The organism is Gilliamella sp. X-46 (assembly GCF_057063525.1).
Genome location: NZ_JBXSQH010000014.1, coordinates 1 through 55,732, shown reverse-complemented (window position 1 = coordinate 55,732; position 55,732 = coordinate 1). Strand labels below are relative to the sequence as shown.

The window sequence follows — 55,732 nt, the reverse complement described above, 5'->3', positions numbered from 1 at the left end:
TTAACCAAACATTTTACCGCTTTAGTTTGCTGTCTCAAGGGCTGCGTATACTACGCTACACTTTTTTATTCGTCAAGATCTTTTTTCAATTTTTCGATCTTATTTTTAACTCACTCACCGTCTGCTTTTCGCTGACTGCGTGTCAGTGGATGCGCATTATAGGGACTTAAAAAATTCGCGCAAGTATTAATTTTAATTTTTTTTCCGTTTGTTCTTTATTTGCTCAAATTGTTTTACTTAATACATTTGATACAAACAAAATAAATTTCATTAGCTATATAAAAGACAATCTAGTTTTTTAATAAAAAATAATAAATTAAAATATGAATAGCATTACTTAACGCATACCACCAATAAGATATTGCGCTTTATTTTTGAAAATCAATTTTATAATGTTAGCAATGATAACACTTAAAACTAAACTGAGTACTAAAAAAATTATAGCGCCCAATGATGCTAGCCAGCCATTATTTGTTTTAATTATGCTTTTGAGTGGAGACTGATACAATATTTGTTCAAGTTCTAACACAATAATTTCATGAATAAAATAGATTGGAAAGCTGATATTTGCCATATAAGAAAAGAATTTATAACATTTTCCTTCATTGCTTTTGTGATTTAATTTATCTAAAAAATAAAGCGCTAATATAAACAGAATAATTTTTTGTAATGTATCATAATAAAGCTTTTCAACACTTAAATGGCTTGTATAGCGATAAGCGAAAGGAACACAAAAGCATAAACCAAAAAAGAATATGACTAAAAATAAATTACTTTTTACTAATTTCATAATGGTTTGATAATTTTGTTTTATCATCATACCAGTTAAATAAACTGGACCATAATGTAATAAATTTAAAAAAGGTTGAGTAAAATCAGGTTTAGTAAACATCACAACCCAAAACATAGAAATCAAACCAGCCACAATTAAACTCTTCTTCGACCAAAAGTATAATAAAGGGGCCATTAAATAAATGATAATAATCATAGGCATAAACCATAATGGCAACAACTGTGTTCCAGTTAACATCATTTTTGTTATTGTACTAATTATGCTAGATTCGGTCGAGGAATACCAAGGTAAATCTGATAAATATTGATAATGAAAAAATATAAAGCAGAAAATAGATACCGAAATGTAAGGACATACCACAGTCTTAAACTTTGATAAGTAATATGTTCTAGTGTCAAATTTGTATGTTAGATGTTGAAATAAAAAACCTGCAATTAATACAAAAAATGTTGTGAAATTAAATGCAAATAAATTCAAAAAAGAAAATAGATAACTATCAGCAATTAAGTGAGTGTTTTTAAACACACCTAAACAGTGACTAAAAACAATCATAATAATTGCAACACCACGTAATACATGTATTGAATGAATTTTTTGCGGTTTTTCTGTTACCATTTTGGGTATTGTAAGTTAATGAAAACACATTAGCATACATTATCGCATATTCGCATAATTAGAACTACTATTTATGAAAATAAAATTTGGACAAATAATTATAATTATATATATAAAAATCAGTTAATTAAAAGAATAGTTATATTGATAACTTTTTAACAGCAAATGAACAAATAGGAATAATTTCACGCTTTTCTTGCTGTAATCGTTCAACCACAAGATCTAATAAATGATTAGCAATACCTTGGCCTCGATATGCTGGATCAATGTAAGTATGATCAATGGTAGCTTTATCATTTCCAACTCTTGTAAAAGTCATTTCAGCTATTTTTCTATTATTGACATCACAGACGTAAAAACAATCATCATCTTCTAAAAAATGTAATGACATAAAATTACCTATATACAATTGTAATTAAATTATTGTGAAACACATTTATACTTCATTAATGCCAAAAACTTTTATAGTAAGTTGAATCCAATATAAACTAATTTTAGGAAGGTTTACAAATAAACAAACTAGGTGACTATTGTAAGATTCTATGTTCAATAGTTCACCTATAATAAAAAGTTAGATCTTTATCAATACAGATTATGTTTTACCAAACAATTAACTTTTAGAATAATCGCTTAGCGGTATTGTATAGATCCATATCAAATGGGCGCTTCATATTATTAATAGCTTCAATAATATTATGATGTACTAATTTACCATTTTGTACACCAACGCTTCTACCAGCATGACCTTGTAGCAGCAATTCAACAGCATAAGCGCCCATACGAGAACCTAAAATACGATCATAAGGAACAGGAGAGCCGCCACGTTGAACATGACCTAATACCGTTGCACGAGTTTCGTGATGAACCGCCGCTTCAATATCTGCTGCAAGTTGGTTTACATCACACATATGCTCTGTAACAGTTACAATTGCATGTTTTTTACCTTTTGCAAAGCCCAGTTTAATTTCTTCGATTAGATCTTCTTTAGTATAAGAAACCTCAGGAATAATCATAAACTCACAGCCACCAGCAACAGAAGCATTTAAAGTTAAATCACCACAGTCCCGCCCCATAATTTCAATAACTGAAATTCGGTTATGCGAAGAACAAGTATCACGTAATCTATCAATGGCTTCAACTGCAGTACTAAGGGCAGTAAAATAGCCAATAGTATAATCAGTTCCACGAATATCATTATCGATAGTACCTGGTAAGCCGATACATGGAAAACCTTCTTCAGTTAATCGCATTGCCCCCATATATGAACCATCACCACCAATAACCACTAAAGCATCAATTTGATGTTTTTTTAAATTAGCAATGGCTTTTTGTCTTACGTTTTTATCTTTAAACTCTGGGAATCTAGCCGAACCAAGAAATGTACCACCACGAGTAATAATATCTGATACACTTGAACGCTCTAATTGAACAATACGATCTTCACAAAGCCCCATATAACCATCATAAATACCAAAGACATCCAATCCTTCTGCTAATGCAGTTCTTACAACACCACGAATAGCAGCATTCATTCCCGGAGCATCGCCACCACTGGTTAAAATACCTATTTTTTTTATCATATGAAACAACTCCAAATTATTAACTTTTCGTTATTATAGAGTCTTAACTGATATCTAACAATAGACAATAAAAGCTATTTTTGATTAATTTTTCTACTTCTTTATTTCGGTTGGCACAACGGAAATTGGATCTTGGTGAATAATCACTGTTGCTGGAGAGAACTCTTTAGAAATATGTTCTTCAATAGCATCGGCAATAGCATGTGCTCTAATTAAAGGCATATCATCATCTAGCTCAAGGTGCAATTGAATAAATTTCAAAGGACCTGCTTGCCGTGTTTTTAGCTCATGAAAACCTTGTACCTCAGGATATGAAGTAACAATTTCAGCAATTCTTACCTTGTCGCTATCAGGCAAAGCACGATCAAGTAGATCTTGAATAGCACGATAAGCAATATGATAAGCGTTATAACAAATGTATAAAGCAATAAACGATGCAAAGGCAGCATCAGCATAAGTAATGCCGTACCAACTTAAACAAAGTGCAATAATAACAGCAATATTCATCAGCATGTCGGAAGAATAATGTAGCATATCAGCCTGAATAGCATTACTGCTGGTCATTTTTACAACGTGTCTTTGGTATAAGACAAGAACAGCTGTAATTACAGCAGAAACTATCGAAACAGCAATTCCTAATAAAGGAAGCTGCAACTCGCTTGGGTGAATAAAAGAGCGAATACTAGAAAGTAATAAAATTATCGCAGAACCAATAATAAATGCGCTCTGCGATAATGCAGCCAACGATTCTGCCTTACCATGACCAAAAGTATGTTCATCATCTGCAGGTTTTAGCGCATAACGGACTAAAAAGAAATTGAATCCAGAAGCAAGTAAATCGATACTTGAATCCAATAATGACGCAAATAAGCTTATTGATCCCGTTAACCAGCAAGTAATCAATTTAATTAAAATTAGAAAAATAGAGATTAGAACAGCGCTCAATGTCGCTCTTTTAACTAATCTTTCATACAAATGTGAATTTGACATTTGATACCTATTTATTGATAGGATTCAATCCCTGATGGAAGAACTAACTGTTGAGCAACCTCGGCAGCTTTTGTTTGTCCTAACAATACCTCGATAATTTTTAAGGCAAAATCAATGGATGTCGCAGGACCTTGGCTGGTAATGACTTTATTTTGCTCATCATAATAAACTCTATCAGCTTTCCAGTTTTTGAATGCCTCTTTAGTGGTTGGATAACCGGTCATATCAGCATGTGGGAATAAATTATGATGCAGCAAAACCATGGCTGGCGAAGCACAGATTGCAGCAACAATACCACCACTCTGGTGTGTTTGTTTTAATTTCTCGATCAATAATGGACAGTCTCGAAAATTTTCTGCACCTTTTACACCACCGGGTAAAATAACAACGTCAAAATCAATGTATTGAATATCTAAAATCGTTTTTTTAGCTAAAATTGTTACTCCTCGGGAACATTCAATTTCACGAATATTCGAGATGCTCGCGGTAGTCACTTTAATATCGGCTCTGGTTAATAAATCAATTGTCGTGACTGCTTCTGTTTCTTCACAACCATTTGATAAAAATACCAACGCTTGTTTTGTCATTGTTGCCCCTCTTTTGAATAAGTAACTGACTCATCATATTTAATAAAATGAGATTTATTTTACCCTTTCAATATTCGCACCTAATTTTCTTAGTTTTTCTTCAATATTATCATAACCACGATCAATATGATAAATTCGATCAACCGTCGTTAAACCTTCTGCTATGCAACCAGCTAAAACTAAACTTGCAGATGCTCGTAAATCCGTTGCCATAACTTGTGTTCCACTTAATTTTTCAACGCCATGCGTAATTAATGTATTGCCTTCAATTTCAGCTCTAGCACCCATACGAATTAACTCAGGCACATGCATAAATCGATTTTCAAAAATCGTTTCTTTAATGATTCCTGTACCCTCAGCAACCATATTCAATAATGAAAATTGTGCCTGCATATCAGTAGGAAACCCTGGATGCGGAGCGGTGTGAATATTGACCGCTTTCGCTCTTTTTCCCTGCATATCTAAACAAATCCAATCTTCACCAATTTCAATTTTAGCACCAGCCTCCTTCAATTTAGAAAGCACGGAATCAAGTAAGGTAGGATCAGTTTTACGACACGTAATTTTACCTTGAGATATAGCAGCCGCAACTAAAAAAGTCCCGGTTTCAATGCGATCCGAAACGATCTCATGCACACCACCACCTAAACATTCGACCCCTTCAATTTCAATACGCATAGTACCAGCACCGGTAATTTTAGCGCCTAGCATATTCAGGAATTTAGCTGTATCAACAATTTCAGGTTCACAAGCTGCATTTTCGATTACAGTTTTACCTTCAGCTAAAGTAGCAGATGACATAATAGTCACAGTCGCGCCAACACTGACTTTATCCATAACAATATGAGCACCTTTCAGCCGTCCATTTACCGATGCTTTAACATAACCTTCATCAAGTGTAATTGTCGCCCCTAATTGTTCAAGACCCGTAATATGAAGATCAACAGGTCTTGCGCCGATAGCACAGCCACCAGGTAATGAAACTTGTCCTTGTCCAAAACGAGCAACCAATGGACCTAAAGCCCAAATTGAGGCACGCATAGTTTTAACTAAATCATAAGGCGCACAATAGTTATTAAGATGACTTGCATCAAGATGAATAAAATCATTTCGTTCACATTTTACACCTAGCTGGCTTAACAATTCCAACGTTGTGTCAATATCCTTCAGTTTGGGAACATTGCGAAGTTCTACTGGTTTTTCTGCCAAAATCGCAGCAAATAAAATGGGTAGTGCAGCATTTTTTGCCCCAGAAATAACCACTTCACCATTTAACATGGTTGGGCCTGTTACGTGAAATTTTTCCATTATTAACTCTTATGCTTGATAAATTAGCAAATATTATAGAATTTATTTACTGATAGATAAATGAATTTCATGAAAAATTTAAAATACGGCCTTCTTCTAAATCAACGAAAAATAAATAAAATCAATAGCTATCGAAATTTCATCATATTTCTTACTTTAATAACAATTACGATTAATCAATGATTGACTCAGGCTAATTAGCATCTTATATTGGAATATATTAATTTTTAAATGTAATTTAAGTTATGAGATATGATTGACAAGGATTTAATATCTCAGTATAAGACAATAATGTTCAATTAAGAGAAAAGGTATGTTTGATTCACTCGCTAAAGCAGGAAAATATCTGGGCCAAGCTGCTAAATTAATGATTGGCATTCCTGATTATGATAATTATGTTCAGCACATGAAGCTCACTCATCCAGAACAAACACCCATGACTTATGAAGAGTTTTTCAAAGAGCGTCAAGATGCAAAATATAGTGGCAAAGGTGGATTTAAATGTTGCTAACGGTTAAGGGACAATAAATGACAGACCCTATTTCATCTTCATTATTACCTGTTACCTTATTAACTGGTTTTTTGGGCTCCGGTAAAACAACACTTATTAATTATCTGTTAAAGCATAACCATGATGAGAAAGTGATTATTATCGAAAATGAATTTGGTCCAGTAAACATCGATAGTAATTTATTAAATGTTAGTGCCGAAATTCAACTTGTTGAAATGACTAATGGCTGTATTTGTTGTACAGTGCAAGGTGAACTCACTGAAGCATTACATAAATTACACGCAAAACGTTCAGTTGGTGAATTACAATTTGAGCGATTGATTATCGAAACAACTGGGCTTGCTGATCCGGCACCGATTATTCAAACCTTTTTTATTGATGATTTAATTCGTGAAACAATTCAACTTGATGCTGTTATTACTCTTGTTGACGCTCAACATATTTTAAAACACCTTAATGAACATCGTGTAGCCTTTTCACAAATTGGTTTTGCTGATCGAATTATTTTAACCAAAACTGATTGTATTAATGATGAACAAAAGGCAGAAGTCATTAACCGAATTCATAAAATCAACCATAAAGCGGCTATCTTTGAAACAGAAAAAGGTCAAATACCAAAATCGCAATGGCTTGATATACATGCCTTTGAATTAAGTGATGAGCTAACAATAAATAAAGGTTTTTTTGTTATTAATCCAACGCAAATTTTCGAAGCTGGATTTAAACCACTACCACGACAAAAACAAAACACATCGTGGGATGATAATATTTGTTCTTATCTCTTTGAAGCTGGCGAACTCGATCTAAAAAAAATTGGATCTTTTATGGAACGCTTAGTCGAACAATATGGCAACGATATGTTGCGCTACAAAGGTGTTTTAGCAATAAAAGGGAACGATCAACGATTAATTGTTCAAGGTGTGCATAAGGTCGTAGGATTTGACTATGGTTCTCCCTGGCAAAATTTATCAGAAAGAATATCACGATTAGTAATAATCAGTCGTAAACTACCATTTAATGAATTAAATCAAGCATTTTTAAAAACAATATCAGACCAATAACAAAAGTAAGCAGATCGAGATAGTGAGTCCAAATCCTGTTTTTATCCTAAAACATATAATTTATTGATTTTTTTTAAAAGTTAACTGGTATAGATAAACTTACATATCTAATAGCCACATTTAATATAATTTGCTAACATAAACACCTTTTAAAAGTGATAAAGCAAACAACAAAATTAACATGGATTACGATATCGCAATCATAGGTCTTGGACCTGCTGGCAGTACGCTAGCTCGCTTACTCAGCCCTTCTTTTAAAGTCATTGCATTAGATACAAAACATCAAGCCGGAAATGAAGGTTTCCATAAACCTTGTGGAGGATTATTAGCCAATGATGCACAAAAAGCTTTTATTAGACAAAAGTTAAATTTACCCAAAGATATCTTAACTGATCCGCAAATTTTTAGTGTCAAAACTATAGACTTACAAACCAAACTTATTCGTAATTACCAACGAAGTTACGTAAGCTTTGATCGACACAAATTTGATCTATGGCTAAAATCACTGATACCATCAAAAGTTACAGTACTCCATAATACACTTTGTAAAGAAGTTAGACGTATCATTGATGGTTATCAAATCACTTATATTGCTCAAGATAAAACAGAACACAATGTCACAGCACAATATGTAGTCGGCGCTGACGGTGCAAACTCCCTTGTTAGGCGGATGCGATATCCTCAACATACAATAAGACAGTATGTAGCGATACAGCAATGGTTTCCAGAAATGCACCCAAATCCTTTTAATTCGTGCGTCTTTGATAATGAATCGACAAATTGCTACGCTTGGAGCATTTCGAAAGATGGTTATTTTATCTTTGGTGGTGCTTTCCCCAAAAAAGTAGCAAATCAACATTTTGAAAAATTAAAAGAAAAACTATCAAAGCAAGGATTTATTTTTGGAGAACCCCTAAAAACAGAAAAATGCTTAGTGGTTTATCCAAATCGATTACGTGATTTTTACACCGGTAATGAAAATATATTTTTGATAGGGGAAGCAGCAGGTTTTATTAGTGCAAGTTCTTTGGAAGGTATTAGCTATGCTTTGGATAGTGCTGAAATTTTAAGTAAAATTTTAAACAGTGGCCATCCAAAGCCCAATAAATGCTATTACCAACGAACAATTCCACTACGCTTCAAACTTTATGGCAAAATTGTTAAGGCTAAATTATTAACAACCCCTATATGGCGTAAATTAATAATGAAAAGCAAGATTCAGCATACTGAACAATATTGATCAACATAAAATAAAAAATAGTAAAAATAATAATGAAATATATAGGAAAATATTAATTATGTTTGATGTCAAGGATTTAATTCGTTTCAACCATGAATGGTCAGAAAAAATAGAGCAAGAAGATCCAGATTTTTTTAAACAACTTGCCATTGAACAAAACCCTAAATTTTTGTGGATCGGCTGCTCGGATAGTCGTGTTTCAGCAGAAAAACTCATTAAGTTAAAACCCGGCGAATTATTTGTACATCGAAATGTCGGTAATCTTGTAATCCATACAGATTTAAACTGTTTATCTGTCGTTCAATATGCTGTAGATGTACTCAAAATTGAAGACATCATTGTTTGTGGTCATTTAGGTTGTGGTGGAATTCGTGATGCGGTTGAAAATCCTGATTTAGGGTTAATTAATAACTGGCTACTGCATATTCGTGATCTGTGGTTTCGAAACAGTTCACTACTGGGCCAATTTCCACCCGATATCCGCTTAGATGTGTTATGTGAACTCAATGTAATTGAACAAGTTTACAATCTTGGTCACTCCACAATAATCCAATCAGCATGGCAACGAGGTCAAAAAGTGAATTTACATGGTTGGGTTTACGGTATTGATAACGGTAAAATAACCGATTTACATATCACATCATCCAGCAGTGAAAATCTTGAAATTAATTATCGTGAGGCAATTTCTTATCTTTTAAATTTACATAAATCACAAAAATAACCCAATTTTTTATTTAAAACGATAAATAACTTGATTGCTACTTCCTCGCCACAATAAGCGAGGATCAGCAAGTTCTTGTACAAATTTTCCATCAATTAACACATCAATATAAGGAATAACGGCTTGTTGTTCAGCAGTTAACTCATCAAATTTATACCCTGTCCAAAGCCAGATATCTTTGTTATCGCACTCAGATTTAACGCGTTGAACCAATTTTAATATAGCTTGAATATTTTGAGGATGCAAAGGATCACCACCAGAAAGAGATAATCCTTGACGTTTTATTTCTGTATCTTGCAAATCTTTAATGATTTGATCTTCAAGTGAATGTGTAAATGGCGAACCTGAATTTACTCCCCATGTACTTTTGTTATAACAACCTGGACATTGGTGTTCGCAGCCTGCAACAAAAAGTACACAACGAGTACCCTCGCCATTCACAACATCTACGGGATAATAGCGATGATAATTCATAAGTATTACATTTATTATTAACCAATTTGACCATTATTCAAATGTTTGACTCGGCGTTTTACTTCTTCTTGTTTACCGGCATTGAATGGGCGAGCATCAGGGCTACCCAGATATCCACAAACACGGCGAGTAACAGAAACTTTTGAAGAATCATGATTACCACAACTTGGGCAAACAAAGCCTTTACTCGTACAAGAAAATTCACCAGTATAACCACACTCATAACACTCATCAATTGGCGTATTAGTTCCATAATAAGGCACTCGAGTATAACTGTAATCCCAAACATCCTCTAATGCTTTGATGTTGTTAATCATATTAGGGTATTCACCATAGCAGATGAATCCACCATTTGCGATAGAAGGATAAGCTTTTTCAAATTCAATTTTTTCATATGGGTTAACCTTTTTCTCAACATCAAGATGAAAACTGTTCGTATAATAGCCTTTATCTGTGACACCAGAAATCACACCAAATTCAGCTGTATCAAGTCGGCAGAATCGATCACATAAGTTCTCACTTGGCGTACTATATAAACTAAAACCATAACCAGTTTCATCCTTCCATTGATCTACCGCTTTACGTAAACGCTCAACAATTTCTACCCCTTTTTCACGTAATTTATCGCTGTCAAATGGATGTGTTTGATTTCCGTAAAGTGCATTTAATGTTTCATGAAGACCAATATAACCTAAAGAGATCGAAGCCCGACCATTTTTAAAAATTTCAGAAACACTATCATCTTCATTAAGTCTAACACCACAAGCACCTTCCATATATAAAATAGGTGCAACACGCGCTTTTACACCATCCAGTCGAGCAATACGTGTCATTAAAGCCTTTTTACATAGCGCTAAACGTTTATCTAAAATATCCCAAAAACGAGCTTCATCGCCTTTAGCCTCAATACCGATACGAGGCAAGTTTAAACTAATAACTCCTAAATTATTACGCCCATCATGAATTAATTGACCATCTTCTTCATAAACACCTAAAAAGCTTCTACAGCCCATTGGCGTTTTAAATGATCCAGTAACTTCGACAACTTTATCGTAGTTTAGAATATCTGGATACATACGCTTACTTGCGCATTCCAACGCAAGTTGTTTAATATCATAATTTGCATCGCCTTGCTTATAATTAATCCCATCTTTAATTGCAAAAACCAATTTCGGGAAAACAGCTGTTTTATGATTTTTACCAAGTCCTTTGATACGAACGTTTAAAATAGATTCTTGAATTAGGCGTGATTCCCAACTTGTTCCTAAACCAAAACCAAAAGTAACAAACGGCGTTTGACCATTAGCAGTATGCAAAGTGTTCACTTCATATTCAAGAGATTGAAACGCATCATAACACTCTTTTTGAGTTCGGCTTTTTGCATAATCCTCTGGGTTTGGGATATTCCACTCTTCTGCCACTTGTTTGTGTTTGTTATAACTGATGGTAACAAATTTCGCTAAAACTTCATCGATCCGATTAATAGTCGTCCCACCATAAATATGGCTAGCGACTTGTGCAATAATTTGCGCAGTTACTGCTGTCGCTGTCGCAATTGATTTTGGTGGTTCAATTTCAGCATTACCCATTTTAAATCCGTTAGTTAGCATGCCATCTAAATCAATTAACATACAGTTAAACATCGGAAAAAATGGTGCATAATCTAAATCATGATAATGAATTTCACCGCAATCATGAGCACGTGAAATATCTTTTGGTAACAAATATTGTTTAGCATAATGCCTTGCCACAATACCTGCGAGCAAATCACGTTGAGTTGGGATCACCTTGCTATCTTTGTTAGCATTTTCATTTAAAATAGCAACATTACTTTGCTCAATTAGCCCGCGAATATCTTGATTTAGCCGACTACGTTCTTCACGAGCGCGATCACGGTCATGGCGATACTCAATATAAGTTCTTGCCAATTTTTTATAAGGACCTGACATCAACTGATTTTCAACAGCATTTTGAATTTCATTGATATCAACACTTTCACGTTCGCTCATTTGATTAGTAACAACACGAGCAACAGCTACGCAATAATCTGGATCATGTACATTGGCCGCAACTGCAGCTTTGATGATGGCATCTTTGATTCGAGTTTCATTAAATGCAGTTTGACAACCATCTCGTTTAATTACTACAGGCATATATACTCCTCAATATTCATTAACACTTAGCGCTTATCGTAGGTTTTATATCAACATCAATATTCGTTGTAATTATTCATTTCTTATTAAATCATTAGTTTTTATGATATAAACCCAACCCCCACATCGCCAAACACTATATATAGTAAATAATAAATAATTATACACCATATATAGTGTTTTTCTAGATTTTTTAATAAACAAAATTACTTGACAAGTTTCAAGCCAATAATGACAAGGGTTTTAATAATGAAGAGAGAGAAGAAAAATAAACTCACTAACAAAAAATAACAAAAGTGCAAACTTACTTGCACTTTTGTTTACCAAAATAAGGTTATTAACTGAAAATACTATGATTCAATATTTAGCCAATTTGTATGAAAAATCCCTTCTTTATCAATACGTTGATAAGTATGAGCACCAAAATAATCTCGTTGTGCTTGAATCAAGTTAGCGGGTAATACCGCCGAACGATAGCTATCATAATAAGCAATAGCAGCCGAAAGTGTAGGAACTGCAATACCTTGCTGTACAGCTAGAGATACCACATCACGTAATGACTGTTGATAAGCTTCTGCCGTTTTATTGAAATAAGGGGCTAGCAACAAATTATCAATCTCGTTATTTTCAGCATAAGCATCCGTAATTTTTTGTAAAAATTGCGCACGAATAATACAACCTGCTCTAAAAATTTTAGCTATTTCACCATAATTCAAATTCCATTGATATTTATGGGATGCGGCTTTCAACTGAGCAAAACCTTGTGCATAAGAAATAATTTTCCCCATATATAGCGCTTTACGAACTTTCTCTATCAGTTCTTTCTTATCGCCACTATAAGACTGTTTTTCAGGACCTTTTAATACTTTTGATGCCGCAACTCGCTGATCTTTAATTGCAGATAGATAACGAGCAAATACAGACTCAGTGATTAATGATAAAGGCTCACCCAAATCTAAAGCGCTCTGGCTAGTCCATTTACCTGTCCCTTTATTGCCTGCAGCATCTAAAATCACATCAACTAAATAATTACCTTCTTCGTCTTTATGTTTGAAGATATCGGCTGTGATTTCGATCAAATAACTATCTAATTCACCTTTATTCCAATCAGTAAAAACATCAGCAAGTTCGTCGTTAGTTAAACCAACGGCATGTTTTAACACAGAATAGCTTTCCGCTATCAGTTGCATATCGCCATACTCAATACCATTATGAGCCATTTTCACATAATGGCCAGCACCATTTGGACCGATATAAGTCACACAAGGTTCGTTATTAGCCTTAGCTGCTATTTTCTCTAATATAGGTGCAACTAACTCATAAGCTTCTTTTTGACCACCTGGCATAATTGAAGGACCTTTAAGCGCCCCTTCTTCACCACCAGAAACACCTGTACCAATAAAATTAAAGCCTTCATCTGAAAGCATTTTATTGCGGCGAATGGTATCTTCAAAATAAGCATTACCACCATCAATAATAATATCGCCTTTATCTAAAAGTGGGCGTAATTCATCTATTACAGCATCAGTGCCTTTACCTGCTTGAACCATGATTAGGATGCGACGTGGCTTTTCTAAAGAATTGACGAAATCTTCAATGGTAAAATAAGGAACCAATTGCTTATCAGAATGCTCAGCCATGACTTGCTCTGTTTTATCTTTAGAACGATTATAAATAGCAACAGAAAATCCACGACTTTCAATATTGAGCGCAAGATTTCGCCCCATAACTGCCATTCCAATAACACCGATTTGTTGCTTTGACATGAGTTGGCTCCTTTATTAAACCTTTATAACCTTAACCATAAGGCTTTTTAACAACAACTAAAACTTAATTAAGTTTTATAAATTACGCTATATTTTGCCATAAAAAAAGCCGTATCAGAATATAATACAGCTCTTTTTCATTACTTTAATGATATTTACTATTAACTGCGCAAATCACGACCGCTTCATCATTTCAAAAAACTCATCATTGGTTTTAGTCATGGACAGTTTATCAATCAAGAATTCCATCGCATCAGTCTCCCCCATTGGGTTAAGAATTTTGCGTAAAATCCACATTTTTTGCAGTTCATCTGGCGAAGTCATTAAATCTTCTTTACGTGTACCAGAACGATTAAAATCAATGGCAGGGAACACTCGACGTTCAGCAATTTTACGTGATAAATGGACTTCCATATTACCCGTACCTTTGAACTCTTCGTAGATAACTTCATCCATTTTAGAACCAGTATCAATCAATGCGGTTGCAATAATGGTTAAGCTCCCACCATCTTCTACATTACGGGCTGCACCAAAAAAGCGTTTTGGACGATGCAATGCATTCGCATCCACACCACCAGTTAAAACTTTACCTGATGAAGGAACAACCGTATTATAAGCTCGCGCCAAACGAGTGATTGAGTCTAACAAAATAATCACATCTTTTTTATGTTCCACTAAACGTTTTGCTCGTTCAATAACCATTTCAGCAACTTGAACATGCCTTGCTGCTGGTTCATCAAATGTCGACGCAACAACTTCGCCTTTAACCAGACGTTGCATTTCAGTCACTTCTTCTGGACGCTCATCAATCATCAATACAACTAACTCACATTCAGGATGATTAACGGCTAGGCTTTGAGCAATATTTTGCAGAAGCATTGTTTTACCCGCTTTAGGTGGTGCAACAATCAAACCGCGTTGACCTTTACCAATTGGCGAAGCCAAATCAAGCACTCTTGCTGTGATATCTTCGGTTGAACCATTGCCTCGTTCCATACGTAATCGAGAGTTAGGGTGAAGGGGAGTTAAGTTTTCAAAAAGAATCTTGTTGCGAGCATCTTCTGGCTTATCGTGATTGACTTCGTTTACTTTTAGTAAAGCAAAATAACGCTCACCCTCTTTAGGAGGACGGATTTTACCGGCAATGGTATCACCCGTTCTTAAATTAAATCGTCGAATTTGACTTGGTGATACATAAATATCATCAGGCCCAGCTAAATAAGAGCTATCGGCTGAACGTAAAAAGCCAAATCCATCTTGCAAAATTTCTAGTACACCATCACCAAAAATATCTTCACCACTTTTGGCATGCTGCTTTAAGATTGCAAAAATAATGTCTTGTTTTCTAAGGCGGGCAAGATTTTCAAGCCCCATTTTTTTTTCACCAAGCGCGACAAGCTCAGAGACAGAAGTGTTTTTTAATTCAGTTAAATTCATAATTTTAAAAATTCTTGAGGATAAAATTGATATGTTTGCAATTAATATTATTTTTGTATATTAGTTTCATTTACTTATAAAAAATTTCTTTCCCTTACAACACATAAATTCAATCGATTACTAAGCTTTTGATGATAATTGAAGATCTGAATATAGAATTTCACCACTTTACCAATAAAAACAATGAATTTTAGAAAGGAATATTTGTAAGAGGCTAGCAATTTACACTAAAAATACTAATATGTCTATATTTAATTGAATTAGTTATTCTAAGTTACTAAACATAGTAAAAAGATAGGATCCAAAAGAGTAATATATAAAATTACTCTTTTAACAACTCATATCCAAACATAGGATATCTATTATAATTGCGGATCGATAAAATCTTTAAGCTGAGCTTTAGATAAAGCCCCTACTTGAGTGGCAGCCACTTGTCCATTTTTAAAAATCAACAAAGTAGGAATGCCTCGAATACCAAATTTAGGTGCCACATTAGGGTTTTCTTCAACATTCAATTTAGCAACAACAATTTTATCACCATATTCTTGCACTATTTCTTCCAAGATCGGAGCAATCATTTTACAAGGTCCACACCATGGAGCCCAAAAATCAACAAGTACGGGCTTTGTTGATTCATTAATTGTTTTATCAAATGTAGCTTCCGATAACAGAACGATATTATTACTCATTTTTATCTCCAACATACTTTAACTGGTATGCAATAATAGATTACTTTGTATTTCCCTACTAGTAATTAGTATAATAGGATATAATTATTAGTGATGCCAGCGTATTGAATATGTTATAATACTAAAATTCTGTAATTATATTCACAATCACAATGATTCAAGCATATCTTACCAAAACAACTTTTAGCCAATTCCCTCTTCATCCTTTAGTGTTAAAAGCACTTGAGAAAAAAGAGTTTATTTATTGCACTCCTATTCAAGAAAAAACATTGCCATTAACCACCAAAAGAATTGATATCGCCGGACAAGGGCAAACAGGAACAGGCAAAACCATGGCGTTTTTGGCATCAACATTTAATCACTTGTTGAATCATGAACCTTTACCCGATCACAAAATCAATCAACCAAGAGCTATCATTATTGCACCAACACGCGAATTAGTTGTGCAAATATACCATGACGCAGAACGCTTATCGGAAGAAACAGGGCTTAAATTAGGGCTTGCTTTTGGTGGTGATGGCTATGATAAACAATTAAAAATGCTCTCGACTGGCATTGATATTTTAATTGCAACAACAGGGCGATTAATTGACTATGCGAAACAAAATTACATTAATTTAGAAGCTATTCAAGTTGTCGTGTTAGACGAAGCCGATCGCATGTTTGATTTAGGATTTATTCGCGATATACGTTGGATCTTCAAGCATATGACTCCACCAAACAAAAGGTTAACTATGCTGTTTTCTGCAACATTAACACACAATGTGCGCGAATTAGCTTTTGAGCATATGAACAATCCACAATATGTCGAAGTTGAGCCAGAACAAAAAATTGGTCATCGAATCAAAGAAGAGCTATTTTTCCCATCAAATGAAGATAAATTGGCACTATTGCAAACACTTATCGAAGAAGAATGGCCAGATCGCTGCATTGTATTTGCTAACACCAAAGTAGCTTGTGAAAAAATTTGGCGACACCTTATTGCTGATGGCCATCGAGTTGGACTATTAACAGGCGATATCGCTCAGAAAAAGCGTTTATCAATTTTAGAGCAATTCACACAAGGACAACTTGATATTTTAGTTGCCACTGATGTCGCGGCTCGAGGATTACATATCCCAAATGTTACTCACGTTTTCAATTATGATCTACCCGATGATTGCGATGATTATCGACATCGAATCGGACGAACAGGACGTGCTGGCGCTGAAGGTTACTCGATTTCACTAGCTTGTGAACGTTATTCACAAAACTTACCTGCTATTGAAAAAGCAATTGCTCATGCTATTCCCGTTAGCCAGTATGATCCTTCTGCATTATTGGTCGATTTACCAACTCCAAAACCTTTTAGGCGTCCACCAAGAAGAAAACCTACAAACTAACTAAAACAGCTGGTAGTAAAAAAACGAAATAATATAAACTATAAAAAGCTATCTAAAAATACGATAATACTTTAACTACATCATTTTTAAATAGCTTTATTTTAGGATAACTTTTGATGATGATATTATTCGCACTAATTAATACCAGCCACCAAAATCATTTTTCATTCAAATTGCCATCTATCTGATTTAAAAAACATTGATATTCAAGCTCAATTGCTTTTTTAGTTTCCTTAGATAAGGTAGCAACATGAAACCGATGCAATGAACTATATAAAACAAACAGAATATTAATTGAAATTGCCGATTTCTTTTGTTTTATTTTATAATATGCACTTAAATATCCCTCTTCTTGAAGAGCTTCAACATCTTTGATTCCGACACTGCATAACAATCTTTCTAATGACAAAGTCATATTTGGCATCTCTTTTATCCGTTTTTCTTTGAGTTTACCTTTTTCATATTGTTCTTTTTTAGTATATTCAATCACCATTGTTACCATAGCAAGTAACTTTTCATGATCTTTAAAAAGTACATCACCAACTTTATAATAATCAAGTAATTTAGTTGACATACCCATTGTTATGCTTAATGGCTGCATGCCTAAATCAATAAAAATTGATCGATAATCAGGATGTCCTCTTAAATAAAAGTCTTTTTGAGTAATCCAGCCAAACATGGTATCTTCACTATTAACGCTAAATCCGCCAAAAAATGTTTTAATTGAAATATCTTTAACATCAGAAAGCTCTGTTAAAATTCGATTTGCAAATGTTGAACACATAATCAATTTCCATTTAAACTTTATTAAGCAACTAAAATAACTTATCAATTAATCTAAATTATAGTTATTCCATATTCAAACAATTTCTAAATAAATTCATAATTATGCGATCTGTCTTCCATATATAAACATTAAATACATTATTACTTGATAAATTATCTTCTTGTGACATAAAATCAATTTTTGTAAAAAAACATCATTAAAAAACAAACAAATCTTAACAATTCTTAAAAAGAAAAGCTGCTTTAACATTGTTATTCTGTCATAATAATTATACAATCAAAACCAATTAACTAACTTAATGGTAACTAATTTTTGTCAATCCAAATCAATATGATAAAAAAAATTATTGCTCTATTTTTTATGTTTTACTCTTTTATCGCATCCGCCGATAAATTACCATTAATTGAATCATTAACATTGTGCACTCCATCTTTTTTTAAAGATGTTTATGCCAATAAAGAAGAATTAGAAAAATATACTAACATCAAGGTTTTCAATCAAAATCAAGCTTATATCTCTGTAGAAAATCGTACTAATTTAGACAAAAACTATGTTTATTTCAAAACACCAATGGCTTATAAAAACCTAACAATCACAGGCTATTATGACAGTGCTATGGATCTTGGAAAAATAGGGAAATATTATTTCTGGGGGTTCATCATAGACAATGATATTAATCAAATAAAAGAGACACTAAAAGAAATAAATTGGAAAAATATGGAAGAAAACCTTCTTTATATCGGAAATCCAATGATTCGAAGTATTAATGATGACATCCAAGTCTGGCATAAAAATACCGGCACTGTTGTTGGTGTCAAAACGATTCCAGCACCGGATACTACCGAAAAGCTATTATTACTTGAAAAAGGTCCAAATATGACCCTTCTTATTTGCTCTATTCAAGGTGTTGTAACACCTCAATTACTAAAACAAGAGCGGCCAGACATTCAATAATTTAAACTAAATCGCTGATTCATCCATTTCACCAGTTCGAATCCGAATTACTTGTTCAACATTATAAACAAAAATTTTTCCATCACCAATTTTGCCAGTTTGCGCTGTTTTCATAATCGTCTCTATACACATTTCTAAAATATCGTCAGGGACAATAAGCTCAATTTTTACTTTCGGCAAAAAATCAACCATATATTCCGCACCACGGTAAAGTTCGGTATGCCCCTTTTGGCGCCCAAAACCTTTAACCTCAGTCACTGTCATACCGGTAATACCTTGATCAGCTAGCGCCTCTCGAATATCATCTAATTTAAATGGTTTAATAATAGCTTCAATTTTTTTCATATCTATTTTCCCTTAATCCGAGATTACCAATTTTTAAACCCAAAGGCAGAAGTGATGGGATAACGTCGACCTTTACCAAAATTACGAGCAGTGATTTTAGGACCAACTGCTGATTGGCGGCGTTTATACTCATTGATATCAACCAATTTAATAACTCGCCTTATTGTCGCTTCATCATAGCCTTGCGCAATAAGTTGTTCAATGGAAAGATCAAGTTGAACATAACCTTTTAATATACCATCTAAAATATCATAAGGAGGCAAACTATCTTCATCTTTTTGATCTGGAGCAAGCTCTGCTGAAGGGGGACGAGTTATCACTCGCTCAGGAATTACATAAGAACGAGTATTTCGATATTTAGACAATGCAAAAACCATTGTTTTAGGAACATCTTTAAGCACATCAAACCCACCGGCCATATCGCCATAAAGCGTTGCATAACCAACCGACATTTCGCTTTTATTACCCGTTGTCAGCACCAATCTGCGCCGTTTATTTGACAGAGCCATTAAAATAACACCACGACAGCGCGCTTGCAGATTTTCCTCTGTGGTATCTTTTGCTGTGCCTAAAAACAGTGGGGTTAACGATGACATAAATGCATCAAACATCGGTTCAATGGAAACAATATCAAATTCGACCCCTAATATTTCAGCTTCTTCCTTAGCATCAGCAATACTGATATCGGCTGTATAACGAAATGGCATCATCACTGCTTGTACTTTATCTTTACCTAATGCATCAACAGCAATTGCCAACGTGAGCGCAGAATCAATCCCACCAGAAAGCCCTAAAACAGCACCTTCAAAACCATTTTTAGTAATATAGTCTCTTGTTGCTAACACTAAAGCATCATAAACAGAAGCTAAAACAGCCACTTCTGATTGTGGCTGTGAACACTCAACACTAAAAGGATTGTTCAAATCCAAAACGGCCATATCTTCTTTAAAAGCTTCAAGTTGGCAAACCACCTCGCCTTGTCCATTACAGGCAAAAGAACAACCATCAAAAACCAACTCATCTTGCCCCCCAATTTGGTTGACATAAACAATCGGTAAACCAATGCGTTTTGCATGCTGTTTAACTAAATCATATCGTTGTTGCTGTTTTTCATAATCATATGGTGAAGCATTAATTGCCACCACAAAATCAGCTTGAGCTTGTTTAATATTATCGATTGGCTGATTTTGCCAAAGATCTTCACAAATTAACAAACCAATCTTTTGTCCTTTAAAGTTCACAACACAAGTTTGATCGCCGGCAGTAAAGTAACGCTTCTCATCAAATACATCATAATTAGGCAGTAATTGTTTATGGTAACAAGCCAACAATTTCCCATCACAAAAAAATGAAAGGGCATTATAAATATGCTCATCTTGCCAATGTGGATGCCCAACAATAATCGCACAGTGTTTACTTGCTTGTTGAATTAAAGCAAGCGCCCTTTGACAGCGATCTTTAAAATCGGATCGATATACTAAATCCTCGGGAGGGTAACCGCATAAAGCAAGTTCAGAAAAAACAATGAGGTCATCGGACGAATGGCGACTAATTAGCTCAATAATCTGTTGAGCATTCCCTTCAATATCGCCCACACGCCAATTTTTTTGTGCTAAAACAATAGAGATAGACATATAGAATTTAACATCACAAATCAAAATTGTTGATAAGTTTAAATGATTCTAAGTTGCACTGCCACTCTTTTATCGATAACATTGCAACAATAAATCCGTTTTGACTTGTCTGGAAATTAATATGCAAAAAATGTTAAATGTGGCGTTAGCCAACCGCAGTTATCCCATCACAATTGGTGAAAATTTACTGAGCGAATTTCAACATTTTAAACTCAAGGCAGGTCAACGCGTACTGATTGCAACCAACGACACTATCGCTCCACTTTATTTACAAACACTCACTGATATGCTTGAAAAGCAGGGTATAAAAACTGACTCTATTGTTGTACCCGATGGCGAACAATACAAAACCATAGAAACATGGAACACGATCCTCACTGCCTTACTTGCCAATAACCATACACGTAGTTCAATCCTTATTGCACTTGGTGGGGGTGTCATCGGGGATGTTGCTGGATTTGCTGCATCGGCTTACCAACGTGGTATTAAATTTATTCAAGTACCAACTACACTACTTTCCCAAGTTGATTCATCGGTTGGCGGAAAAACAGCCATTAACCATCCGCTTGGCAAAAACATGATTGGTGCTTTTTACCAACCACAAGCAGTAGTTATTGATCTAAACTGCTTAAAAACCTTACCACAAAGAGAGCTGTCAGCAGGACTTGCTGAAGTCATAAAATACGGCATTATTTTAGACCCCGAATTTTTTAATTGGTTAGAACAGCATATAGAAGATTTATTAAATTTAGATGTTAACGCATTAAGTTACTGTATTTACCATTGCTGCGAACTAAAAGCAAAAGTGGTTGCCGCTGACGAAACAGAACAAGACATGCGCGCCATTTTAAATCTTGGTCATACTTATGGTCATGCTATAGAAGCAGAACTAGGCTATGGAAACTGGCTACATGGCGAAGCCGTCAGCGTGGGAATGTTAATGGCCGCACACACCGCCAAATTACTCGGACAATTAACGCAAGCAGATATTGATAGAATAAAAAACTTATTAATACGTGCTAAGCTACCGGTTAACAGACCGGCACAAATGCCGATTGAATCTTACCTTCCACACATGTTACGAGATAAAAAAGTACTATCTGGGCAGTTAAGACTTGTTGTGCCAACTAAAATTGGGCATGTTGATGTGATGGATGGTATTGATAAAAATATCGTATTAGAATCTATTGCTAACGTCTAATATTAGCCATATTTTTTGACTCTACACCAAATATCGTTAAACTACTAAAACATTTTTACAAAAATAATAAACCGCTTTAAAAATTAGGAAGGAATAAAAAAGTAAAGGATCATCTGCATGAAAAAAAGCCTCATTCAAATACTAATAATGATTTTAATATTATCAACAACAACAGGATGCTGTCTACTATTTCGCCAACCAGTACGAGAACGACCTGATGTAGAATTAAATAACAATCAGCTATGTATTAGCATCCCCAAGGGAAAATACTCCCAAAATAGGTTATTTAATATTAGGTTTATAAGTATCAGTGAGAAAATAAAAGATGGCCCTACGTATGATCGCACAAGATATTATAGTGGAATGACTGATACAGGCGTAAAAATGCAATACCAAGTTCACCCTGGTGAATGCTTAAATCTTGATTATCAATTTAAAACCGATATACGTTACTATGTATTTATTAAAGCAATGCAACAAAACAGCGAAGATTGGAATATAGTTAAAAGATTAGATAAAAGATTGATACTAAAAAAACAAAACGATGGCTCATTACAATTGTTAGAGTATTAAACAAACAACATATTAAACCAATTTAAATAACAAACATAACTTTATCACAACAATAAATAACCTTATGAAAAAGAACTTCGCAATTATATTATTAATTATTATTCCGTTAATATCACTAACAGGCTGCTACCCACACTACAAAACTGAAGTTGTTACTGTTACACCAGATATAACATTAAATAATGACAATCAACTATGTATCAGCATACCTACAAACCAAATTATGGCAAACCAATCAATTCCCATTGATACTATTTATATTACAGAAACAACTCTATCAGAAAAGGGCTTCCTAGAGGATTGGGAAAAAGATAATTGGAAAGGAGAGAACATTCGTTCTGGCGAATGCTTGAAAATTGAATACCCTTTGCAAGCAAATACAACTTATCGCATTAAGTTTACCAGTAAGTTGACTTCTGACCCAACATTCTATACATATTTTAGATGGGTAAGGAAATTCCGCCTAGAAAAACAAAATGATGGTAAATTTAGATTATTATTGGACAACAAAGCTAATAAATAATAGCACTTCAGCTCTAATTTAGCTCTATCCAAATTTAGCATTGACCTTAATTATCATTAAGCTAGGGTAACCTAGCTTAATCATTATTATCAGATCTCAGATTAAATCAACACACATAAAGCTCTACACGATTAAAATGTAAATATAAATTTACTAAAACTACACAATAAAAACAACCCTAATGAATTCTGATTAATAAGTGAAAATTTAATTTACTATTGTGTAATTTTGTGTTTACATAATAAGCGTTAATGTAATTAATATTTTACATATAAAGTATAAATGATTTTAACAAGGAAAATAAAAATGTTAAAAGATTCACTAAATAATGTCAGAATTAGGGATGAACACATGCTAGTTACCCCCATAGAGATAAAAAAACTTTATCCGCTATCTAATGATCTAGAAAAGCAAATTGCCTCATCAAGACAAACCATTGTTGATATTTTAGAACGCCGAGATCATCGATTACTTATCGTATGCGGTCCTTGCTCTATTCATGACCCCGTTGCAGCAATTGAATATGCACATAAATTAAAAAAACTATCCGACGAAGTCAACGATCACCTATTTATTGTCATGCGTGTCTATTTTGAAAAACCACGCACCACCGTAGGTTGGAAAGGAATGATTAACGACCCACATATGGACAGCTCATTTGATATTGAACATGGACTTAAAAAAGCACGCAAATTATTACTCGATATCACCAAAATTGGGTTGCCTATTGCAACCGAAGCATTAGACCCCAACACACCACAATATATTGGCGATTTAATTAGTTGGTCAGCAATCGGCGCAAGAACGACTGAATCACAAACACATAGAGAAATGGCATCAGGACTATCAATGCCAGTCGGCTTTAAAAATGGCACCGATGGCAGTTTAGATGTCGCCATTAACGCCATGAAATCGGCATCAATGGCGCACCGCTTTGTGGGGATCAATCAACAAGGGCAAGTAACCGTTTTACAAACCATGGGCAATCCACACGGTCATGTTATTTTGCGTGGTGGCAAAACGCCAAATTTTGATGCTGAAAATGTCGCATTATGTGAAACACAAATGAAAAAGGCGGGATTGTTACCTAACTTAATGATTGATTGTAGTCATGCTAATTCCAACAAAGATTATCGCAATCAACCGATTGTTGCCGACTCAATTATTGAACAAATTGAACACGGCAATAACTCAATTATTGGTGTAATGATTGAAAGCAACTTATTTGAAGGCAATCAATCGTCTGAACAACCGCCAGAAAACTTGAAATATGGCGTATCAGTCACTGATGCTTGTATTAATTGGGAAAGTACCGAACAATTATTACAAAAAATGAATAACCAATTAGCAAAACCGCTCACCCAAAGGCAGCAGCAATCAGCTAAAGCCTAAACACTAATAACAAAATCGCCGACAAAAATATCGGCGATTTTTTTATTTAACCTAATTGCTTACGCGCATTACGGAATAGGCGCATCCATGGACTATCTTCGCCCCAATTATCTGGGTGCCAAGAATTTGTTACAGTTCTAAATACACGCTCAGGATGAGGCATCATAATCGTTGCGCGACCATCTTTAGAGGTGACTGCTGTGATCCCATTTGGAGAACCATTCGGATTATTAGGATATTGCTCTGTGACTTGACCAAAATGATCAATATAACGCATAGCAACTAATCCAGAGGCTTCTAAATGCGTTAAATGCACATCATCAGCAACTTCAACCCGTCCTTCCCCATGCGAAACCGCAATTGGCATATAAGAGTCCGTCATACCGGTAAACAGCAAAGATGGGCTTGATTGAATTTTCACTAGACTAAAACGCGCTTCGAAACGTTCTGACACATTACGAACAAAGCGTGGCCACAGATCAGCCCCCGGAATCAAATCCTTCAAATTCGACATCATTTGGCAACCATTACAAACCCCTAACGATAACGTATCGCCGCGATGGAAAAACTGCTCAAACTCATATCGAACTCGCTCATTAAACAGCACCGATTTAGCCCAACCTTCGCCAGCACCCAACACATCACCATAAGAAAAGCCACCACAAGCAACCAGTGTACTAAATGGATCAAGCGTAATACGACCAGAAAGCAGATCCGTCATATGCACATCAATGGCTTCAAAACCAGCTCGATTGAATGCAGCGGCCATTTCGACATGCGAATTAACACCTTGTTCACGTAACACAGCCACTTTAGGTTTTACGCCAGTGACAATATAAGGCGCTGCAATATCTGCTTGAGGATCAAAGGTTAAGTGCACACTTAAGCCTGGATCATCTTCATTTTGTTTGGCTTGATGTTCTTGATCCGCACACTCAGGATTATCACGTAACCGCTGCATCTGCCAAGTTGTTTCGGCCCACCATGTTCTTAACGTTGAGCGCGACTCACTGTAAACCACAGCAGATTTGTTACGCACAATAAATTGTTGTCCTGCTTTAGCACGACCCAAAACATAAACCGCATGAGATAAGCCAAACTGCTTAAAGCAAGCCATCACATCGTCTAAACAACTATTGGCCACCTGAATAACAGCACCAAGCTCCTCATTAAATAGCGAAGCAATCACATCATGGCCTAATTGAGAAATATCAACATCAACACCACAATGCCCAGCAAAAGCCATCTCGGCCAATGTCACAAACAGCCCTCCATCGGAACGATCATGATAAGCAAGCAGAGCATTTTGACTGACTAAGGCTTGAATTGCTTGATAAAAAGCCGCAAGCTCCTTAACATCATGAACATCCGCTGTTTTTTGACCTAAATGACGGTACACCTGTGCCAGTGCAGTTGCGCCTAACGCTTGGTGACCTTTCGATAAATCAACCAACAATAACGTATTATCTTGATCGACACGCAATTGCGGTGTCACGGTTTTACGCACATCTTCAACGCGCGCAAATGCCGAAATCACCAACGATAATGGCGACGTCACTGTTTTTTGTTCGCCATCTTGTTGCCATGTGGTTTTCATCGACATCGAATCTTTACCAACAGGAATCGCCAGACCCAATGCAGGGCATAATTCTTCGCCAATGGCTTTAACTGCTTGATAAAGACCGGCATCTTCGCCCGGATGGCCAGCAGCGGCCATCCAGTTAGCTGAAAGCTTGATACGTTTGATATCGCCGATATTCGTTGCGGCAATATTGGTAATCGCCTCGCCAACGGCAAGCCTTGCTGAAGCGGCAAAGTTAAGCAAAGCAACGGGAGCGCGTTCACCGATTGACATAGCTTCACCATAATAGCTATCTAAGCTTGCAGTCGTAACCGCACAATCAGCAACAGGCACTTGCCATGGGCCAACCATTTGATCGCGCGATACCATTCCAGTCACAGAGCGATCGCCAATGGTGATTAAAAAGGTCTTTTCAGCAACGGTTGGCAAATGTAAAACCCGTTTAACCGCATCATATAAATTAATATCAGCAGTTGAAAAATTATCGCCATGTGCTTGATGGGTCTTAACATCTCGTTGCATTTTAGGTGTTTTACCAAGGAGCACATCCAACGGCAAATCAATTGGATTATTATTAAAATGATCATCATGCAAAGTAACAGCTTTATTGGCAGTTGCTTGACCAATCACCGCATAAGGCGCCCGCTCGCGTTGGCAAAGCTCATCAAACAGGGCCAATTTATCCGGATGGATAGCGAGCACATAACGTTCTTGCGATTCGTTACACCAAATTTCTAGCGGTGACATCCCTGGCTCATCGTTAAGTATTTTGCGTAGCTCAAATTGACCACCACAGCCACCGTCACTAACTAGCTCAGGCATCGCATTAGACAAACCGCCAGCACCCACATCATGAATAAATAAAATAGGATTATCTTCACCAAGTTGCCAACAACGATCGATAACCTCCTGACAACGGCGCTCCATTTCAGGGTTATCACGCTGAACAGAAGCAAAATCCAAATCGGCATCAGACTGGCCCGACGCCATAGACGACGCCGCCCCACCGCCTAAGCCAATATTCATCGCAGGACCACCTAACACAATCAGCTTAGAGCCAGCTGGAAACTCACCCTTTTGGATATGTTCACGACGTATATTACCCATACCGCCTGCCAACATAATCGGCTTATGGTACCCTCTAAGCTCCTCGCCATTATGGCTATTGACCTTTTCTTCATAAGTACGGAAATACCCCAATAAAGCAGGACGACCAAATTCATTATTAAACGCTGCTCCCCCTAAAGGACCCTCCATCATAATATCAAACGCACTGACAATACGATCAGGCTTACCAAAATCTTGCTCCCAAGGTTGTTCAAAATTAGGGATCCGCAAGTTAGAAACCGAAAAACCCACTAAACCAGCTTTAGGTTTAGCTCCGCGCCCTGTTGCGCCCTCATCACGAATCTCACCACCACTTCCCGTTGCTGCACCCGGCCAAGGTGATATGGCTGTTGGATGATTATGCGTTTCCACTTTCATTAAAATATCAGCATATTCTTGATGATAACCGTAGGTTTTATTCTCATTATCGGCAAAAAAGCGCCCAACTTTCGAGCCATCCATCACAGCGGCATTATCCTTATAAGCGGACGAAACATAATCAGGGGTGTGTTCAAAAGTATTTTTGATCATTTTAAACAGTGATTTAGGCTGTTTTTTACCATCAATAATCCAATCAGCGTTAAAAATCTTATGGCGACAATGCTCAGAGTTGGCTTGCGCAAACATATAAAGTTCAATATCAGTCGGATTACGATTTAATTTTTTAAAATTTTCGACTAAATAATCAATTTCATCAGGCGCTAATGCCAAACCTAATTTAAGGTTAGCGTCTTCTAAAGCCTTGCGCCCCTGACCTAATAAATCAACGGTTGTCACAGGTGTTGGTGACTTAACGTGGAATAGCTGCTCGGCTTGCTCAACACGACTAAAAACGGCTTCCATCATGCGATCGTGAATCAATGATAAAAAATCGTTTTTTTGTGAATCGGTTAATGGCGAACTCACTTGCACATAATAAGCGATTCCTCGCTCAATACGGCGAATCTGTAACAAGCCACAATTATGCGCAATGTCCGTCGCTTTTGACGACCAAGGCGAAATGGTTCCGGCTCTTGGAGTAACTAAAAAAAGTTGCTTGCTGGATATCTCTTTAACATTGATTTGTGCGGTTTTAGGACCGTATTGTAATAATTTATCTAAAGTTAGCTGTTGTTCAGCCGTTAACTCGCCAGCCAAATCAACAAAATGGAGGTATTGGGCTTCAATATTGATAACAGGGATGGATTTTTCACAACAAGTAGATAAGATTTTACTAATACGAAATGCAGATAAAGCAGAACAGCCAGCTAAAATTTTCATAAAAATTACTCTTTTTAAGCTAAAAATAGGGGGAAAATAGAATAATATTATAAAAGAAAGCGTACGATGTGGCTATATTAAATACAATTAATCGGGTGATGGTGGGGGGAGTTTGTTTTTTTGTTAAAAAACAACCAGAAAAAACTTTAATAAAATCAATACCTTTTCTGACCGATTTTTGGGCGGAAAATTAGGTCTTTTTTGTTTTGGTGAATAGGATGGATTGGGTGCGGTGGTTTCGGACGTTTTGACCTTGGGTGAATAAAATAGTTACAGTGACCACGTCCGAGCTAAGGGAATTAAAGCGAATTCCCTTAGCAATCCCGCGCTTGGCTGCAGAATGTGGCCTACGGCTGCCCTCCGCCTTCGCTCGGTCTTGACGCACCGGCTATGATTCGCTCCCGGCGAAGCATAGCCTCGCCAAACATCCCTGTTTGGCGTGCTAACCTCACTCTGTTGTCGGCACATTCTGACGCCGGAATAAAACAAACAACATAACCATCGTTTTTGGGAAGATATTGTGTTTTTATAATTATATGTTTGATTTTATTTGAATTAAACGCCTACACGGCGTTAAGGGAGGATAGACATACATGACTAAATCGGGATTTTTTCTAAACCGCCTACACGGCGTTAAGGTTATACCAGAAAATACACCGCTTGTTGCAGCTTTTCTAAACCGCCTACACGGCGTTAAGGACGCTAATGCTGCAGACTCCGGCTCGGTGGTGTTTCTAAACCGCCTACACGGCGTTAAGGTAGAACTTAAGATTTGATAAATCTTGTTATATAAAGATAAACAACAATTTCATCTTTGAAAACCCTTTTTTTGAGCTTTTTTTAATGTGTTGATTTTATTTAATTTTAAATTATCGTAAAAAAAAGGGTTTGGAGCGGTTAATTTGCTGTTATTGGGGCGCTATTCGTGGTTTTGTTGATTTGTTGTATGTCGGCGATTTGCTTAGGTTGTGTAAGTGTTTGATTTAGCTTAAAAACAGCAAAATAAAAACTTCAATAAAATCAATACCTTTTCTGACCACTTTTTGGATGTAATTTCATTGTTTTTTAACAAAAAAGCAATTCACATAAAATACCCAAGGTTATGTTGTCTGTTTTATTCCGGCGTCAGAATGTGCCGACAACAGAGTGAGGTTAGCACGCCAAACAGGGATGTTTGGCGAGGCTATTCTCCGTCAGGAACGGATAATAGCCGGTGCGTTAAGACCGAGCGACTGCGTCGGACAAATTTGTCTGGAACAAATTTGAACATCTTAGCAAAGCGAAGATGGCCTCGAAGAGGCGAGTATCAGGATGATACGAGTAGTGCCGTAGGCCACATTCTGCAGCCAAAGCGTGGGTTGTCAGGGAATTCGCTTTAATTCCCTGACTCGGACGTGGTCACGATAGCTATTTTATTCACTAAAGATCAAAACGTCCGAAACCTTGCCGTACTATAAATAGACCACAAATTTAAACCACCACAACGTAATCATTAGAATTGCCAACCACGCTTTCAGCGTCGGCGGCGGGGGCGGCGCGATTGTGGCTTCGCCGCAACAGCGCGACCCTAAGGGAAAATGCCTCAACTTGCGCGGGGGCGTTATTCTTTGTTAGATTGTCCTCTCAGGTACCATAACCGCCCCCGCGGCCCAAGGATTAAGGACTAAACGCTAAAAACTAAGGTGCGGTACAAACAGCATAGTTGCCGTCGCTAACACTGTAGCTGAAAACGTCGCCGTAGTACGTGCCGATAAGGAAGCCATTGCTACCTGCTGCGTCACTCATCCAGTAGAGGCCCTCGACGAAGTCCGCATCAGCGTAGTAGTCCACGTTGCCCCACTCCGTGAAAAATCCTGCACCTATGTGACGCATAAGACCATTATTAGATGAACTAGGTGTAGCGCCGACAGAACCTTGACACCAACGTCCTGAATTATCACCAGAACAAACCGCATTAGTTAAATCTCTTACCTGCGGCAAACGATAACCCAAACTTCTACACCAAGTGGAGTGGTTGGACTGAGTATCCTCTTTTCCACCCCGATTGACGAACCACTGCTTTAACACAAATCCATACCTCACCTCATTACCACTACCATACCTACCGACCAACTCAAATCTCTGTGGCAAAGAAGGGACGGTAAGCCTACTAGGACTACTTGAGCTTATTTGACTACTACTTGCCCTAGGACCCCTTAACGTTACCCGTGTTACATAACTAGATTTATCAGGAATCCATCTATCGGCTTGGACAGTATTTCCTCTTAGGTCTGTGAATGAACCAGAACGCGGCCTTGTCCAACTTAACTGACTTGCATCGATTCCACCTATGTCCAAATCAAAATACAATCCATCTGAACCTGTAGTTGGAAAGTTTTGGTCGTAAGATGAAGAGTCGTTTGACTGAGTTAAAAAACCCTTTGTAGGAGACCATATGTTAGCTGGGCCTGCATAACGAGGATCATCATTAGAATCGATGCCAGTTGTACCACCCAACAACAAATTCGGCCTTGCGTGACAAACAACCGGACCACCATACGGATTAATATAATAATCCACCGTAGATCCACTAAAACTAGTCCTATTAGGAACTCCGTACTGTGTCTGTAAATATCCCCCTGTACTACTTAAAGTTACCCTATAAGGAGCCTTACATATATCCAATGCACCGTTACGATTAACAGTATTGCCATCCTTATCCCTAAACGATACCGATATATTCCCCGATGCGGTAACACCATTAGCACCCTGTCCATCCCCATCATCATCACGCCAATAATTATATCGAGTGACTAAATCACTTAAATCAACTGAACTAGCCGATGACGGGACTATCATATCTATATCATCCAGAGAATTCCCTGCATAAGGCAATCTTATTGGATTTGATACACTTGATGTATTAGTAGACGGCGTGATGACTTGGCCATCCTGCAACCTTATAGACAACAAACTATCCGTTGATGTGGTCCTTGTTCGACCACCGTCGAACGTTAAATACGGCGCAGTACCTTCAATAGTTTGTGATGTATAAACCGATAACGCCTGTACACTAAACGAAGAAAGTAATAACAAAGGTGTCAACCTCAGAGAAAATACTAATAATTTCGCTAAATTCAGCGGTAAAAATAAAACTCGTGAGGAATCTTGATAACTACAACTTTGATAACCCAAAAGACACACTGAGGAATTGCAATACATACAAACCAACCTGTTAAGTGAATTTTTTTATAAGAATTTTAGAATTATTTGCTTATTCAACTGATCGGACTTTTGTCCTATAACGAAATTATATTCCGCATCATAATGGACAACTAACTTTTTTTTATTGATTTTTGTAAAGTTTTGTTAATAAAGTAATGTCTTGAAAAACGTTTTTTTTGCTGTTTTTTGAGTAAAAACAATCAAATAAAAACTTAAATAAAATCAATACCTTTCCTGACCAATTTTTGGATAGTAATGGTAGCGTTCTCGGAATTGGAAAAATTAGATTGAAATAAAGGGAATTGAAGTGGCTATTGTGGATATTTGCCGATTCAATAAGTCGGTGATAATTGAGTTAAATTATGCCTCGTTCCGGCTATCTCTTAAGTCCACAGTTCGGTTATGCACACGCTTTTCTTCTGTTGCATATGCGCAAGGTGCGTTTTCGTTCAGGTCTTCACGAATACAAAACTCAAGGGTACTCATTTCAACAATGTTTTCTTGCTTGGTCACCCCAATTCGACGGCAAAATTCACAGATCTAGGCAGGTATATAACCACGACGACGTAATCCTGATACCGTTAGCATGCGCGGATCGTCCCAACCATCGACGATTTTTTCAGCACGAGTAGATTTAATGGCGTACTCTAAATTTAATATAGGTGATGTTTTCGATCGTATCTGAAATACAATGGGTAAAATCGTACATTGGATAAATGCACCACTTGTTGCCTGTTTGGGTGATGCACAGCAAATTTAATGCGGTATAATACCAGATCTCGCATCACAATAATTAGAACAGGGCGAAAAGGAAAATAAAATGAATGAGATAAAAAATAAAACTGAGTTTAATCCACCGGTTCGGGTAGAGTTAAGTTATTTGCAACAGATTGACGGCTTGTACTTTTTAAATGATGTATTGTTTAGTGGATTGGCTTATGACCATCGGAATAACTAAACTTAATAAGTTTATTTAATAATAATCAACACAGAAGTGAATATTATCGCATTGAATTAATAACAGTAATAATGTTATCTTACTCAGTTAGTTTCAATGTATTGATTCATTGATAAATAATGTTTTAAAGAGAAGATAACTTAATATGATACTTGCAATTGATGTTTATTACATTGATAACCGCGCCAAATCGGTCGGCGTTTTATTTCATCATTGGACTGATTCAACCTCAGCAATTGAACAGGTAATCACAGATTATCAAGATAATGTTGCGCCCTATCAATCAGGTCAGTTTTATCAACGTGAATTGCCTTGCATTATGTCACTACTTGATAAAATTGATTTAAGTAAACTTACCTGCATTGTGATTGATGGTTATGTGCATTTGGATGAAGGTAAGATAGGGCTAGGTGGGCATTTGTATCATGCATTAAACAAAACCATTCCTATTATTGGTGTTGCTAAAAAGCCGTTTTCAGGCAATAGCGAGTATTTGATCGAAGTTCTTCGTGGCCAAAGCAAGCATCCGCTATATGTTACCTCGATAGGCATACCGCTAATAAATGCAGCTAATAGCGTGCAATCAATGGCTGGCAAACACCGAATGCCTGATGTGCTGAGCTATTTAGATCAACAAACAAAATTATTTAAACACGAAGAATAATTTATTGAATTAGATTCAAGTAATATAAATGAGGTGGCAACTACAATCATTCGCCGCCCCAATAAGTCGGCGAATGATTGAGTTAATTATGCTTCGTTCCAGCTATCTCTTAAACCTACGGTTCGGTTAAACACAAGCTTATCTTCGGTTGCATATTTATTATCTAAACAGAAGTAGCCTTCACGTTCAAATTGATAAGCATGCTCGGCTTTCGCATTTTGTAAACTTGGCTCAACAAAACCTTGTTTAATAATTAATGAATTAGGATTAATGGTTGATAAAAAGTCCTCGGCTGCACCTGGGGTTGGCGTATTAAATAAACGATCATACAGACGAATTTCAGCCGGTTTGGCAAACTTAGCCGAAACCCAATGAATGACGCCTTTCACTTTACGACCATCTTCCGGATTTTTGTTTAACGTGGCAGGATCGTAACTGCAATAGATTGTTTGGATGTTGCCTTCGGCATCTTTTTCAACGCGATCAGCACGAATCACATAGGCATTACGCAAACGCACTTCTTTACCAAGCACTAGGCGCTTGTAGTTTTTGTTAGCTTCTTCCCTAAAATCAGCTCGGTCGATGTAAATTTCACGCGTGAATGTCACTTCGCGAGCTCCTAATTCTGGGCGGTTTGGGTGATTTGGCATGCTAAGCACTTCGTCAATCGTGTCCGAGAAGTTCTCGATCACAACTTTAACGGGATCTAGCACTGCCATTGCGCGAGGTGCATTTTCGTTCAGATCTTCACGAATACAAAACTCAAGGGTACTCATTTCAACAGTATTTTCTTGTTTGGTCACCCCAATTCGACGGCAAAATTCACGGATTGAAGCAGGTGTATAACCACGACGACGTAAACCCGATACCGTTGGCATGCGTGGATCGTCCCAACCATCGACAATTTTTTCTGATACTAATAGATTTAACTTACGTTTAGAGGTAATGGCATACTCTAAATTTAATCTTGAAAACTCATACTGATGAGGACGCGCTTCTATCGTAATATTATCTAATACCCAATCATATAAACGACGATTGTCTTGGAATTCAAGCGTACAAAGTGAATGGGTGATGTTTTCGATCGCATCTGAAATACAATGGGTAAAATCGTACATTGGGTAAATGCACCATTTATTGCCTGTTTGGTGATGCTCGGCAAATTTAATGCGGTATAACACCGGATCGCGCATCACAATAAATGGCGATGCCATGTCAATTTTGGCTCTTAGGCAGGCTTTTCCTTCGGCGAATTTGCCTTCTTTCATTTGTGTAAAAAGAGCTAGGTTTTCTTCAACACTACGATCACGATAAGGACTATTTTTACCCGGTTGCGTTAAAGTACCACGATATTCACGAATTTCATCAGCAGACAGTTCATCTACATAAGCAAGCCCTTTATTGATGAGTTCAATTGCATAATCATATAGCCGGTCAAAATAGTCAGATGAGTAACAAATCTCACCATCCCATTCAAACCCTAACCAACGGACATCTTGTTTAATCGACTCAACATACTCTATATCTTCTTTAGCTGGATTAGTATCGTCAAAACGCAAGTTACACTTACCCTGATAGTCTTGCGCAATACCAAAATTTAAACAAATTGATTTGGCATGCCCAATATGTAAATAGCCATTTGGTTCTGGCGGAAAGCGGGTATGCGTTGTTTTATATTTGCCAGCAGCAAGATCCGCATCAATAATTTGACGGATAAAATTAGTCGGACGAGTTTCTGTCTCTGTCGGTAGTGAACCGCTCATAAAAAACCTCTGATGATATATTTATTAGTAACAAATTAAGAATATTTGCTTTGCTATTACTTCTTGTATTGGTTGATGAATATAACAAATTTTTGTTATTTCTGAAACGGAAAACAGGCTATTTGTATCGACAAAATTGGCTTTTGGTTAAACAATGCCGTTTTTTAATAAAATAACCCATGTGTTAACTAAAAAAACACCAACAAAAAACTTCAATAAAATCAATACCTTTCCTGAACACTTTTTGACCGTGTTTCCAAATAAATACAGTCGCTATTCATCACCCGATTTTAACGAAACCACAAATCTTGCTCCACCCAATGGACTTGTAACAACAAACGCTTTACCATCATGAAATTCTGCCATTAATTTTACATAAGCTAAACCAAGCCCATAACCACCGGTTGAACGTGTACGGCTAGTGTCAAGTCTGGCAAAAGGCATAAAAATCTTTTCACGCGCATCAAAAGGAATACCAGCGCCATCATCATCGATCTCAAGGATAACACGATTTTCATGTTTGGTGATATTTAAAACCGCTTTATGAGCTGCATATTTAAATGCATTAAGTAACAGATTTTTTACAATAGTTTCAACTAAATTGGTATCAATCATGGCGTGTTCATCTTGGCTATTACAAGTTAGCTCAAATCCTTTCGGTTTGAATAACGCCAGTGATTGGCACACTTTTTCGCCCCACTCTTTGAGTGCTACACGTGTTAAGTTTAGCTCGATATTGCTTTGCTGCATTTTAAAATAATTCAAGCTGGCATTGATTAATGTTTCAAGCTCGTTAATATCATCACTCATACCTTTTTGTAAAAGACGTTTTTCTTGTTCATCGTGAGATTCTTCAAGCATACTAAGCTCAAATCGCATTCGTGCAAGCGGGGTGCGTAACTCATGTGCCATTGCATGAGAAATCGTTTGATTGGTACTTACTAAGTGTTCAATATGCGTGCCCATATTATTTAATACGTTAGCGAGCGGCTTAAACAACCAACCTTTAACATTTTCGGTTCGTGCTTTTAAATTACCTTGTCCTAGTTGTTCGGCGGTCTGCCTGATATTAACCAAATCTTTCCAAACAGCGCTAAACGCCATATAAATTAAAATAAAAAAGATGATGGCACTAAATACAGCCCAAATAATAAGAAAGATGGTCAATGACATGGTGTTGGATGCCAAAATATCTCGCATGGCAATAGGGCCTAATTGGAGCAAGTTGCCATCTTTTAAATCAATGTAAACGACCTCTCTGTCGCTATCATAAGAAAAGTCCAGCTTGTGTAACTCGTTAAGTACCGCATCGGGTAAGGGTGTATTAATTGGCAAGACTTCGATAGGGTAACCAAAATAAGGTTGTAATTCATTAACCACGTCTTGAAGGGGACGATCTTTGTGCTCGTTAATTTGCATACGAATCAGGTTTACCGTGCCTCGTTGAGATTCTCGAAATACAATATGATCATCAGGCATATCGGTTAATGATGAAGGTAATGAATCAAAAACCAATAAAGCACCATAAGCAATGATACTTTGCAATAAGAGTAAAATGACTAGATAAAATACAATTCGGCGATTAAAAAATAGCGGTTTGGCTAATAATTGGCTCAATGGCTTTCTCCCTCTCGCATAAATAAATAGCCTTTACCACGTACGGTTTTGATGCGCGATGGATTATCTGGATCATCGAGTAATTTCCGACGAAGTCTTGACACACGTGCATCAATAGAACGATCGCTACCATCAAAATCGATCCCTCTTACCTGAGAAAAAATATCATCTCGCGATAAAATTGTCCCTGCATTATGCGCAAGTAACCATAACAGATCAAACTCAGCGGTTGTTAAATCAATTTCTTGCTCTTGCAAGAGCACTTTTCGGTTTTCGCCATCGATGACTAAATTGTCAAATATTAGCGTTTTATTATTTAGTGGCACAATCAATTCTTTATGATTGTCTTTGTCGGTTTCTATCTGTTTCCGTCTTAATAAGGCTCGTATGCGGGCAAGCAGTAATCTTGGCTCAACAGGCTTAGCTAAATAATCATCCGCCCCCAATTCCAACCCAACGATCTCATCAATATTATCTTCGCTAGCTGTCATTATAAGGATGTAGTTAGTAAACCATGTGCGTATATCACGACAAATATCAAAACCCGTTTTTTCAGGTAACATCACATCTAATATAACCAGATCTGGATTAAGCTGTTGAATTCTTTCTTCAGCGCCTGCACCGCTATTATGCCATTCAACAAGATACCCTTGCCGAATAAGATAAACTTGAATTAGATTGGCTAACCGCTGATCATCTTCGATGATTAATATACGTTCACTCATTATTTGTTCTTAATCACTGCCACTTTTACTTAGAGATGCCCCATTATACAGACAATTATTCCCTCGTTACAAAATATATACAAAGAGCCTACAAAGTTTATAGTTACTCTATGAGAGAATTTGCGCCAATATCTTTAAATAGGCTATTTTTACATTAAACATGAATACTTTTTCATCAATTACAAACTTTCTTTTTCATCCATCTTATACACAACATCACTCGCCAATTGTCTTGTGTGATTTTGATGGCACAATTAGTGTAAAAGATGTTACCGACACCTTACTAAGCCATTTTGGTCAAGAGGGTTGTGATGAACTCGAAACATTATGGGTTAATGGCAAAATTGGCTCTCAAGAATGTATGAGCAAGCAAATTGCCTTAATGGATGCAAGCTTAGATGAGCTCAATGACGTCTTATCTCAAATTGAAATTGATCCGGATTTTAAATCCTTTATTCAATATACTGAACAAAATAATATCCCTGTCCACGTAGTTAGCGACGGTCTTGATTATGCCATTGAGTTTATTTTAAAACGTCATGGTATTAAACAGTTGCCGATTTTTGCCAATAAATTACTGCATAATAATGCGCGCAGTTGGCGCCTTGAGTTCCCCTATGCAAACAAAGACTGCATCAAAAAAAGCGGTAATTGCAAATGTAATCATGTTAAAAAACAAAAATATTTTCCACAAATACTTTATGTTGGTGACGGTACGTCAGACTATTGCGTGTCGCATAATGTTGATTTTGTCTTTGCTAAAGATAAGTTAGTTAACTATTGCGAAAAAAATAGCATAGCACACACGCAAATCACCAGCTTTGCCGATGTCACAACCGCATTAGAACAAACTCAACAAGCGGTTATTCCTGTGATGATGGTAAAAGAATAAGGAACATTAATGAGTACAATCGAAGATTTATCTTACTTTCTACCAGGTAATAAAAATGGTGTACTGTTAATTCATGGCTTAACCGGTACCCCCAATGAAATGCGAATTTTAGCCAATGGTTTACATAAAGCAGGATTTACGGTTTATGCCATCCAGTTAGCTGGGCATTGTGGTACGGAAGAAGATTTGTGTAAAACAACTTGGCAAGATTGGTATAAAAGCGTGCAAGATGGCGCTGATTATTTAGCACAGCATGTAGATAATATCTTTGTTGCAGGACTATCAATGGGCGCACTACTTGCGCTCAAACTGGCAGTAGACAGACCTGAACAAATTAAAGGGGTTGGTGTGTTAGCACCCACATTTTGTTACGATGGTTGGAGTATGCCATTTTGGGCAAAAAAACTGTTTTTCTTACTTGTTTACTTTAAAAAATTGGGTATTTTCCAAAAACAGGTTTTCATTGAACAACCGCCTTATGGACTTAAAGATGAACGCATTCGTGCGGTGGTCTCTGAAAGTATGTTAAGTGGTGATGCTGCATCAGCAGGCCTTGCAGGAAATCCATTCCCTGCGCTTGCCGAAATGCAATTATTAGCAAAAGCGATGCGTAAGCAATTACCCCAAGTAGTTTCGCCTTGTTTAATTATGCATTCAGGTAACGATGATATCGCCAATATAGAAACGAATGCCAAATTGGTCGAAAAGCAAGTTTCAGGACCAACAAAGTTAGTGGTATTAAATGATAGCTATCATTTAATTACCATTGATAGCCAGCGCCGCGAAGTGATCAAGGAGTGTGTTTCTTTCTTTGATAATATAGCAGAAGGAATAAAAGCATAATGTCACCATTAGTTATTCTACTTTGGGTTAGTAACATCTGCTTCGATACCTTAGGCCAAGTCGCTTTTAAATTTGCAGCCATCGCCCCCAACAATCGCGATGGTTGGTACTATTGGTTAGATTTAGCAAAAAATAAGTGGATTTGGATTGGTGTTACCTCGTATGTTGCTGAATTTTTATTATGGTTAGCCTTTTTAACGTTAGTACCACTTTCGCAAGGGGTATTACTTGCCTCATTTAATATTATTACTATCATGCTAGTTGGCCGTATTATTTTCAAAGAATTACTGACTAGTTACCGCTTGATCGGAATGCTATTAATCACCGCCGGTGTTGTTTTTGTAGGAATGTCGTAATATGGCTAGATTTTACTTAATTGGCTTTTCTGTATTGCTCTTTTTTGACACAATTGCGCAATGTAGTTTTAAATTAACAGCGATTGAAGCTCAACCGTTAGAGATGAGCATTGAATGGTTAATTCGCGTATTTACTAACCCTTGGATCTATATCTCAATAGCAGGCTATATTCTGACATTTTTTACTTGGATGACGTTATTAAAAAAAGCCCCTGTAGGACCCGCTTTTGCCGCATCACACTTCGAAGTTGTGACAGTGATGGTTGTTTCAATTTGGTTATTTCACGAACCGATTACCTTATTCAAGTTAATTGGTACAATATTAATTGTTTCAGGCATTCTCTTTTTGGCATTAGCAGAAAGCAAATTATCGAAACAAAATCCGCACAACCATTAACCCTAAGTTCCAATCATAATGGAAAGCTAGGCCTTAAGCCTACTTTCCTGAAACTTTTAAAAACTTATACTGTTAATGTTTTTAATAGCGTCAAATTAAGTTGATGCTGTTCTTGCTGCCAATTAAGAAGGTTATTTGGCGATATGCTCGGTTGTTTATCAAGAGAACTAAGCAAACGTTTAAACCAATTAGATGGCTGCCATATTGATAGTTCACCGGTAATATCACTGCCGATAATTCTAGGTTTAATTGACGATATAGTATCAAGCAGATGATACGTTTGTAGCTTGCCTTGATCCCAGTTGGTGTGAATCACCTCTTCGCTTAATACGTCTTTATCAATCGATAAATAGACCGGTTGTGCGCTATGATATTGTTCGGATAAGAAGTTAGCAATAAGGTCATCAGGTGTGGCAAAATGCCTAAAAGCATGTCCTAAGCCAATTTTTTTTGCCCATGCGACATTGACATCTAAGCTCCAGTAAGTCAATTTTTTATGAAATAGCGGTTTCCATCTATTTTCCCAAAAATGTGCTATACCAATATCATGGGAGGTAATGCCAAGCACATGTACATGACTCACAAAAGGCAAACTTGCCACATAACTAACCCATGATCCACAATGCACACCAAATAGATAGCGCATATTGTCTGGATGATTATCAAAAATCACAACTTGAATAGGATTATCTGCGGAATATTGCTTTGCTAAACGTTCAATAAGTAGTAATGAAATATGATGAAAATCACCACTGCCCATTAATACCGTGCCATGGCTTTCGGGTAAAGATTGCTGTAATACCTGTTTAAATTGGCTAAATTGTTTCTTAGTGCAACCAAAACGAATTGTATCTTGCCACTGCGTAACATCAATCGTTTGAGCATGACAGATATCACCCACGCTTCCATCAAAGTTGAGAATAATAGGACAGGTCATGCTACTTTCTCCTTATCACTTTCAAAGTGACCAATCAATCTGCGTAATACAGCTCTTAGTAATGGATTGCGAATATAAACAAGATGCTTAGTAAAAGTAAATTTTGCACCGAGTGATGCTTTTACCTCAGGATCGGTCCAACCCGCAATATAGTGACTAAATCCTTGCTGCAAAGCATATTCAAGATTTACAAACCAGCTTACAAAATAGAGATTGAGCTCTCTTGCCTGTGGATAAACCATACCAATATACTTATCAACTAGCATATTGTTCACAACAAAACAAATATTGTACCCCACCAACTTATCATCATAATGATAAGTCACAATATGCGCATTTTGGGTTTTGCTTTGTAATAGCTGAGTAAAAAAGGGCTTAGTCAATAAGTCAAAATGGATTTCACTTTGCTGATAAACATTAAGATATAATTGATAATACTCATCTAAAACCGCTTGGTCATAAAAACACTCATCACCACTATGCAAAATATTAATGGTTAATTTTTCTCGTGATTTTAGTTTTCGCCTAAAATTTTTACGTCGACTATAAGAAAATCGTGAAAAAATTTCATCTATATTTACAAAATCAATCGGTAGCCAAGCCAATGCTTGCCCCTCGACTTCAATAAAACCTTGTTCTTTTAGTGACGAAATAAGATGCATTGAATAATCATTTTCTTTTTCACTCAGTAAAGGCGATGCGATAGGTATATCTTTAACAATCAAAAAAGGATATTGCTTAGCATAAGCTGTTTTTAGATGTTGTGCTAATTGATTAGCATCCACTTTATCATTTAGTAACGCATATTCCGAAACAGTTGCGCCAACAAAACAAGTATTGGGTTGTAAGTAGCGCTGCCATTTATGATAAAAAGGCAGTTTTTGAATTTTATGTCTGAAATCATCATCTGCAGTAGTAAGAAGATCAAACTTGGCAGAAAAAACAGGCACACCATCTTCACTCAGCCATGCGGAAAATTCTTGTGGAGGATGAGCTAGAAAATTGTCTATTAATTCATTGGGTTCTAACTGATTGATATATTTCATAACGTTAAATATAAGATTGGCTGTAACTCGCGGTCCCGCCAATAGACATTGGCGGGAAAATGAAAACAAAACAATTAAAGCTCTTTTTTAGCTCGTGTAATTAATTGATCCAACAGTTCAATACCCTGATCAATTTCTTGACGAGAGATGTGTAACGATGGCGCAAAGGTAATCACGTTTTTATAGTAACCACCAATATCCAGCACTAAGCCCATTTTGGTACCTTTCCAATCAAGATCACCGGACATACCGATATCAACCATTTTGTCAACAAGTGCTTTATTGGCTGTAAAGCCATCTTCAGTACAGATTTCAGCACGTAGCGCTAAGCCTAAACCATCAACTTCGCCGATCTCTTTGTGTTTCTTCTCAAGTGTTTTTAAACCTTCTAGGAAGTAAGCACCGCTCTCCATGACCATTTTTTCGTAATCGGTTTCAGAAGTCATTTTTAACACTTCAAGACCAACTGCTGTACCAAGTGGATTTGAGGCAAAAGTTGAGTGAGTTGAGCCAACTGGGAATACTTGTGGATTAATTAATTCTTCACGTGCCCATAAACCACCTAGCGGATTAAGACCATTAGTTAATGCTTTAGCAAAAACCACAACATCAGGTTTGACATCAAAGTGTTCAATTGACCAAAGTTTACCAGTACGATAAAAGCCCATTTGGATTTCATCAACGACTAATAAAATACCATACTGATCTAATACTTTTTTAAGACCTTTAAAGTAATTACGAGGAGGAACAATATAACCACCTGTTGCTTGTAAAGGTTCGGCATAAAACGCTGCATATTCCGCTTGTCCCACTTTTGGATCCCAAACACCGTGGTATTCGGTTTCAAATAAACGCGCAAATTCAGCCACCAAATGTTCACCATATTCTTCTGCTGTCATGCCTTTTGGTCGACGGAAAGGATATGGGAATGGGACAAACATAGCACGATCACCAAAATGACCATAGCGACGACGATAACGATAACTTGATGTAATGGATGAAGCGCCTAAAGTACGACCATGGTATCCACCTTGGAAAGCAAACATTAACGATTTACCGCCAGATGCATTACGAACCAATTTTAAAGAGTCTTCAATACATTGTGAACCACCCACATTGAAATGTACTCGTCCTTCATAACCAAAACGCTTTTCCATGCCTTGTGCAATGGTTTTGGCTAATTCAATTTTAGTTGGATGCAAATATTGGCTAGCGCATTGTGGTAAAGTATCAATTTGCTTTTTAAGCACATTATTTAAACGTTCATTAGCATAACCAAAGTTACACGCAGAATACCACATTTGTAAGTCAAGGAAAGCTTTGCCTTCTTTGTCATACATATAACTACCTTCACAACCATCAAAGATTTTTGGTGGTTCAACATAATGCACGGTATCGCCAAAAGAACAATATTTAGCTTCATCCGCTAACAGTGTCGCATCATCAGGACGACTGTTAATCATTTCTAAAGTTGGTTTGCTCATAATTTATCTCACTAATCCATATTCAAATACGATAAAATGTGGCATTATTATTCAAGAAATTTGTTTGTTACAATGTATAATTACTGTATAAATTGTGTGACGATAAACAAAACAAAAAAATACACTAAAAGATAATAAAATTTGCGAACTGATAACAAGCGCTCTCTTATATAGATAAGCACGATATACGGGCATCAAAAAATGAAAAAAATACCTTATGCACTTTCTATTTTATCAATAATAGCATTAGGAACTACCCAGATCGCATTAGCTGAGCCCACCTCCCTTGGGATTGGTATTGGTTGGGAAAATTCACCTTATAAAAGTTACAGTGCTCATTATTCTCCTATTCCCCATATTGATTATGACAATGGGCGATTTTTTATCGATGATTTATCCGCTGGGATTTATGTTTATCATGCCGATGATCAAAATATTTCAATTGGTACTCGCTACTTATCTAATGAATTTAAACCACACAATTCAGATAATCACCAATTAAAACAACTTGATAGCCGCCACTCAACATTACTGACAGAAATAGAATATTCCCTTGTAACCAACTGGGGTGGATTTTCTAGTAGCGTTGGGGCTGATATGCTAAATAAAAGTAATAGTATTTTAGTCAACAGCGATTATACCGTCCCTTATATGCAAGGTAATTTCATTGTTGCACCAACCATCGGGATAAATTGGGCTAATGGTAAACACAATGGTTATTATTATGGTATTTCGCATAAAGAATCATCTCGTTCAGGATTGAGATACTTCAATGCCAATAGCTCATTGACACCTTACGCCGAAATCGCAGCACAATATTCATTCACCGAAAATATGGCTACTTTTGGCGGTGTTCATATCGACAAATTAACTGGTGACGCAGCTGATAGCCCAATGGTTGACAATAGCACTGTCACCTCAATTTATATGGGTGTATCTTATAATTTTTAATTAATAGACATCAATATCAAGTTGTTAGCTATTTTAAGTGAAATAAGATCATTACCACAAAAAATTCAGGAAATAGAAAAGTATGCTTTGGTTTAAAAATGCCATCATTTATCAACTCAATAATGACACGTTACTTAATAAAGATGCGATTGAAAACGCAATAAAATCGCATCTTTTTACCCCCTGCGGTAATTTAGACACAACCAAAATGGGTTGGGTATCGCCTTATCATGATAATAATGACGATGCTTTTATTATTGATATGCAAGGGCATTTATTATTACGAATCAAAAAAGAAACCAAAATATTACCCACCCCTGTTATTAAACAAGCATTATTAGAGAAAATCGATAAACAAGAACACGCACTCAGTAGAAAACTGACTAAAAACGAAAAAGCCACCTTAAAAGACGAAGTCATGATTGATCTCATGCCAAGAGCATTTAGTAAATATAATCACTATTGGTTATGGATTGATACACAAAATAAACGCATTATTGTTGATTGTAGTAGCTTTAAACAAGCCGAAGATATCTTAGCCATTTTACGCAAAGAGCTTGGATCGCTTGCATTAACACCGTTATCAATTGATAAACCACTTGAACAAATCATGACGACTTGGGTTAAAGAAAACCTGAATTTTCCACCATTTATATTAGGTGATCAAGCCGAACTCAAAGATCCGCTTGAAGGTAATGGAATTATCAACTGCAAAAACCAAGAGATCACCGGTGACGAAATGCGTGTTCATTTTGATTCTGGCAAATGGGTCACAAAAATTAAAATTATTGATGAAAGAGGCGTCAGCTTTATCGTCAATAATGACTTAACATTTAAACGAATTAAATTTGATTCGGTTATTTTAGACGAAAATGAAGATATCGGTTCAGATGAATTTGATAAAAAACTAGAAGCTGACTTCATTATTATGGCTAATTCATTAGCCAATACTATTAATAACTTTTACATAACAATTAACAAAATCATTTGATAAAATTATTTAAATTTTTTTTGCATTATACAATCATTAGTTATGGATTTGCCTATTATCTATGCTATACTAGCAGACAGATTATGGGTAACATAATTATATAAAAATAAGTATTGTTCTTTTTATTTGAAGTGTATTTTAAACAATAAAAGAAACTAAACATCGTCTATAACAATATATAAGTTGAGGCAATAAAATGAAAAAAACTACTCTAGCTCTAGCAATCGCAGTTGCAAGTTTAACAGCTACTGCAGCTAATGCAGCATATGAAGACAACACTTTTTATACAGGTGCTAAATTAGGTTGGTCAGAGCTTTATCGATTAGATGCGAATAAAGTTCGTGTATGGGATAACGTTGGTATCAGCACTTCAAACCGTAGCAATATTGCTGGTGGTGCTTTCCTTGGTTTCCAAGCAAATCCTTATTTAGCTTTTGAATTAGGTTATGACTGGTTAGGATCTGCTAAATATAAAAGATCTTTCCATTATGCAGGCAGAGATTATGATGTAGGTCATAGTAAAGTTTCTGCTCAAGGTGTATCTTTAACTGGTAAATTAAGCTACCCTATCATTGACAACCTAGATATCTATGGTCGTGCAGGTGGAATGGTAACTATCGCTAAATGGAAAAACGGCGGTTTAGTAAAAGATGGCGACAAACTTGACAATGGTACAAAAACTGACCTATCTCCTGTGTATGCGTTAGGTCTTGACTATCGTTTCGACGAAGACTTCTCTACTCGTTTAGAATACCAATATGTTCAACATATTCATACTAAAACTGATGCATCTCCAGATGCTGGACTAGTAAGTTTAGGTATTACTTACCGTTTAGGCGCACCAGCAGCTCCAGCTCCAGTTGAGTTAAAAACTGAAGTAAAACGTTATGTATTAAATGAAGATGTTCTATTTGCTTATGCAAAATCTGACTTAAAAGCTGAAGGTCGTCAAGCATTAGACAACTTATTAACAAGCCTTGTTAAAATCAACCCAACAGAAAGTGCTGTTGTTGTAATTGGCCATACTGACCGTATCGGTTCAGATAGTTACAACCAAAAATTATCAGAACAACGCGCTAATTCTGTAATGAAATACTTAATTTCTAAAGGTGTTCCTGCTAACTTAATCAGTGCTCATGGTGTAGGTAAAACTCAACCAGTAACTGGTACTAAATGTAATGCACTTCGTGGCGCTGACTTAAAAGCATGTTTAGCACCAGATCGTCGTGTTGAAATTGAAGTTAAAGCACGTAACGTTCAAGAAGTTCAAGTAACTAATTCAACAAATTAATTTTTGTTTTTTTAAGTTATTCATTAAGACCCGGTTAAAAGCCGGGTTTTTTTATCTCTCTTTTTTGTTAACAACTAAATATATATCACCTTAGAACTACAAATTATCCACAAAAGGGATTATAATGCCTTACGGTATTGTTAGTAAGAAAAATTGAAGGAGTTGCCGTGCCTACCGCGATTTGGCAAGATTGCCTTTCTCAATTACAAGAAGAAATTCCTACAACGGAATTCAATTTATGGATTCGCCCGTTGCAAGCGGAAATGGTCGATAACAAACTTTATATTTATGCACCAAATAGATTTGTGTTAGATTGGGTAAGGAATAAATATTTAACCACTATATCCCAATTACTAAATAAGCTTTTTAATGACGATTCTTTAAAATTATTTCTTGAAGTTGGCTCGACTGTATCGACAGATAAAAAAGCCCAAAGTAGCCAGCGCAAAATGGATGTTTTACCGGCTTGGCAAACAACAAAAGAAACAAATCACAATCATATTTACCGTTCAGGTATTAATCATAAACATACTTTCAACAGTTTTGTCGAAGGTAAATCAAACCAACTAGGTGTTGCTGCGGCAAAACAAGTGGCTGAAAACCCCGGAAAAGCTTATAACCCATTATTTTTATATGGTTCTACTGGTTTAGGTAAAACGCATTTATTACATGCGGTTGGCAATCAAATAATGGAAGAAAAGCCTAATGCCAAAGTTGTCTACATGCATTCGGAACGCTTTGTGCAAGATATGGTAAAAGCACTACAAAATAATGCTATTGAAGAGTTTAAAAATTACTATCGTTCAGTTGATGCGTTGTTGATTGATGACATTCAATTTTTTGCCAATAAAGAGCGATCCCAAGAGGAGTTTTTTCACACGTTTAATTCGTTATTAGAAGGCAATCAACAAATTATTTTAACCTCGGATCGTTACCCTAAAGAAATTGATGGTGTTGAAGACCGCTTAAAATCACGTTTTGGTTGGGGATTAACCATTGCAATTGAGCCCCCTGAGCTCGAAACACGAGTTGCCATTTTGATGAAAAAAGCCGAAGAAAATCATATTAAATTACCCGAAGAAGTCGCTTTTTTTATTGCTAAAAGGCTACGTTCCAATGTTCGAGAGTTAGAGGGTGCACTTAATCGCGTCATCGCTAATGCTAATTTTACAGGGAAAGCGATTACCATTGATTTTGTTAAAGATGCCTTAAAAGATTTACTGGCTTTACAAGAAAAACTGGTTACCATTGAAAATATACAAAAAACGGTTGCCGAATACTATAAAATTAAAGTATCAGATTTACTTTCTAAACGTCGTTCCCGTTCGGTTGCAAGACCACGACAAGTCGCAATGGCGCTTGCCAAGGAACTCACTAACAAAAGCCTGCCTGAAATCGGCGATGGCTTTGGTGGAAGAGATCACACAACCGTATTACATGCATGTAGAAAAATTGCAGAATTAAAAGAAGAAAGCAATGCAATTAAAGAAGATTATTCCAATTTAATTCGAACATTATCAACTTAAAAAAGAATCAATACTATGAAATTTATTATAGATCGTGAAAAACTGATAAAACCCTTGCACCTTGTCAGCGCTCCACTGAGTAATCGCCCGACGCTACCAATTTTGGGAAATCTATTATTACAAGTCAATGACAACAGGCTATCAATGACGGGAACGGATCTTGAAATAGAGATGATATCCTATCTACAATTAACCGAACCAAGTGAGCCGGGTGCAACTACTGTACCAGCAAGAAAGTTTCTTGATATCTGTCGAAACTTACCTAATGATGCCCAAATATCGATAAGCGTTGACGATAACCGATTGATGATTCAATCCGGTCGTAGTAAATTTTCTTTAGCAACGCTACCTGCTAATGATTTTCCTAATTTGGAAAATTGGCAAAGCGATGTCGACCTTTCTGTTCCACAAAAAACCATAAAACGACTGATTGATGCAGTACAATTTTCAATGGCAAACCAAGATGTCAGATATTATTTAAATGGCATGTTATTTGAAATTGAAGATGGCCTATTAAAAACAGTCGCGACTGATGGACATCGACTAGCACTATGCGCACAACCAATAGAACAAGATACACAAACTACTCACTCCGTTATTTTACCAAGAAAAGGAGTGCTTGAGCTCGCAAAACTGGTTAGCGATAACGACGAACTAATCACGATGCAAATTGGTAATAACAACTTACGTGTTAACCTTGGTGATTTCACTTTCACATCAAAACTCATTGATGGTCGATTTCCTGACTATAAACGCGTATTACCACGCAATCCAGATAAACCACTTGAAGTCTCCTGCGAAGAACTCAGAAATGCCCTATCAAGGGTTGCCATCTTGTCTAATGAAAAGTTCCGCGGTATCCGACTTCATGTCCATAACAACCAAATAAAAATTACTGCAAACAATCCTGAACAAGAAGAAGCTGAAGAAGTTGTTGACGTAAAATATGAATCAGCAGAGCTTGAAATTGGCTTCAATGTCACCTATTTACTCGACATATTAAATACATTGAAATGTGATAGCGTACAGCTATTACTTACTGACGCCGTATCAAGTGTACAAATTGAAGATATCAACAATCAATCTGCCACTTATGTTGTTATGCCAATGCGCTTATAATCAACTCTTACTTAATTTTCCGGCTTCGGCCGGAATAATTGATAGCATATGACTCTTTCAACCATCAACATACATCATTTCCGTAATATTGATTACGCAAAGCTCACCTTATCGCCGCATTTCAACTTCATTGTTGGCGATAATGGCAGTGGCAAAACAAGCCTACTCGAAGCCATTTATATGCTTGGGCATGGCCGCGCATTTAGGCACACCCAATCCAATCGCATCATTCAGCACGAACAACCCGAACTGGTATTATTTAGCGAAATAAAAAACACCAACCAACAAACACATTCAATTGGTCTTTCTAAATCACGCAATAGTGAAAATAAAATCAAAATAGACGGAGACGAAGGCTTTCGACTCACTGATCTAGCCAAACTACTCCCTATCCAACTCATTACCCCAGAAGGGTTTGACTTATTAACGGGGGGGCCTAAATATCGACGTTCATTTATCGACTGGGGGTGCTTTCACCATTACCCAGAATTTGTCCATTTATGGAACAGATTAAAACGCCTATTTAAACAACGCAATGCACTGCTAAAGCAAGCTAAAAATTATAATCAATTATTACCTTGGGACAAAGAGATCGCACCCATTGCTGAAAAAATTAGTCAAATAAGAGCTGATTACTCGCAAAAAATTTTTCCTGAAATCATGCAAACGTGTCATGATTTTTTGCCCGAATATCAACTAAATTGCCAGTATTTCCAAGGTTGGGATCACGATACAGATTATGCTCAAATACTCCAAAAACAGTATGAACGCGATAAACTACTCAACTACACATCGACCGGCCCACATAAAGCGGATATTCGCTTACGCATCGACAATATCCCCGTTGAAGATCTATTATCACGTGGGCAACTAAAGTTATTAATGTGTGCTTTGCGCCTATCGCAGGGTGAATATTATTCAAAGCAAAATACCCAAGCCTGTGTTTACTTGATTGATGATTTTGCATCTGAATTAGACAACAACAAAAGAACATTATTAGCCAAACGGCTAAAGCTTGCTAATTCACAAGTATTTATTACGGCCGTCAATCAATCGCAAATTACCCATATGATCGATGAAAATGATAAGATTTTTTACATAAAATCTGGTATAATCTCGTAAATATACAGAATGATATAAACAATCAAATAAGTCGAGAAATCCATGTCTAATTCTTATGATTCTTCTAGCATTAAAGTCCTTAAAGGACTTGATGCTGTCCGTAAACGTCCAGGTATGTATATTGGTGATACTGATGATGGCACAGGACTTCACCATATGGTTTTTGAAGTGGTCGATAATGCCATTGATGAAGCATTAGCCGGTTATTGTCACCATATTGAAGTAACCATCCATCCCGATAACTCAGTTTCTGTACGTGACGATGGTCGGGGTATTCCAACAGGTATACATGAAGAAGAAGGCATCTCAGCTGCTGAAGTTATTATGACTGTATTACATGCTGGCGGGAAATTTGATGATAATTCTTACAAAGTATCTGGTGGCTTACACGGTGTTGGTGTTTCAGTGGTAAATGCTTTATCGGATAAATTAGAATTAGTGATTTATCGTGACGGAAAAATACATCAACAAATTTACAACTTAGGGGTACCACAAGCACCACTTAACGTGATTGGCGAAACCACAGAATCAGGCACATACGTCCGCTTCTGGCCAAGTCCTGAAACATTTACCAACATCGAATTTGTCTACGAAATACTCGCCAAACGACTTCGTGAACTCTCGTTCCTAAACTCAGGTGTATCGATAAAATTACTTGATGAACGTACAGGCAAAAATGAACATTATCATTACGAAGGCGGAATCCAAGCTTTTGTTGAATATCTCAATAAAAACAAAAACCCGATTCACCCAAAAATATTTTACTTCAGCACTGAAAAAGACGATATTGGCGTCGAAGTGGCACTGCAGTGGAACGATGGCTACCAAGAAAATATCTATTGTTTTACTAACAACATCCCCCAACGAGACGGCGGTACACACTTAGCCGGTTTCCGTGGTGCAATGACGCGCACATTAAACAATTATATGGAAGCTGAAGGATACAGCAAAAAAGCGAAAATTAGTGCCACTGGTGATGATGCGCGTGAAGGCCTCATCGCGGTTGTATCAGTTAAAGTCCCTGATCCTAAATTCTCATCACAAACTAAAGACAAATTAGTCTCATCAGAAGTTAAATCGGCGGTTGAATCCGTCATGGGTGAAAAATTAGCAGAATATCTTCTTGAAAACCCAAGTGATGCCAAGATCGTCGTCGGAAAAATCATTGACGCAGCAAGAGCACGAGAAGCAGCACGCAAAGCACGCGAAATGACACGACGCAAAGGCGCATTAGACCTTGGTGGCTTACCGGGTAAACTCGCTGACTGCCAAGAAAAAGACCCTGCTTTATCTGAACTTTACTTAGTGGAAGGGGACTCGGCAGGTGGCTCGGCAAAACAAGGGCGCAATCGCAAAAACCAAGCAATTTTACCGCTAAAAGGTAAGATATTAAACGTCGAAAAAGCCCGTTTTGATAAAATGCTTTCATCGCAAGAAGTGGGAACGTTAATTACTGCATTAGGTTGTGGTATTGGTCGTGATGAATATAATCCAGATAAAATGCGTTATCATAGCATTATTATCATGACCGATGCCGATGTCGATGGTTCACACATCCGCACCTTATTATTAACGTTCTTTTATCGCCAAATGCCCGAAATCATCGAACGCGGCTATGTTTATATAGCACAACCACCTTTATACAAAGTCAAAAAAGGCAAACAGGAACAATACATCAAAGACGATGATGCCATGACGCAATTCCAAATCGCCTTAGCGCTTGAAGATGCCTCGTTACACGTTAATGATCATGCTCCAGCACTTGCTGGCGAAGCATTAGAACGGCTGATTGCGGAATATCAAAAAGTCGAAAAGCTCATCACTAAAATGGAACGACGTTATCCAAAAGCACTACTGTCAGAATTGGTGTACCACGATGTACTAAACGAAACTATCTTACAAAGCCAGCAACAAGCTGAAAACTGGGCAAAAATACTTGTCGAAAAACTGACAAGCAAAGAACAACATGGTAGCAGTTACCGCTATGCAACTGACTACAATGAAAAAACCCAATTGCACCTACCGGTAATTAAGGTCAAAACACATGGTGTTGACACGAATTACACGTTGGATCAGGCGTTCATTCATAGCAATGAATACCGCAACATCTGTCATCTTGGTGCACAATTAAAAGATCTATTGGAAGACAGCGCATTCATCCAACGTGGTGAGCGCAAACAACCCGTTGAATCTTTTGACGAAGCTGTTGATTGGTTAATTAAAGAATCACGTCGTGGATTAACTATTCAACGTTATAAAGGACTAGGAGAAATGAACCCAGAACAATTGTGGGAAACAACAATGGACCCAACTAGTCGTCGCATGTTGCAAGTCACCATAAAAGATGCCATTGAAGCGGATCAATTATTTACTACATTAATGGGTGATGAAGTTGAACCCCGCCGACTATTCATTGAAGAAAATGCCCTTAAAGCGGCAAATTTAGATTTTTAAAAGTTGTCGTGATAAAGAGTAAAAAGACCAGACGTAATGTCTGGTTTTTTATTAAATGAAGGATGGGGGAGTTTGTTTTTGTAAAAAACAGTAAAATAAAAAATTAAATAAAATCAATACCTTTTCTGACCGATTTTTGGGCGGAAAATCAGGCCTTTTTTTGTTTTGGTGTATAGGATGGATTGGGTGCGGTGGGTTCGGACGTTTTGGCCTTTGGCGAATAAAATGGTTACAGTAACCACGTCCGAGTCAGGGAATTAAAGCGAGTTCCCTGACAACCCACGCTTTGGCTGCAGAATGTGGCCTGCGGCTACCCTCCGCCGCCGCTCGGTCTTAACGCACCGGCTATGATTACTCGTATCATCCTGATACTCGCCTCTTCGAGGCCATCTTCGCTTTGCTCAGAAGTTCAAATTTGTTCCAGACAAATTTGTCGTTCCAGACGGAGAATAGCCTCGCCAAACATCCCTGTTTGGCGTGCTAACCTCGCTCTGTTGTCGGCACATTCTGACGTCGGAACAAGACAAACAACATAACCATCGTTTTGGGAAGATATTATGTTTTTATAATTATCTTGTTGATTTTATTTTGATTAAACGCCTACACGGCGTTAAAGTAGAACTCAAGATTTGATAAATCTTGCTGTATAAAGATAAACAACAATTTCATCTTTGAAAACCCTTTTTTTGAGGTGTTTTATAATTTATTGATTTTATTTAATTTTAAATTATCGTTAAAAAAAGGGGTTGGAGCGGTTAACTTGCTGTTATTGGGGCGCTATTCGTGTTTTTGTTGATTTGTTGTATGTCAGCACTTTGCTTAGGTTGTGTAAATGATTGATTTAGCTTGAAAACGGAAAAATAAAAACTTTAATAAAATCAATACCTTTCCTGACCATTTTTTGGATACAATTACATTGCTTTTTAACACAAAAGTAACTCATCAAAAAGCACCTAAGATTATGTTGTTTGTCTTGTTCCGGCGTCAGAATGTGCCGACAACAGAGCGAGGTTAGCACGCCAAACAGGGATGTTTGGCGAGTTTGTGGTGCGTCTGGAACGCGTCCACAAACGGTGCGTTAAGACCGAGCGACGGCGTCGGGCAGCCGTAGGCCACATTCTGTAGCCAAAGCGTGGGATTGCAAAGGGAATTCGCTTTAATTCCCTTTGCTCGGACGTGGTCACTGTAGCTATTTTGTTCAACAAAGGTCAAAACGTCCGAAACCTTGCCGTACTATAAATAGACCACAAATTTAAACCGCCACAGCGTAATCATTAGGATTGCCAACCACTCTTTCAGCGTCGGCGACGAAGGGGAGCGGCGCGATTGTGGCTTCGCCGCAACAGCGCAACCCTAAGGGAAAACGCCCCAACTGACGCGGGGGCGTTATTCTTTGTTAGATTGTCCTCTCAGGCACCATAACCACCCCCGCACTCTAAGGATTAAGTACTAAACGCTAAAAACTAAGGTGCGGCGCAAACAGCATACTCACGGTCGCTAGCGCTGACTATGTAGGCGTTGCCGATGCCTGAGTAGACATAGAAGCCACCGCTACCTGCTGCATCGCTTATCCAATAGCCGTTGAGGACGAAGCCCGCACCAGCGTAGTTGTTCATTCTGCCCCACTCCGTGAAAAAACCTGCACCTATGTGACGCATATAAGTATTATTAGATGAACTAGGTGTGGCGCCGACAGAACCTTGGCAAGATGAACCAGAATTCCAACCAGAACAAACCGCATTGGTTAAATCTCTTACCCTAGGCATCCGATAGCCCAAACGACTACACCAAGTGGAGTGGTTAGACCGATTATCAAGTACATTACCTCGATTGACGAACCACTGCTTTAACACAAATCCATACCTCACTTCATCACCACGACCGTCTCTGCCCACCAACTCAAAGGTCTGTGGCAAAGAAGGGACGGTAAGCCTACTAGGACTACTTGAGCTTATTTGACTACTACTTGCCCTAGGACCACTTAACGTTACCCGTGTTACATTCTTGGATTTATCAGTAATCCATTGATCGGCTTGGACAGTTCTTCCTGCAGGGTCTGTGAATGTACCAGAACGCGGCCTTGTCCAACTCACCGTCGCACCTAGACTGCCACTTGTGTTAACTGTCCAATTCAACTGACTTCCATCAATACCTGCTGGCAACTCCAAATCAAAATACAACCCATCAGCACCCGTTGTAGGAAAATTTTGGTCATAAGATGATGAACGCGTTGACTGAGTTAAAAAACCCTTTGTAGGACTCCATATGTTAGATGGGCCTGCGTAGCGAGGATTGTCGATAGAATCGATGCCAGTAGTACCACCATATAACAAATTCGGCCTTGCCGACTGCATAAAAACCAAACAATTTGCATTTGGTTTGAAATAATAATACTCCCTGTCATTAGTGGTTGAAAATACACGACGATTTGGCACGCCATACTGTGTAGTTAAACTAGCACCATCGGGATTTAAACCTATTGTTACCCTATAAGGCGCCTTACATGCATCTAATGTATCATTAAGACGTACAGTATTTCCATTCTTATCCTCTAATGAAAGCCATAAAGTCCCTGTCGCCGTTACACCATTAGTCCCCTGTCCATCTCCATCATCATCTCCCCAATAATGATAAGTATTGACTAAATCATTTAAACGCACAAAAGTGGTCGATGGTGGGAAAATAGTCTTTATATCACCCAAAGTACGCCATGTTGATAATACTATT

Annotated in this window: 46 protein-coding genes and 1 pseudogene; 23 read left to right on the top strand and 24 right to left on the bottom strand. The window is 37.0% G+C overall.

Going from position 1 to position 55,732, the window contains the following annotated elements; translation table 11 throughout:
- Positions 1 to 337: 337 nt before the first annotated feature.
- The 6 genes from ACYIAJ_RS08940 to murA form a co-directional block, all read right to left on the bottom strand.
- Positions 338 to 1,408 carry an acyltransferase family protein gene (locus ACYIAJ_RS08940; protein WP_483560600.1) on the bottom strand — a complete coding sequence of 357 codons (1,071 nt, stop codon included), beginning with the start codon at positions 1,406 to 1,408 and terminating at the stop codon, positions 338 to 340.
- A 139-nt stretch (positions 1,409 to 1,547) separates the two neighbouring features.
- Entirely contained in the window at positions 1,548 to 1,799 is a 252-nt protein-coding gene (locus tag ACYIAJ_RS08935; RefSeq protein ID WP_483560599.1) for a GNAT family N-acetyltransferase, read from the bottom strand.
- A gap of 226 nt (positions 1,800 to 2,025) precedes the next feature.
- Positions 2,026 to 2,988: a 6-phosphofructokinase gene (gene pfkA / locus ACYIAJ_RS08930; protein ID WP_483560598.1), complete on the bottom strand. Its 963-nt coding sequence runs from the start codon at positions 2,986 to 2,988 to the stop codon at positions 2,026 to 2,028.
- Positions 2,989 to 3,081: 93 nt separating this feature from the next.
- Entirely contained in the window at positions 3,082 to 3,978 is an 897-nt protein-coding gene (locus ACYIAJ_RS08925) for a cation diffusion facilitator family transporter (protein WP_483560597.1), read from the bottom strand.
- 11 nt (positions 3,979 to 3,989) lie between these two features.
- Positions 3,990 to 4,565 carry a DJ-1 family glyoxalase III gene (locus ACYIAJ_RS08920; protein WP_483560596.1) on the bottom strand — a complete coding sequence of 192 codons (576 nt, stop codon included), beginning with the start codon at positions 4,563 to 4,565 and terminating at the stop codon, positions 3,990 to 3,992.
- A 54-nt stretch (positions 4,566 to 4,619) separates the two neighbouring features.
- Complete coding sequence (murA, locus tag ACYIAJ_RS08915) at positions 4,620 to 5,873, bottom strand: UDP-N-acetylglucosamine 1-carboxyvinyltransferase (RefSeq protein ID WP_483560595.1); 1,254 nt, start codon at positions 5,871 to 5,873, stop codon at positions 4,620 to 4,622.
- A gap of 313 nt (positions 5,874 to 6,186) precedes the next feature.
- Here murA and ACYIAJ_RS08910 point away from each other — a divergent pair, with 313 nt between their 5' ends.
- The 4 genes from ACYIAJ_RS08910 to can all read left to right on the top strand — a co-directional run bounded on the left by ACYIAJ_RS08910 (position 6,187) and on the right by can (position 9,406).
- On the top strand, positions 6,187 to 6,384 hold the full coding sequence (locus ACYIAJ_RS08910; RefSeq protein ID WP_174797950.1) for a YbdD/YjiX family protein: 198 nt from the start codon (positions 6,187 to 6,189) through the stop codon (positions 6,382 to 6,384).
- A 17-nt stretch (positions 6,385 to 6,401) separates the two neighbouring features.
- A complete protein-coding gene (locus tag ACYIAJ_RS08905; RefSeq protein WP_483560594.1) occupies positions 6,402 to 7,445 on the top strand; it encodes a CobW family GTP-binding protein in 1,044 nt (347 codons plus the stop codon).
- A gap of 181 nt (positions 7,446 to 7,626) precedes the next feature.
- The gene (locus ACYIAJ_RS08900; protein WP_483560593.1) at positions 7,627 to 8,685 is read left to right on the top strand and encodes an FAD-binding protein; all 1,059 of its coding nucleotides are present in this window, start codon (positions 7,627 to 7,629) and stop codon (positions 8,683 to 8,685) included.
- Between the two features lie 58 nt (positions 8,686 to 8,743).
- Positions 8,744 to 9,406, top strand: coding sequence for a carbonate dehydratase (can, locus tag ACYIAJ_RS08895; protein WP_483560592.1), 663 nt, complete (start codon positions 8,744 to 8,746; stop codon positions 9,404 to 9,406).
- 9 nt (positions 9,407 to 9,415) lie between these two features.
- Here the strand turns inward: can and nrdG are convergent, their stop codons facing one another.
- The 5 genes from nrdG to trxA all read right to left on the bottom strand — a co-directional run bounded on the left by nrdG (position 9,416) and on the right by trxA (position 15,925).
- Positions 9,416 to 9,880 carry an anaerobic ribonucleoside-triphosphate reductase-activating protein gene (gene nrdG / locus ACYIAJ_RS08890; RefSeq protein WP_483560591.1) on the bottom strand — a complete coding sequence of 155 codons (465 nt, stop codon included), beginning with the start codon at positions 9,878 to 9,880 and terminating at the stop codon, positions 9,416 to 9,418.
- Between the two features lie 17 nt (positions 9,881 to 9,897).
- Positions 9,898 to 12,033 carry an anaerobic ribonucleoside-triphosphate reductase gene (nrdD, locus tag ACYIAJ_RS08885; protein WP_483560590.1) on the bottom strand — a complete coding sequence of 712 codons (2,136 nt, stop codon included), beginning with the start codon at positions 12,031 to 12,033 and terminating at the stop codon, positions 9,898 to 9,900.
- A gap of 350 nt (positions 12,034 to 12,383) precedes the next feature.
- Positions 12,384 to 13,799 (bottom strand): NADP-dependent phosphogluconate dehydrogenase, encoded by a 1,416-nt coding sequence (gndA, locus tag ACYIAJ_RS08880; RefSeq protein ID WP_483560589.1) that lies wholly within the window; start codon positions 13,797 to 13,799, stop codon positions 12,384 to 12,386.
- 174 nt (positions 13,800 to 13,973) lie between these two features.
- Positions 13,974 to 15,236, bottom strand: coding sequence for a transcription termination factor Rho (gene rho, locus ACYIAJ_RS08875; RefSeq protein WP_091348247.1), 1,263 nt, complete (start codon positions 15,234 to 15,236; stop codon positions 13,974 to 13,976).
- Positions 15,237 to 15,598: 362 nt separating this feature from the next.
- The gene (trxA, locus tag ACYIAJ_RS08870; RefSeq protein WP_483560588.1) at positions 15,599 to 15,925 is read right to left on the bottom strand and encodes a thioredoxin TrxA; all 327 of its coding nucleotides are present in this window, start codon (positions 15,923 to 15,925) and stop codon (positions 15,599 to 15,601) included.
- A 152-nt stretch (positions 15,926 to 16,077) separates the two neighbouring features.
- On the opposite strand from trxA, the gene rhlB reads away from it, so the two are divergent.
- Complete coding sequence (gene rhlB, locus ACYIAJ_RS08865) at positions 16,078 to 17,307, top strand: ATP-dependent RNA helicase RhlB (RefSeq protein WP_483560587.1); 1,230 nt, start codon at positions 16,078 to 16,080, stop codon at positions 17,305 to 17,307.
- A gap of 157 nt (positions 17,308 to 17,464) precedes the next feature.
- Here rhlB and ACYIAJ_RS08860 read toward each other — a convergent pair whose 3' ends face one another.
- Positions 17,465 to 18,091 (bottom strand): TfoX/Sxy family DNA transformation protein, encoded by a 627-nt coding sequence (locus tag ACYIAJ_RS08860; RefSeq protein ID WP_483560586.1) that lies wholly within the window; start codon positions 18,089 to 18,091, stop codon positions 17,465 to 17,467.
- A 315-nt stretch (positions 18,092 to 18,406) separates the two neighbouring features.
- On the opposite strand from ACYIAJ_RS08860, the gene ACYIAJ_RS08855 reads away from it, so the two are divergent.
- Positions 18,407 to 19,048, top strand: coding sequence for a hypothetical protein (locus tag ACYIAJ_RS08855; protein ID WP_483560585.1), 642 nt, complete (start codon positions 18,407 to 18,409; stop codon positions 19,046 to 19,048).
- Positions 19,049 to 19,054: 6 nt separating this feature from the next.
- Here ACYIAJ_RS08855 and glnB read toward each other — a convergent pair whose 3' ends face one another.
- A complete protein-coding gene (glnB, locus tag ACYIAJ_RS08850) occupies positions 19,055 to 19,393 on the bottom strand; it encodes a nitrogen regulatory protein P-II (RefSeq protein WP_065586186.1) in 339 nt (112 codons plus the stop codon).
- A gap of 23 nt (positions 19,394 to 19,416) precedes the next feature.
- Complete coding sequence (locus ACYIAJ_RS08845) at positions 19,417 to 21,027, bottom strand: NAD+ synthase (RefSeq protein ID WP_483564682.1); 1,611 nt, start codon at positions 21,025 to 21,027, stop codon at positions 19,417 to 19,419.
- Between the two features lie 130 nt (positions 21,028 to 21,157).
- Here ACYIAJ_RS08845 and aroB point away from each other — a divergent pair, with 130 nt between their 5' ends.
- The 4 genes from aroB to ACYIAJ_RS08825 all read left to right on the top strand — a co-directional run bounded on the left by aroB (position 21,158) and on the right by ACYIAJ_RS08825 (position 24,716).
- Complete coding sequence (aroB, locus tag ACYIAJ_RS08840) at positions 21,158 to 22,228, top strand: 3-dehydroquinate synthase (RefSeq protein WP_483560601.1); 1,071 nt, start codon at positions 21,158 to 21,160, stop codon at positions 22,226 to 22,228.
- 117 nt (positions 22,229 to 22,345) lie between these two features.
- Positions 22,346 to 22,801, top strand: a complete 456-nt coding sequence (locus tag ACYIAJ_RS08835; protein WP_483560583.1) for a putative T6SS immunity periplasmic lipoprotein — start codon at positions 22,346 to 22,348, stop codon at positions 22,799 to 22,801.
- A gap of 64 nt (positions 22,802 to 22,865) precedes the next feature.
- Positions 22,866 to 23,324 carry a putative T6SS immunity periplasmic lipoprotein gene (locus ACYIAJ_RS08830; RefSeq protein WP_483560582.1) on the top strand — a complete coding sequence of 153 codons (459 nt, stop codon included), beginning with the start codon at positions 22,866 to 22,868 and terminating at the stop codon, positions 23,322 to 23,324.
- 306 nt (positions 23,325 to 23,630) lie between these two features.
- Positions 23,631 to 24,716 carry a 3-deoxy-7-phosphoheptulonate synthase gene (locus ACYIAJ_RS08825; RefSeq protein WP_091348275.1) on the top strand — a complete coding sequence of 362 codons (1,086 nt, stop codon included), beginning with the start codon at positions 23,631 to 23,633 and terminating at the stop codon, positions 24,714 to 24,716.
- 46 nt (positions 24,717 to 24,762) lie between these two features.
- Here the strand turns inward: ACYIAJ_RS08825 and purL are convergent, their stop codons facing one another.
- The 3 genes and pseudogenes from purL to ACYIAJ_RS08810 all read right to left on the bottom strand — a co-directional run.
- Entirely contained in the window at positions 24,763 to 28,665 is a 3,903-nt protein-coding gene (gene purL / locus ACYIAJ_RS08820) for a phosphoribosylformylglycinamidine synthase (RefSeq protein ID WP_483564681.1), read from the bottom strand.
- A 1,677-nt stretch (positions 28,666 to 30,342) separates the two neighbouring features.
- Positions 30,343 to 31,740 carry a hypothetical protein gene (locus ACYIAJ_RS08815; protein WP_483564680.1) on the bottom strand — a complete coding sequence of 466 codons (1,398 nt, stop codon included), beginning with the start codon at positions 31,738 to 31,740 and terminating at the stop codon, positions 30,343 to 30,345.
- Between the two features lie 552 nt (positions 31,741 to 32,292).
- A pseudogene (locus tag ACYIAJ_RS08810) lies at positions 32,293 to 32,660 on the bottom strand (glutamate--tRNA ligase family protein); the annotation flags it as partial.
- 29 nt (positions 32,661 to 32,689) lie between these two features.
- Between ACYIAJ_RS08810 and ACYIAJ_RS08805 the strand changes: the two are divergent.
- Together ACYIAJ_RS08805 and ACYIAJ_RS08800 are read left to right on the top strand one after the other, a co-directional pair.
- Positions 32,690 to 32,827, top strand: coding sequence for a hypothetical protein (locus ACYIAJ_RS08805; RefSeq protein ID WP_483560579.1), 138 nt, complete (start codon positions 32,690 to 32,692; stop codon positions 32,825 to 32,827).
- 145 nt (positions 32,828 to 32,972) lie between these two features.
- Positions 32,973 to 33,491: an endonuclease V gene (locus tag ACYIAJ_RS08800; protein ID WP_174787055.1), complete on the top strand. Its 519-nt coding sequence runs from the start codon at positions 32,973 to 32,975 to the stop codon at positions 33,489 to 33,491.
- Positions 33,492 to 33,577: 86 nt separating this feature from the next.
- On the opposite strand, the gene glnS is transcribed toward ACYIAJ_RS08800, so the two are convergent.
- From glnS to ACYIAJ_RS08785, 3 genes are all read right to left on the bottom strand, one after another.
- A complete protein-coding gene (glnS, locus tag ACYIAJ_RS08795; RefSeq protein WP_483564679.1) occupies positions 33,578 to 35,254 on the bottom strand; it encodes a glutamine--tRNA ligase in 1,677 nt (558 codons plus the stop codon).
- Between the two features lie 273 nt (positions 35,255 to 35,527).
- Positions 35,528 to 36,871 (bottom strand): ATP-binding protein, encoded by a 1,344-nt coding sequence (locus ACYIAJ_RS08790; RefSeq protein ID WP_483560577.1) that lies wholly within the window; start codon positions 36,869 to 36,871, stop codon positions 35,528 to 35,530.
- Complete coding sequence (locus ACYIAJ_RS08785; RefSeq protein WP_483560576.1) at positions 36,868 to 37,596, bottom strand: winged helix-turn-helix domain-containing protein; 729 nt, start codon at positions 37,594 to 37,596, stop codon at positions 36,868 to 36,870. The genes ACYIAJ_RS08790 and ACYIAJ_RS08785 overlap by 4 nt, the downstream gene beginning before the upstream one ends.
- Before the next feature lie 160 nt (positions 37,597 to 37,756).
- Here ACYIAJ_RS08785 and ACYIAJ_RS08780 point away from each other — a divergent pair, with 160 nt between their 5' ends.
- The 4 genes from ACYIAJ_RS08780 to ACYIAJ_RS08765 are packed head-to-tail and all read left to right on the top strand — an operon-like array spanning position 37,757 to position 40,084.
- Positions 37,757 to 38,488, top strand: coding sequence for an MtnX-like HAD-IB family phosphatase (locus ACYIAJ_RS08780; protein WP_483560575.1), 732 nt, complete (start codon positions 37,757 to 37,759; stop codon positions 38,486 to 38,488).
- A 9-nt stretch (positions 38,489 to 38,497) separates the two neighbouring features.
- Positions 38,498 to 39,331 (top strand): alpha/beta hydrolase, encoded by an 834-nt coding sequence (locus tag ACYIAJ_RS08775; RefSeq protein ID WP_483564678.1) that lies wholly within the window; start codon positions 38,498 to 38,500, stop codon positions 39,329 to 39,331.
- Positions 39,331 to 39,687 (top strand): EamA family transporter, encoded by a 357-nt coding sequence (locus tag ACYIAJ_RS08770; protein ID WP_174797660.1) that lies wholly within the window; start codon positions 39,331 to 39,333, stop codon positions 39,685 to 39,687. The genes ACYIAJ_RS08775 and ACYIAJ_RS08770 overlap by 1 nt, the downstream gene beginning before the upstream one ends.
- A gap of 1 nt (position 39,688) precedes the next feature.
- Positions 39,689 to 40,084, top strand: coding sequence for a DMT family transporter (locus ACYIAJ_RS08765; protein WP_483560572.1), 396 nt, complete (start codon positions 39,689 to 39,691; stop codon positions 40,082 to 40,084).
- A gap of 64 nt (positions 40,085 to 40,148) precedes the next feature.
- Here ACYIAJ_RS08765 and ACYIAJ_RS08760 read toward each other — a convergent pair whose 3' ends face one another.
- The 3 genes from ACYIAJ_RS08760 to ACYIAJ_RS08750 form a co-directional block, all read right to left on the bottom strand.
- Entirely contained in the window at positions 40,149 to 41,021 is an 873-nt protein-coding gene (locus ACYIAJ_RS08760; RefSeq protein WP_483564677.1) for an arginase family protein, read from the bottom strand.
- The gene (locus ACYIAJ_RS08755) at positions 41,018 to 42,067 is read right to left on the bottom strand and encodes a GNAT family N-acetyltransferase (protein ID WP_483564676.1); all 1,050 of its coding nucleotides are present in this window, start codon (positions 42,065 to 42,067) and stop codon (positions 41,018 to 41,020) included. The genes ACYIAJ_RS08760 and ACYIAJ_RS08755 overlap by 4 nt, the downstream gene beginning before the upstream one ends.
- Positions 42,068 to 42,141: 74 nt before the next feature.
- A complete protein-coding gene (locus ACYIAJ_RS08750; RefSeq protein WP_141669987.1) occupies positions 42,142 to 43,551 on the bottom strand; it encodes an aspartate aminotransferase family protein in 1,410 nt (469 codons plus the stop codon).
- A 201-nt stretch (positions 43,552 to 43,752) separates the two neighbouring features.
- Between ACYIAJ_RS08750 and ACYIAJ_RS08745 the strand changes: the two genes are divergently transcribed.
- From ACYIAJ_RS08745 to gyrB, 7 genes are all read left to right on the top strand, one after another.
- The gene (locus ACYIAJ_RS08745; RefSeq protein WP_483564675.1) at positions 43,753 to 44,502 is read left to right on the top strand and encodes a MipA/OmpV family protein; all 750 of its coding nucleotides are present in this window, start codon (positions 43,753 to 43,755) and stop codon (positions 44,500 to 44,502) included.
- 82 nt (positions 44,503 to 44,584) lie between these two features.
- Positions 44,585 to 45,493 carry a recombination-associated protein RdgC gene (locus ACYIAJ_RS08740; RefSeq protein ID WP_483564674.1) on the top strand — a complete coding sequence of 303 codons (909 nt, stop codon included), beginning with the start codon at positions 44,585 to 44,587 and terminating at the stop codon, positions 45,491 to 45,493.
- 196 nt (positions 45,494 to 45,689) lie between these two features.
- Complete coding sequence (gene ompA, locus ACYIAJ_RS08735; protein ID WP_483564673.1) at positions 45,690 to 46,784, top strand: porin OmpA; 1,095 nt, start codon at positions 45,690 to 45,692, stop codon at positions 46,782 to 46,784.
- Between the two features lie 167 nt (positions 46,785 to 46,951).
- Positions 46,952 to 48,310, top strand: coding sequence for a chromosomal replication initiator protein DnaA (dnaA, locus tag ACYIAJ_RS08730; RefSeq protein WP_483560566.1), 1,359 nt, complete (start codon positions 46,952 to 46,954; stop codon positions 48,308 to 48,310).
- A gap of 15 nt (positions 48,311 to 48,325) precedes the next feature.
- A complete protein-coding gene (gene dnaN, locus ACYIAJ_RS08725) occupies positions 48,326 to 49,429 on the top strand; it encodes a DNA polymerase III subunit beta (protein ID WP_483560565.1) in 1,104 nt (367 codons plus the stop codon).
- Between the two features lie 48 nt (positions 49,430 to 49,477).
- Positions 49,478 to 50,551 (top strand): DNA replication/repair protein RecF, encoded by a 1,074-nt coding sequence (recF, locus tag ACYIAJ_RS08720; protein ID WP_483564672.1) that lies wholly within the window; start codon positions 49,478 to 49,480, stop codon positions 50,549 to 50,551.
- Positions 50,552 to 50,593: 42 nt separating this feature from the next.
- Entirely contained in the window at positions 50,594 to 53,005 is a 2,412-nt protein-coding gene (gene gyrB / locus ACYIAJ_RS08715; RefSeq protein ID WP_483560563.1) for a DNA topoisomerase (ATP-hydrolyzing) subunit B, read from the top strand.
- Between the two features lie 1,463 nt (positions 53,006 to 54,468).
- Here the strand turns inward: gyrB and ACYIAJ_RS08710 are convergent.
- Positions 54,469 to 55,732, bottom strand: a 1,264-nt coding sequence (locus ACYIAJ_RS08710; protein WP_483564671.1) for a hypothetical protein, incomplete at its 5' end; no start/stop codon positions are given.

What these genes read in the sequence shown, in the direction of transcription:
- ACYIAJ_RS08760 (WP_483564677.1), bottom strand. Translation starts at nt 41,021, where the DNA reads ATGACCTGTCCTATTATTCTCAACTTTGATGGAAGCGTGGGTGATATC.
- gndA (WP_483560589.1), bottom strand. Translation starts at nt 13,799, where the DNA reads ATGTCAAAGCAACAAATCGGTGTTATTGGAATGGCAGTTATGGGGCGA.
- ACYIAJ_RS08860 (WP_483560586.1), bottom strand. Translation starts at nt 18,091, where the DNA reads ATGTGTTCAACATTTGCAAATCGAATTTTAACAGAGCTTTCTGATGTT.
- ACYIAJ_RS08770 (WP_174797660.1), top strand. Translation starts at nt 39,331, where the DNA reads ATGTCACCATTAGTTATTCTACTTTGGGTTAGTAACATCTGCTTCGAT.
- ACYIAJ_RS08745 (WP_483564675.1), top strand. Translation starts at nt 43,753, where the DNA reads ATGAAAAAAATACCTTATGCACTTTCTATTTTATCAATAATAGCATTA.
- ACYIAJ_RS08835 (WP_483560583.1), top strand. Translation starts at nt 22,346, where the DNA reads ATGAAAAAAAGCCTCATTCAAATACTAATAATGATTTTAATATTATCA.
- ACYIAJ_RS08780 (WP_483560575.1), top strand. Translation starts at nt 37,757, where the DNA reads ATGAATACTTTTTCATCAATTACAAACTTTCTTTTTCATCCATCTTAT.
- recF (WP_483564672.1), top strand. Translation starts at nt 49,478, where the DNA reads ATGACTCTTTCAACCATCAACATACATCATTTCCGTAATATTGATTAC.
- ACYIAJ_RS08845 (WP_483564682.1), bottom strand. Translation starts at nt 21,027, where the DNA reads ATGTCTATCTCTATTGTTTTAGCACAAAAAAATTGGCGTGTGGGCGAT.
- gyrB (WP_483560563.1), top strand. Translation starts at nt 50,594, where the DNA reads ATGTCTAATTCTTATGATTCTTCTAGCATTAAAGTCCTTAAAGGACTT.
- pfkA (WP_483560598.1), bottom strand. Translation starts at nt 2,988, where the DNA reads ATGATAAAAAAAATAGGTATTTTAACCAGTGGTGGCGATGCTCCGGGA.
- ACYIAJ_RS08925 (WP_483560597.1), bottom strand. Translation starts at nt 3,978, where the DNA reads ATGTCAAATTCACATTTGTATGAAAGATTAGTTAAAAGAGCGACATTG.
- ACYIAJ_RS08750 (WP_141669987.1), bottom strand. Translation starts at nt 43,551, where the DNA reads ATGAGCAAACCAACTTTAGAAATGATTAACAGTCGTCCTGATGATGCG.
- rhlB (WP_483560587.1), top strand. Translation starts at nt 16,078, where the DNA reads ATGATTCAAGCATATCTTACCAAAACAACTTTTAGCCAATTCCCTCTT.
- aroB (WP_483560601.1), top strand. Translation starts at nt 21,158, where the DNA reads ATGTTAAATGTGGCGTTAGCCAACCGCAGTTATCCCATCACAATTGGT.
- dnaN (WP_483560565.1), top strand. Translation starts at nt 48,326, where the DNA reads ATGAAATTTATTATAGATCGTGAAAAACTGATAAAACCCTTGCACCTT.
- ACYIAJ_RS08900 (WP_483560593.1), top strand. Translation starts at nt 7,627, where the DNA reads ATGGATTACGATATCGCAATCATAGGTCTTGGACCTGCTGGCAGTACG.
- purL (WP_483564681.1), bottom strand. Translation starts at nt 28,665, where the DNA reads ATGAAAATTTTAGCTGGCTGTTCTGCTTTATCTGCATTTCGTATTAGT.
- can (WP_483560592.1), top strand. Translation starts at nt 8,744, where the DNA reads ATGTTTGATGTCAAGGATTTAATTCGTTTCAACCATGAATGGTCAGAA.
- trxA (WP_483560588.1), bottom strand. Translation starts at nt 15,925, where the DNA reads ATGAGTAATAATATCGTTCTGTTATCGGAAGCTACATTTGATAAAACA.
- nrdG (WP_483560591.1), bottom strand. Translation starts at nt 9,880, where the DNA reads ATGAATTATCATCGCTATTATCCCGTAGATGTTGTGAATGGCGAGGGT.
- ACYIAJ_RS08785 (WP_483560576.1), bottom strand. Translation starts at nt 37,596, where the DNA reads ATGAGTGAACGTATATTAATCATCGAAGATGATCAGCGGTTAGCCAAT.
- ACYIAJ_RS08740 (WP_483564674.1), top strand. Translation starts at nt 44,585, where the DNA reads ATGCTTTGGTTTAAAAATGCCATCATTTATCAACTCAATAATGACACG.
- ACYIAJ_RS08940 (WP_483560600.1), bottom strand. Translation starts at nt 1,408, where the DNA reads ATGGTAACAGAAAAACCGCAAAAAATTCATTCAATACATGTATTACGT.
- ACYIAJ_RS08905 (WP_483560594.1), top strand. Translation starts at nt 6,402, where the DNA reads ATGACAGACCCTATTTCATCTTCATTATTACCTGTTACCTTATTAACT.
- ACYIAJ_RS08935 (WP_483560599.1), bottom strand. Translation starts at nt 1,799, where the DNA reads ATGTCATTACATTTTTTAGAAGATGATGATTGTTTTTACGTCTGTGAT.
- glnS (WP_483564679.1), bottom strand. Translation starts at nt 35,254, where the DNA reads ATGAGCGGTTCACTACCGACAGAGACAGAAACTCGTCCGACTAATTTT.
- ACYIAJ_RS08765 (WP_483560572.1), top strand. Translation starts at nt 39,689, where the DNA reads ATGGCTAGATTTTACTTAATTGGCTTTTCTGTATTGCTCTTTTTTGAC.
- nrdD (WP_483560590.1), bottom strand. Translation starts at nt 12,033, where the DNA reads ATGCCTGTAGTAATTAAACGAGATGGTTGTCAAACTGCATTTAATGAA.
- ompA (WP_483564673.1), top strand. Translation starts at nt 45,690, where the DNA reads ATGAAAAAAACTACTCTAGCTCTAGCAATCGCAGTTGCAAGTTTAACA.
- ACYIAJ_RS08755 (WP_483564676.1), bottom strand. Translation starts at nt 42,067, where the DNA reads ATGAAATATATCAATCAGTTAGAACCCAATGAATTAATAGACAATTTT.
- ACYIAJ_RS08825 (WP_091348275.1), top strand. Translation starts at nt 23,631, where the DNA reads ATGTTAAAAGATTCACTAAATAATGTCAGAATTAGGGATGAACACATG.
- ACYIAJ_RS08830 (WP_483560582.1), top strand. Translation starts at nt 22,866, where the DNA reads ATGAAAAAGAACTTCGCAATTATATTATTAATTATTATTCCGTTAATA.
- ACYIAJ_RS08920 (WP_483560596.1), bottom strand. Translation starts at nt 4,565, where the DNA reads ATGACAAAACAAGCGTTGGTATTTTTATCAAATGGTTGTGAAGAAACA.
- murA (WP_483560595.1), bottom strand. Translation starts at nt 5,873, where the DNA reads ATGGAAAAATTTCACGTAACAGGCCCAACCATGTTAAATGGTGAAGTG.
- rho (WP_091348247.1), bottom strand. Translation starts at nt 15,236, where the DNA reads ATGAATTTAACTGAATTAAAAAACACTTCTGTCTCTGAGCTTGTCGCG.
- ACYIAJ_RS08805 (WP_483560579.1), top strand. Translation starts at nt 32,690, where the DNA reads ATGAATGAGATAAAAAATAAAACTGAGTTTAATCCACCGGTTCGGGTA.
- ACYIAJ_RS08800 (WP_174787055.1), top strand. Translation starts at nt 32,973, where the DNA reads ATGATACTTGCAATTGATGTTTATTACATTGATAACCGCGCCAAATCG.
- ACYIAJ_RS08775 (WP_483564678.1), top strand. Translation starts at nt 38,498, where the DNA reads ATGAGTACAATCGAAGATTTATCTTACTTTCTACCAGGTAATAAAAAT.
- glnB (WP_065586186.1), bottom strand. Translation starts at nt 19,393, where the DNA reads ATGAAAAAAATTGAAGCTATTATTAAACCATTTAAATTAGATGATATT.
- ACYIAJ_RS08910 (WP_174797950.1), top strand. Translation starts at nt 6,187, where the DNA reads ATGTTTGATTCACTCGCTAAAGCAGGAAAATATCTGGGCCAAGCTGCT.